General features: G+C 28.5%; 67 protein-coding genes, 1 tRNA gene, 1 rRNA gene and 1 pseudogene. 55 read left to right on the top strand and 15 right to left on the bottom strand.

Going from position 1 to position 55674, the window contains the following annotated elements; translation table 11 throughout:
• Positions 1 to 147 precede the first annotated feature (147 nt).
• Positions 148 to 750 (bottom strand): winged helix-turn-helix domain-containing protein, encoded by a 603-nt coding sequence (locus tag PF569_04380; GenBank protein ID MDA3855470.1) that lies wholly within the window; start codon positions 748 to 750, stop codon positions 148 to 150.
• Positions 751 to 884: 134 nt separating this feature from the next.
• Here PF569_04380 and PF569_04375 point away from each other — a divergent pair, with 134 nt between their 5' ends.
• From PF569_04375 to PF569_04315, 13 genes are all read left to right on the top strand, one after another.
• Complete coding sequence (locus PF569_04375) at positions 885 to 1241, top strand: hypothetical protein (protein MDA3855469.1); 357 nt, start codon at positions 885 to 887, stop codon at positions 1239 to 1241.
• A 103-nt stretch (positions 1242 to 1344) separates the two neighbouring features.
• Positions 1345 to 1560, top strand: a complete 216-nt coding sequence (locus tag PF569_04370; GenBank protein MDA3855468.1) for a 50S ribosomal protein L37ae — start codon at positions 1345 to 1347, stop codon at positions 1558 to 1560.
• Positions 1561 to 1565: 5 nt separating this feature from the next.
• Positions 1566 to 1706, top strand: coding sequence for a DNA-directed RNA polymerase subunit P (locus PF569_04365; GenBank protein MDA3855467.1), 141 nt, complete (start codon positions 1566 to 1568; stop codon positions 1704 to 1706).
• Positions 1703 to 1936, top strand: coding sequence for a hypothetical protein (locus PF569_04360; protein MDA3855466.1), 234 nt, complete (start codon positions 1703 to 1705; stop codon positions 1934 to 1936). Before PF569_04365 ends, PF569_04360 begins: the two co-directional genes overlap by 4 nt.
• A gap of 3 nt (positions 1937 to 1939) precedes the next feature.
• On the top strand, positions 1940 to 2176 hold the full coding sequence (locus tag PF569_04355; protein ID MDA3855465.1) for a hypothetical protein: 237 nt from the start codon (positions 1940 to 1942) through the stop codon (positions 2174 to 2176).
• An 83-nt stretch (positions 2177 to 2259) separates the two neighbouring features.
• Positions 2260 to 2895 carry an Era-like GTP-binding protein gene (locus PF569_04350; GenBank protein ID MDA3855464.1) on the top strand — a complete coding sequence of 212 codons (636 nt, stop codon included), beginning with the start codon at positions 2260 to 2262 and terminating at the stop codon, positions 2893 to 2895.
• An 84-nt stretch (positions 2896 to 2979) separates the two neighbouring features.
• Positions 2980 to 3339: a DUF2073 domain-containing protein gene (locus tag PF569_04345; GenBank protein ID MDA3855463.1), complete on the top strand. Its 360-nt coding sequence runs from the start codon at positions 2980 to 2982 to the stop codon at positions 3337 to 3339.
• Between the two features lie 122 nt (positions 3340 to 3461).
• Positions 3462 to 4142: a hypothetical protein gene (locus PF569_04340; protein MDA3855462.1), complete on the top strand. Its 681-nt coding sequence runs from the start codon at positions 3462 to 3464 to the stop codon at positions 4140 to 4142.
• A complete protein-coding gene (locus tag PF569_04335; GenBank protein ID MDA3855461.1) occupies positions 4129 to 4302 on the top strand; it encodes a Trm112 family protein in 174 nt (57 codons plus the stop codon). The genes PF569_04340 and PF569_04335 overlap by 14 nt, the downstream gene beginning before the upstream one ends.
• 161 nt (positions 4303 to 4463) lie before the next feature.
• A 16S ribosomal RNA gene (locus PF569_04330) occupies positions 4464 to 5913 on the top strand.
• Between the two features lie 167 nt (positions 5914 to 6080).
• The gene (locus tag PF569_04325; protein ID MDA3855460.1) at positions 6081 to 6557 is read left to right on the top strand and encodes a hypothetical protein; all 477 of its coding nucleotides are present in this window, start codon (positions 6081 to 6083) and stop codon (positions 6555 to 6557) included.
• 39 nt (positions 6558 to 6596) lie between these two features.
• A complete protein-coding gene (gene gatD / locus PF569_04320; GenBank protein MDA3855459.1) occupies positions 6597 to 7880 on the top strand; it encodes a Glu-tRNA(Gln) amidotransferase subunit GatD in 1284 nt (427 codons plus the stop codon).
• Entirely contained in the window at positions 7873 to 8103 is a 231-nt protein-coding gene (locus PF569_04315; GenBank protein ID MDA3855458.1) for a hypothetical protein, read from the top strand. The genes gatD and PF569_04315 overlap by 8 nt, the downstream gene beginning before the upstream one ends.
• A 5-nt stretch (positions 8104 to 8108) precedes the next feature.
• Here PF569_04315 and PF569_04310 read toward each other — a convergent pair whose 3' ends face one another.
• Entirely contained in the window at positions 8109 to 8543 is a 435-nt protein-coding gene (locus PF569_04310) for an NUDIX domain-containing protein (GenBank protein MDA3855457.1), read from the bottom strand.
• 93 nt (positions 8544 to 8636) lie between these two features.
• Between PF569_04310 and PF569_04305 the strand changes: the two genes are divergently transcribed.
• Positions 8637 to 9380: a hypothetical protein gene (locus tag PF569_04305; GenBank protein ID MDA3855456.1), complete on the top strand. Its 744-nt coding sequence runs from the start codon at positions 8637 to 8639 to the stop codon at positions 9378 to 9380.
• Between the two features lie 10 nt (positions 9381 to 9390).
• On the opposite strand, the gene PF569_04300 is transcribed toward PF569_04305, so the two are convergent.
• Complete coding sequence (locus tag PF569_04300) at positions 9391 to 10266, bottom strand: DUF814 domain-containing protein (GenBank protein ID MDA3855455.1); 876 nt, start codon at positions 10264 to 10266, stop codon at positions 9391 to 9393.
• 223 nt (positions 10267 to 10489) lie between these two features.
• Here PF569_04300 and PF569_04295 point away from each other — a divergent pair, with 223 nt between their 5' ends.
• From PF569_04295 to PF569_04270, 6 genes are all read left to right on the top strand, one after another.
• The gene (locus PF569_04295; protein MDA3855454.1) at positions 10490 to 10648 is read left to right on the top strand and encodes a hypothetical protein; all 159 of its coding nucleotides are present in this window, start codon (positions 10490 to 10492) and stop codon (positions 10646 to 10648) included.
• A 61-nt stretch (positions 10649 to 10709) separates the two neighbouring features.
• Positions 10710 to 11048 (top strand): nascent polypeptide-associated complex protein, encoded by a 339-nt coding sequence (locus PF569_04290; GenBank protein ID MDA3855453.1) that lies wholly within the window; start codon positions 10710 to 10712, stop codon positions 11046 to 11048.
• Between the two features lie 2 nt (positions 11049 to 11050).
• The gene (locus PF569_04285; protein MDA3855452.1) at positions 11051 to 11506 is read left to right on the top strand and encodes a hypothetical protein; all 456 of its coding nucleotides are present in this window, start codon (positions 11051 to 11053) and stop codon (positions 11504 to 11506) included.
• Positions 11507 to 11566: 60 nt separating this feature from the next.
• Positions 11567 to 12352: a cell division ATPase MinD gene (minD, locus tag PF569_04280; protein ID MDA3855451.1), complete on the top strand. Its 786-nt coding sequence runs from the start codon at positions 11567 to 11569 to the stop codon at positions 12350 to 12352.
• Between the two features lie 124 nt (positions 12353 to 12476).
• The gene (ftsY, locus tag PF569_04275; GenBank protein ID MDA3855450.1) at positions 12477 to 13868 is read left to right on the top strand and encodes a signal recognition particle-docking protein FtsY; all 1392 of its coding nucleotides are present in this window, start codon (positions 12477 to 12479) and stop codon (positions 13866 to 13868) included.
• Positions 13869 to 13923: 55 nt separating this feature from the next.
• Positions 13924 to 14190, top strand: a complete 267-nt coding sequence (locus PF569_04270) for a hypothetical protein (protein MDA3855449.1) — start codon at positions 13924 to 13926, stop codon at positions 14188 to 14190.
• Here the strand turns inward: PF569_04270 and PF569_04265 are convergent.
• From PF569_04265 to PF569_04255, 3 genes are all read right to left on the bottom strand, one after another.
• A complete protein-coding gene (locus PF569_04265) occupies positions 14182 to 14430 on the bottom strand; it encodes a hypothetical protein (GenBank protein MDA3855448.1) in 249 nt (82 codons plus the stop codon). The two genes, PF569_04270 and PF569_04265, sit on opposite strands and share 9 nt — an antisense overlap.
• On the bottom strand, positions 14427 to 15470 hold the full coding sequence (locus PF569_04260; GenBank protein ID MDA3855447.1) for a hypothetical protein: 1044 nt from the start codon (positions 15468 to 15470) through the stop codon (positions 14427 to 14429). The genes PF569_04265 and PF569_04260 overlap by 4 nt, the downstream gene beginning before the upstream one ends.
• 93 nt (positions 15471 to 15563) lie before the next feature.
• The gene (locus tag PF569_04255) at positions 15564 to 16034 is read right to left on the bottom strand and encodes a phosphatase PAP2 family protein (protein ID MDA3855446.1); all 471 of its coding nucleotides are present in this window, start codon (positions 16032 to 16034) and stop codon (positions 15564 to 15566) included.
• Between the two features lie 52 nt (positions 16035 to 16086).
• On the opposite strand from PF569_04255, the gene PF569_04250 reads away from it, so the two are divergent.
• Both PF569_04250 and infB read left to right on the top strand, forming a co-directional pair.
• Positions 16087 to 16734 (top strand): HAD family phosphatase, encoded by a 648-nt coding sequence (locus PF569_04250; protein ID MDA3855445.1) that lies wholly within the window; start codon positions 16087 to 16089, stop codon positions 16732 to 16734.
• 72 nt (positions 16735 to 16806) lie between these two features.
• Positions 16807 to 18591 (top strand): translation initiation factor IF-2, encoded by a 1785-nt coding sequence (gene infB, locus PF569_04245; GenBank protein MDA3855444.1) that lies wholly within the window; start codon positions 16807 to 16809, stop codon positions 18589 to 18591.
• A gap of 14 nt (positions 18592 to 18605) precedes the next feature.
• On the opposite strand, the gene PF569_04240 is transcribed toward infB, so the two are convergent.
• A complete protein-coding gene (locus PF569_04240; GenBank protein ID MDA3855443.1) occupies positions 18606 to 19001 on the bottom strand; it encodes an NUDIX domain-containing protein in 396 nt (131 codons plus the stop codon).
• 52 nt (positions 19002 to 19053) lie between these two features.
• Between PF569_04240 and PF569_04235 the strand changes: the two genes are divergently transcribed.
• From PF569_04235 to PF569_04185, 11 genes and pseudogenes are all read left to right on the top strand, one after another.
• Positions 19054 to 21948 carry an ATP-dependent DNA helicase gene (locus PF569_04235; protein ID MDA3855442.1) on the top strand — a complete coding sequence of 965 codons (2895 nt, stop codon included), beginning with the start codon at positions 19054 to 19056 and terminating at the stop codon, positions 21946 to 21948.
• 90 nt (positions 21949 to 22038) lie between these two features.
• Positions 22039 to 22935 (top strand): hypothetical protein, encoded by an 897-nt coding sequence (locus PF569_04230; GenBank protein ID MDA3855441.1) that lies wholly within the window; start codon positions 22039 to 22041, stop codon positions 22933 to 22935.
• An 8-nt stretch (positions 22936 to 22943) separates the two neighbouring features.
• Positions 22944 to 23351: a hypothetical protein gene (locus PF569_04225; GenBank protein ID MDA3855440.1), complete on the top strand. Its 408-nt coding sequence runs from the start codon at positions 22944 to 22946 to the stop codon at positions 23349 to 23351.
• Positions 23352 to 23383: 32 nt separating this feature from the next.
• Positions 23384 to 23878, top strand: coding sequence for a hypothetical protein (locus PF569_04220; protein ID MDA3855439.1), 495 nt, complete (start codon positions 23384 to 23386; stop codon positions 23876 to 23878).
• Positions 23875 to 26301, top strand: a complete 2427-nt coding sequence (locus tag PF569_04215) for a LamG domain-containing protein (protein ID MDA3855438.1) — start codon at positions 23875 to 23877, stop codon at positions 26299 to 26301. Before PF569_04220 ends, PF569_04215 begins: the two co-directional genes overlap by 4 nt.
• A 60-nt stretch (positions 26302 to 26361) precedes the next feature.
• Entirely contained in the window at positions 26362 to 26829 is a 468-nt protein-coding gene (locus tag PF569_04210) for a hypothetical protein (GenBank protein MDA3855437.1), read from the top strand.
• Between the two features lie 192 nt (positions 26830 to 27021).
• Positions 27022 to 29457 (top strand): TIM barrel protein, encoded by a 2436-nt coding sequence (locus PF569_04205; protein MDA3855436.1) that lies wholly within the window; start codon positions 27022 to 27024, stop codon positions 29455 to 29457.
• A gap of 69 nt (positions 29458 to 29526) precedes the next feature.
• Positions 29527 to 30324, top strand: a complete 798-nt coding sequence (locus PF569_04200) for a hypothetical protein (GenBank protein ID MDA3855435.1) — start codon at positions 29527 to 29529, stop codon at positions 30322 to 30324.
• 357 nt (positions 30325 to 30681) lie between these two features.
• Positions 30682 to 31098: pseudogene (locus PF569_04195) on the top strand (peptidylprolyl isomerase).
• A gap of 171 nt (positions 31099 to 31269) precedes the next feature.
• Positions 31270 to 32925 (top strand): hypothetical protein, encoded by a 1656-nt coding sequence (locus PF569_04190; protein MDA3855434.1) that lies wholly within the window; start codon positions 31270 to 31272, stop codon positions 32923 to 32925.
• On the top strand, positions 32925 to 33386 hold the full coding sequence (locus tag PF569_04185; GenBank protein ID MDA3855433.1) for a hypothetical protein: 462 nt from the start codon (positions 32925 to 32927) through the stop codon (positions 33384 to 33386). The genes PF569_04190 and PF569_04185 overlap by 1 nt, the downstream gene beginning before the upstream one ends.
• Positions 33387 to 33455: 69 nt before the next feature.
• Here the strand turns inward: PF569_04185 and PF569_04180 are convergent, their stop codons facing one another.
• Positions 33456 to 33986 (bottom strand): hypothetical protein, encoded by a 531-nt coding sequence (locus PF569_04180; GenBank protein ID MDA3855432.1) that lies wholly within the window; start codon positions 33984 to 33986, stop codon positions 33456 to 33458.
• 160 nt (positions 33987 to 34146) lie between these two features.
• On the opposite strand from PF569_04180, the gene PF569_04175 reads away from it, so the two are divergent.
• From PF569_04175 to PF569_04155, 5 genes are all read left to right on the top strand, one after another.
• A complete protein-coding gene (locus tag PF569_04175; protein MDA3855431.1) occupies positions 34147 to 34707 on the top strand; it encodes an SMC-Scp complex subunit ScpB in 561 nt (186 codons plus the stop codon).
• 121 nt (positions 34708 to 34828) lie between these two features.
• The gene (gene ftsZ / locus PF569_04170; protein MDA3855430.1) at positions 34829 to 35902 is read left to right on the top strand and encodes a cell division protein FtsZ; all 1074 of its coding nucleotides are present in this window, start codon (positions 34829 to 34831) and stop codon (positions 35900 to 35902) included.
• A gap of 43 nt (positions 35903 to 35945) precedes the next feature.
• Positions 35946 to 36692, top strand: coding sequence for a slipin family protein (locus PF569_04165; protein MDA3855429.1), 747 nt, complete (start codon positions 35946 to 35948; stop codon positions 36690 to 36692).
• Positions 36693 to 36724: 32 nt separating this feature from the next.
• Entirely contained in the window at positions 36725 to 36946 is a 222-nt protein-coding gene (locus PF569_04160; GenBank protein ID MDA3855428.1) for a hypothetical protein, read from the top strand.
• A 55-nt stretch (positions 36947 to 37001) separates the two neighbouring features.
• The gene (locus PF569_04155) at positions 37002 to 37310 is read left to right on the top strand and encodes a hypothetical protein (protein MDA3855427.1); all 309 of its coding nucleotides are present in this window, start codon (positions 37002 to 37004) and stop codon (positions 37308 to 37310) included.
• 1 nt (position 37311) lies between these two features.
• Here the strand turns inward: PF569_04155 and PF569_04150 are convergent, their stop codons facing one another.
• Positions 37312 to 37905: a KEOPS complex kinase/ATPase Bud32 gene (locus PF569_04150; GenBank protein MDA3855426.1), complete on the bottom strand. Its 594-nt coding sequence runs from the start codon at positions 37903 to 37905 to the stop codon at positions 37312 to 37314.
• Between the two features lie 33 nt (positions 37906 to 37938).
• On the opposite strand from PF569_04150, the gene PF569_04145 reads away from it, so the two are divergent.
• From PF569_04145 to PF569_04130, 4 genes are all read left to right on the top strand, one after another.
• The gene (locus PF569_04145; GenBank protein MDA3855425.1) at positions 37939 to 38202 is read left to right on the top strand and encodes a hypothetical protein; all 264 of its coding nucleotides are present in this window, start codon (positions 37939 to 37941) and stop codon (positions 38200 to 38202) included.
• A 10-nt stretch (positions 38203 to 38212) separates the two neighbouring features.
• Complete coding sequence (locus PF569_04140; GenBank protein ID MDA3855424.1) at positions 38213 to 39067, top strand: hypothetical protein; 855 nt, start codon at positions 38213 to 38215, stop codon at positions 39065 to 39067.
• A 2-nt stretch (positions 39068 to 39069) separates the two neighbouring features.
• Positions 39070 to 39255 (top strand): hypothetical protein, encoded by a 186-nt coding sequence (locus PF569_04135; GenBank protein ID MDA3855423.1) that lies wholly within the window; start codon positions 39070 to 39072, stop codon positions 39253 to 39255.
• A gap of 112 nt (positions 39256 to 39367) precedes the next feature.
• Positions 39368 to 39440: transfer RNA gene (locus tag PF569_04130), tRNA-Gln, on the top strand.
• Positions 39441 to 39555: 115 nt separating this feature from the next.
• On the opposite strand, the gene PF569_04125 is transcribed toward PF569_04130, so the two are convergent.
• Positions 39556 to 40557, bottom strand: coding sequence for an RsmB/NOP family class I SAM-dependent RNA methyltransferase (locus PF569_04125; GenBank protein MDA3855422.1), 1002 nt, complete (start codon positions 40555 to 40557; stop codon positions 39556 to 39558).
• Between the two features lie 49 nt (positions 40558 to 40606).
• Here PF569_04125 and PF569_04120 point away from each other — a divergent pair, with 49 nt between their 5' ends.
• The 6 genes from PF569_04120 to PF569_04095 all read left to right on the top strand — a co-directional run bounded on the left by PF569_04120 (position 40607) and on the right by PF569_04095 (position 43853).
• Positions 40607 to 41116: a cysteine hydrolase gene (locus tag PF569_04120; protein MDA3855421.1), complete on the top strand. Its 510-nt coding sequence runs from the start codon at positions 40607 to 40609 to the stop codon at positions 41114 to 41116.
• Positions 41113 to 41691, top strand: coding sequence for a hypothetical protein (locus PF569_04115; protein MDA3855420.1), 579 nt, complete (start codon positions 41113 to 41115; stop codon positions 41689 to 41691). The genes PF569_04120 and PF569_04115 overlap by 4 nt, the downstream gene beginning before the upstream one ends.
• 148 nt (positions 41692 to 41839) lie before the next feature.
• The gene (locus PF569_04110) at positions 41840 to 42238 is read left to right on the top strand and encodes a hypothetical protein (protein MDA3855419.1); all 399 of its coding nucleotides are present in this window, start codon (positions 41840 to 41842) and stop codon (positions 42236 to 42238) included.
• Positions 42121 to 42606, top strand: coding sequence for a hypothetical protein (locus PF569_04105; protein ID MDA3855418.1), 486 nt, complete (start codon positions 42121 to 42123; stop codon positions 42604 to 42606). Before PF569_04110 ends, PF569_04105 begins: the two co-directional genes overlap by 118 nt.
• A 29-nt stretch (positions 42607 to 42635) precedes the next feature.
• Complete coding sequence (locus PF569_04100; GenBank protein MDA3855417.1) at positions 42636 to 43469, top strand: deoxyribonuclease IV; 834 nt, start codon at positions 42636 to 42638, stop codon at positions 43467 to 43469.
• Between the two features lie 117 nt (positions 43470 to 43586).
• Complete coding sequence (locus tag PF569_04095; GenBank protein MDA3855416.1) at positions 43587 to 43853, top strand: hypothetical protein; 267 nt, start codon at positions 43587 to 43589, stop codon at positions 43851 to 43853.
• Here the strand turns inward: PF569_04095 and PF569_04090 are convergent.
• Positions 43850 to 44479, bottom strand: coding sequence for a uracil-DNA glycosylase (locus PF569_04090; GenBank protein ID MDA3855415.1), 630 nt, complete (start codon positions 44477 to 44479; stop codon positions 43850 to 43852). The genes PF569_04095 and PF569_04090 overlap by 4 nt on opposite strands.
• Before the next feature lie 51 nt (positions 44480 to 44530).
• Here PF569_04090 and PF569_04085 point away from each other — a divergent pair, with 51 nt between their 5' ends.
• Positions 44531 to 44956, top strand: a complete 426-nt coding sequence (locus PF569_04085) for a hypothetical protein (GenBank protein MDA3855414.1) — start codon at positions 44531 to 44533, stop codon at positions 44954 to 44956.
• A gap of 59 nt (positions 44957 to 45015) precedes the next feature.
• Positions 45016 to 46986 (top strand): ATP-dependent protease LonB, encoded by a 1971-nt coding sequence (gene lonB, locus PF569_04080; protein MDA3855413.1) that lies wholly within the window; start codon positions 45016 to 45018, stop codon positions 46984 to 46986.
• Between the two features lie 213 nt (positions 46987 to 47199).
• On the opposite strand, the gene PF569_04075 is transcribed toward lonB, so the two are convergent.
• Complete coding sequence (locus PF569_04075) at positions 47200 to 48465, bottom strand: hypothetical protein (GenBank protein MDA3855412.1); 1266 nt, start codon at positions 48463 to 48465, stop codon at positions 47200 to 47202.
• A gap of 91 nt (positions 48466 to 48556) precedes the next feature.
• Here PF569_04075 and PF569_04070 point away from each other — a divergent pair, with 91 nt between their 5' ends.
• From PF569_04070 to PF569_04050, 5 genes are all read left to right on the top strand, one after another.
• Positions 48557 to 49360 carry a segregation/condensation protein A gene (locus PF569_04070; GenBank protein MDA3855411.1) on the top strand — a complete coding sequence of 268 codons (804 nt, stop codon included), beginning with the start codon at positions 48557 to 48559 and terminating at the stop codon, positions 49358 to 49360.
• Positions 49361 to 49388: 28 nt separating this feature from the next.
• Entirely contained in the window at positions 49389 to 49856 is a 468-nt protein-coding gene (locus PF569_04065; protein ID MDA3855410.1) for a hypothetical protein, read from the top strand.
• 62 nt (positions 49857 to 49918) lie between these two features.
• Positions 49919 to 50644 carry a hypothetical protein gene (locus PF569_04060; GenBank protein MDA3855409.1) on the top strand — a complete coding sequence of 242 codons (726 nt, stop codon included), beginning with the start codon at positions 49919 to 49921 and terminating at the stop codon, positions 50642 to 50644.
• Positions 50645 to 50798: 154 nt separating this feature from the next.
• Positions 50799 to 52247 carry a hypothetical protein gene (locus tag PF569_04055; GenBank protein ID MDA3855408.1) on the top strand — a complete coding sequence of 483 codons (1449 nt, stop codon included), beginning with the start codon at positions 50799 to 50801 and terminating at the stop codon, positions 52245 to 52247.
• 104 nt (positions 52248 to 52351) lie between these two features.
• The gene (locus tag PF569_04050) at positions 52352 to 52777 is read left to right on the top strand and encodes a hypothetical protein (GenBank protein ID MDA3855407.1); all 426 of its coding nucleotides are present in this window, start codon (positions 52352 to 52354) and stop codon (positions 52775 to 52777) included.
• Positions 52778 to 52861: 84 nt separating this feature from the next.
• Here the strand turns inward: PF569_04050 and PF569_04045 are convergent, their stop codons facing one another.
• The 3 genes from PF569_04045 to PF569_04035 all read right to left on the bottom strand — a co-directional run bounded on the left by PF569_04045 (position 52862) and on the right by PF569_04035 (position 55513).
• Entirely contained in the window at positions 52862 to 53659 is a 798-nt protein-coding gene (locus PF569_04045) for a hypothetical protein (protein MDA3855406.1), read from the bottom strand.
• A gap of 211 nt (positions 53660 to 53870) precedes the next feature.
• Entirely contained in the window at positions 53871 to 54332 is a 462-nt protein-coding gene (locus PF569_04040) for a hypothetical protein (protein ID MDA3855405.1), read from the bottom strand.
• Positions 54333 to 55177: 845 nt separating this feature from the next.
• Positions 55178 to 55513: a DHH family phosphoesterase gene (locus PF569_04035; protein ID MDA3855404.1), complete on the bottom strand. Its 336-nt coding sequence runs from the start codon at positions 55511 to 55513 to the stop codon at positions 55178 to 55180.
• Positions 55514 to 55674 lie beyond the last annotated feature (161 nt).

Below are 55674 nucleotides of genomic sequence, written 5' to 3'. Positions count from 1 at the left end.
TTAAATAGTATCATTTTTTATTTTTATCTTAATTTCTTATGAATTTTAAGTTTTTGATAGAAACATTAAGCCATAATTATTTATAAATGTTTTGAAATTTTATCAAATCCCTAAATAAAATTCACATTTAAGGATTTGTGAGAAAATTTACTTTTTTCTTATCCTATTAATTACTATATATATTATTAAAGTAAATATAGATCCAAGTAAGAACCAGAAAGCATTAGAGTTATTTATTAGAGTCCAAAAGCTTTCTTGAGCGACTTCTGCAATCATTGGTGCAGCTTTTTCCATTTGAGATTCCATTATAATGTCATTTGCAACTTTGGCTGATAATTGTCCTGCGGAGTCCATGGTTAGTCTAGGGTATATATATATTAAGCCAGCTCCTAATATAGATACTATAAATGTAGGGATTATTGTTTTTAATTTTTCAAGCATAGATTCTCTGTCTTCTTTTGGCGCTATAATAATATACTGATTTGCGAGTTTGTAGTGTTTTACTTTTTTTCCTTTTGCGCTGTAGTGGGCTTCTTCCCATTCTACAAGTTTTGCTAGCATTAGTTGTTTTAGATTGTAGTGTATTGTAGAAATAGGAAGGCTTAGTTTTTTTGCAATCTCGCTCTCTGTTGCTTCTTTTTCTATTAAGAAGTCTAGTATTTGTGTAGATGTTTTGTTTGTGATTGCGTTTGCAATTTTCTTTGCTTTATTATCTTCTAGAGATAATAACAGGAATTTCTTCTTGTTCATATAATAGATATAAGTATTATTATATATAAGTAGTTTGTGATAGTTTCTAGTTTGTTTGAAGTTAGTTTGATATTAATTCATTATATAACTGTATTAAAAAGTATTATAAATTACTTTTTTTGTTTATCATTATAATGTTCTTAGATAATTTCGTTTATGATTTGAATAAGCTTGGAATTCTGATGGTTATTTTTTTTAGTTTTTTTTCAATTATACGAATTCATATTATTTCAAAAATAATTAATCACTTAAAGGAGGAATTTAATGCTTTTTATGTCGAGTTGAATCCTAATGATTCTATTAAAATGTTTTTTATGTCTGGAGGAAGTTTTCTTTTTGGTTTCAAATATATATTTAGTGAGAGATATATGTTAGATGATTATCTTAAAGGTAAGAAAAAATTATTGATTTTTGTTACATTTTCAAGAGTTTTAATTTTCATTATTTTGATATATATATTATTTATAATCAAGATTATAGTTTTAAAATAGATTTTTCGGATTTTAAATTTTCCCAAAACTTTTATAAACCAAATTTCATTTCTTTATTTATAGTTTAATACTCGGCAAGAGTATAATTTGTATATATGATAAAATGGCAACAAAAAAACAAGGTAGTGCTGGAAGATTTGGAGTTAGATACGGTAACATTCTTAGAAAGAAAGTTAGTGAGATTGAAAAAAACTCAAGAGGAAAACATAAATGCCCTTTCTGTGGTAAAGAGGATAAAGTTAAGAGGCAAGCATATGGTATTTGGAGATGTGCTGGTTGTGAAAAAATGTTCGTTGGAAAAGCGTACAAACCTTATTAATTAAAATGGTTGAATATGTATGTAGTGTTTGTAAAAAAACTGTAAACGGTGTTTTAGTTGAGAGAAAAATTAGATGTCCTTATTGTTCATCAAAAGCTCTTGAGAAAAAACAAGATAGAGTTTTAGATATTATCAAAGCAAGATGAGTAAATTCTCTTCAAATTTTAAGTTAGATTTTGGAGATTTAAATATTTTTTATTATAATTTATTGATTGAAGAAGATTTTGATTTTAGATCTAAAGATATTAAAATTGAAATTAATAAAAACGAATCACTTGAAATTGATGTTATTTGTAATAGTGTTACGGATTTAAAAATAGGAGTTAGTGCTTTTATAAAGAGTTTAGAAATTATTGAAAAGACTCGAAATGTTTGAAAAATGATTGAAGAGATTTTAGAGATTGCAGAGGTACTTGAGAGTTTGGTTGAAGATGCTCCAAATAAAGTTAAAGTTGAGTTATCATCTGTGATTGCTTTGATTAAAGTTGCAAATGGTCAAGAGGATTTGATAAAAATCCAAGAACAATTAGAAGTAATTAGTAGTATGGGTAATGTTAATTCTTACCTTAGAAATGAAGTTTACAATGCTATTTCTATTATTGAGAGTTTAATTTAGTGTTAATATTATAATTTGAAAATTCATAAACCTTTAGTTGATTAAAGAAAAAGTTTATATACTATATATATTGTCTTATTATTATGGTCAAATTATTTTCAAAAGGGTTTTTTAATTACCTTTTTTTTTTTAAAAAGCGTAAAAAATTAAGTTTAGGTTTGTATGGTCCTCCTAATGCTGGGAAGTCTACTCTTGCAAATAAAATTATATTTGATATTTTAGGAGAAGATGCAGGTAAGTTTGAAACTTCATCTGTTGAACACGAAACTAGATCTGTTCAAAAGGTTGAAAAACTTGAGATGAAAAAAGGAGGAAAAACTATTAATTTTTCTTTAATTGATACTCCTGGTATTGCTACTAAAATTGATTTTGAAGATTTTGTTAAGAAAGGTATGAAAAAATCGGATGCAAAAGAGAGGGCAAAGGAAGCTACTCAAGGAGTTATTGAGAGTATTAAATGGTTGGATAATGTTGATGCAGTTCTTGTTGTCATTGATTCTACACTTAATCCTTATAATCAAGTAAATATTACACTTATTGCAAATTTGGTTGCAAAGAAAAAGAAACTTATTATTGTTGCAAATAAGTCTGATTTGAAGAGTTCTAGTATTGAAAAGATTCAACTTGTTTTTCCAGATTATACTTTGGTTGGAATTTCGGCAAAGACTGGTGAAGGTGTTGAAGAATTGTATGATGCAATTTTTACGGAGTTTTATTGAGGATGATGCAGTCAAAAATTTTAAGCAAATTAAATCTCTATTTTTTCGGTATCATTTTAAAATTCAATGAGGTGAATTGTTAAAATGACGGGAGTACAAGTTTTATCCTATGAATTAATTAAAAATTGGTCTCGAGCTGAAAAGCTTGAGAAGATTTTAATAATTGTTAAGGGCGGGGATGTTGTAATGCTTGAAGGTAAGCTTGCACCTGAAGATGAGACAGAGCTTATTTCAAGAGCGCTTGCAAATGTTTCAGGAAGATTTACTGGAATTGAGGTTGCATTTTTAAATTCATCAAGGTCTACGACGATTTTAGGTAGAGTTAAAGATACTTTAATTAATGTTCTGGCAAAGGATAGGATAGGGATTACTGTTGTTGGTCCTTCTAAGATTATTAAGGAGATTAAGATGGATCCTAATAAGCTCGAAATTTTATTTAAATAATATTTCGAATCATCTTTTAATAAATGAAAAGATAAATTAGAGATCCTTTTCAAGTAATTATTTTTTATTTTTCTTAATTTTTAAAAGCAATATTTATATATTAATTCTATTTAATTACTTATATGATTAAATTAGATAAGAATAAAGATGAGGAATTGCTTGTTTCTAATAAAGAGATTAATGAAGAAGTTAAGAATATTGAAAAAATTGTACCAGAAGATGATGGTGAACCTTCATGGTATCATTATGCAATTATTCTTGGAGGTATAGTAGGGTTTTTTCTACTTTTAGTTTTTGCGTTTTCTTTTTATTATGATGATTCAAATATTGGGAATACTAGTTCTTATTATATATATGATTATATTGAAGGGAATGTTTCTTATAAAATACAATTTAATAGTCCTCCTTCAGATATTGAAAAGTTTGATTATGTAGTTGAGCCAGATAGATTAGATGTTTTAAATACTGTAACTTTTAAAATTTCTTTAATGAATTATACTGGGGATGATAATGCTCTTGTTGGACAGCCTTCTGCAAAACTTCTTAGTTTTTTGAAAAGAGTTTATCATTTTAACATTGAATTTGAAGATGTTGTATTTTATGAGGATTTTAATTGTGTGAATTCTACTAAGAGGGATAAAGTTATTACTTTTGATGTTAATGCTTCAAAGACTGGAGTTTTTTTTGATGAGACTAATGGTTGCGTAGAATTTTTAACTAATGATTCAAAGGAGATTCCTAATCTAGTTGATAAGTTTATTTATACTTTAATTCAAGAGGAGATTGAGTATGACACTAGATAAAGGCTTGTTGGATATAGTTTGTTGTCCTAATTGTAATTCGGATTTGAAGGTCAAATCTGAGTTAGTTATTTTTTGTTCTAAATGTAATTTAGAGTATCGTGAAAAGGAAGGAATTTTAGTTTTGATTTCTAAAGAATTGGAAGAAGAGCTCAGAAGTTGATTTCTTTTATAAATACTGTGTGCTTGAGATTGCTCCGCATCAAAATCTTTATAAAGGCATTTGCGTTATCTATACTTACGGGTGTAAGCAGGTCGAATGACAGCTTATGAACAACGACGACAGTAGTACAAAACTTTAGTAGCAATTATTTAAAAAATTGAATTCTCGTTGATCCTGCGAGAGATTTCTGCTAGAGGGGTTGGATTAAGCCATGTAAGTATGTTAGACTTGTTCTGACTGCGGAAGGCTGAGTAACACGTCACTAACCTGCCTTATAGTTTCTAATAATCTCGAGAAATTGAGTGTAAAAGTTATAGTTATCAAAAACTGGAATGTTTTGATAATGAATATAAGATGGGGTGGCGGCCGATTAGATTGTTGGTGAGGTAATGGCTCACCAAGTCTAAGATCGGTAGGGGTTGTGAGAGCAATGACCCCCAGAAGGACACTGAGATAAGGGTCCTAGCTCTAAGGAGTGCAGCAGGCGCGAAACCTCTACAATGCACGCAAGTGTGATAGGGCAACCCCTCGTGCTTACCGAAAGGTAGGCTTTTATTATGTGTAATGAGCATAACGAATAAGTGGTGGGCAAGACTGGTGCCAGCAGCCGCGGTAATACCAGCGCCACAAGTGGAGATCACTTTTATTGGGTCTAAAGTGTCCGTAGCTGGTTTGATAAGTCTCTTGTGAAATTTCTTTGGCTTAACCTAGAAACTGCAAGAGAAACTGTTTAACTTGAGACCGGGAGAGGTGTGAAGTATTGTTTGGGTAGCGGTAAAATGTTATAATCCTTACAGGACTAACTAATGCGAAGGCATCACACTAGAACGGATCTGACAGTGAGGGACGAGAGCTAGGGTAGCGAACCGGATTAGATACCCGGGTAGTCCTAGCCGTAAACGCTGCGGGTTACGCTTTGCTAAATCTATGAGATTTAGCAAGGGGGAAGCGAAGGCATTAAACCCGCCACCTGGGAAGTACAGCCGCAAGGCCGAAACTTAAAGGAATTGCCGGGGGAGTACTACAAGCGGTGCGGCGTGCGGTTTAATTAGACTGTACACTGAGAAACTTACCAGGGGCGACAGCACTATGAAGGTCAGATTAAAGGTTTTACCTAAGGCGCTGAGAGGTGCTGCATGGCCGCCGTCAGCTCGTGCTGTAAGGTGTCCTCTTAAGTGAGGAAACGAGCAAGACCTATGTTTATAATTGCTAACCAGGTTAACTGGAGCACATTATAGAGACTGCCTTGGAAACAAGGAGGAAGGTGTAGGCGACGGTAGGTCTGTATAGCCCGAATCTCCTGGGCTACACGCGCGCAACAATGGTTCAGACAATGAGTCGCCACTCCGAAAGGAGGAGCTAATCCCGAAACTGAATCTTAGTTTAGATCGAGGTTTGTAACTCAGCCTCGTGACATTGGAATCGCTAGTAATCGGACGTTATCAGCGTCCGGTGAATATGTCCATTCTCCTTGGACACACTGCCCGTCAAACCAACCAAGTAGGGTTGAGATGAGGTGCATCTTTTTGGGTGTATCAAATCTGAGCTCTGTGAGGGGGGTTAAGTCGTCACAAGGTATCCGTAGGGGAACCTGCGGATGGATCACCTCCTTTTTTTTAAAGAAAAGAATCCCGTTAAAATTCTTAAAATTTATATCAAACTTGAAATTTTTCTATGCATATTATTTAATGATTTACAAGATTTTAGTAGTCCTGTTTTTGATATGTCCTGATTTTAATTTGTAAAGTTTTATATATTTTCTATACCTAGTTATTTATATGGGTGGAAATGAAATAGGATTTAAAGAGATGAATGCAGATGAAATATATTCTATGTTTGAGAACATAGATTCTATGAAAATAGGAGAAAAAGTATATTTTAAATCATCAGGAGAAGTTGTTATAAATTCAAATATTGAATATAAAAGAATTTTTTTAGATGAAGATTTGAGTATTTTTCCTGGTTTTTCTAATTCAATGCAATTATCTAATTCTTATGGTTCTTTAATTAAGCTTGGAAAAAATTTTACAGAATTATTTAATAATTGTATAAATTTAGATAAAGGATTAGTATTGAGATTGTCTGAATCTGAGGTGGGAGTCATCAATGGTACTTCTTCTCAATCATTTAAAAGTCATTTTTATGAAACTGAATTAAGTTTAGAAGATAAGACTTCTTCAGGACATAAAATAAATATAAACTCTATGATTAAACCTAAATTTGAAATTTGTTCGAAAATATTTTTTCAAAAGTAATACATAAACTATATAAATTATATTTATTATGTTTTATTTATGGATTATGAAGTTGAAGTTAAATTTCAAAATAAAATTTTAAAAGGGATTTTGATTAATGAGGATAAGGAGTTTATAGTTTTAAAACTTTCTTCTGGCTATAATGCTAATTTGAAGAAAAAAGAAGTTGAAATTTTGTCTAAAAATAAAATTGAGAAGAAAGAGGTTTCTAAAAAAGAGAAATTAGACTCAAAAAAAGTTTTACCTAAGGTAACTATTTTGCATACTGGCGGGACTATTGCTTCAAAAGTTGATTATGTTACGGGTGCTGTAAGTTCTAAATTTACTGTAGATGAGCTTTTAGGTATTTTTCCAGAATTAAATTCTGTTGCTCAAATTGATGCAAAAATGATTGGTAATTTATTTTCTGAAGATATGAGATTTGCGCATTATAATTTAATTCTTAAAGAGATTAAGTTAGCAATTGAGAATAAATCTGAGGGAGTTATTATTTCTCATGGGACTGATACTCTACATTATTCTTCAGCTGCTTTACAGTATTCTTTGAAAAATTTGTCAATTCCAGTGATTTTAGTTGGAGCTCAGAGAAGTAGTGATAGGCCAAGTAGTGATGCTTATACTAATTTGAATGCAGCAGTGGATTTTATTTTAGAGAATTCCAAATTAGATTTAAAATATCAACGAGTTGGTGTTTGTATGCATGAGAAGATTTCAGATGATTCTTATTTAATTTTAGATGGTATTAATGTTAAGAAAATGCATTCAACTCGAAGAGATGCATTTAAACAGATTAATTATTTGCCTGTAGCAAGAATTAAATCTAAAAAAATAGAAATTATAAGGAAGGATTTGTTTGTTTTAAAGACTAAGGAAAATTTTAGCTATGTAGAATATAATACTAATTTGAAAATTGGTTTTTTTAAAGCGCATCCAAATTTATTTCCTGAGGAAATTGAAGCTTTGTCAATTTATGATGCTGTGATTATTGAAGGGACTGGACTTGGTCATTTGGCTGTTAATGAAGTTGATAAAGAAACTTTAATTCATAAAAAAAATCTAGAATCTTTGAAGAATTTATGTAAGAAAATAAATGTAATTGTTGGAGTTCAGACTGTTTACGGTGAGACTAATTTGAATGTTTATAGTTCTGGAAGATATATTAAAGAATCAGGAGTTTTAGGAAATCATATGAATTTGACTACTGAGAGTTTATTTTTGAGAGCTGCATATTGTTTATCACAAAAAGATAAATCTTTTAAAGATTCTTGGAATGAAAATTTAGAAGGTTTTGATGTTAGAAGTTTGGAGATAGATGATGAGTGAGAATAAAGGAGTTTTTAAGAATCTGATTTTAAGAAAGGAAGAAGAAGGTAATTTAAATATTGGATCTCGAACAAATGATGGTGGGATTCACATTTCAAAATATTCTATGGAGAAAATTAAAGGTTTAATTATTATGTTAGAAATACTTGATGGTAGTAAGAAAGTTGTTTATGAGATTTCTCAAGATGAGTATAAAGAAATTTTTGGAAAGAGATTAGGTTAGATTTATTATTTTTTAATTTCATTATTATAATTATTATTGTGCATTATTATTATTTTTAAAATACTTGAAGGTATGTTTTCAATAGGTAATTTATTGTAAGGAAAAAATTGAATTTTTTGACCTTCTTTTAATTCTATTTTAGAAATTTCTCCATCATAATTTCCATGAAGTAAATATCTGGAAACATTTCTGCTAGTAATTAAATCATGGTGAAATATCTTCAAGATTAATTCTAATCCAATTTCTTCTTTGATTTCTCTTTGTGCAGTTTTTACAAATGTTTCAATTTTGTTTGTTGGTCCATCTTCAGTTTCATAACCTCCAGAAAATATTGACCATTGTCCAGGAGACCAAATTCCAGGAATATTATCTCTTAAGTGAAGTAAATACTCTTTTTTTGAGTTTGTAATAACTATTCCTGTAGTATATCTTCTTTTCATATATTTTTCTTATATTTGTGGATTTAAAAAATTTTCTTCATTTTTGTCACTTTTTAGAGATAAATTTATAAGTTTAGATATAACTTCCTTTTTATGAGATTTTCTGATTTGATTGGTAAACATGAAGGGGCTAGTGTAGGGGTTATTGGTTCAGCTCCTTCTATAACTTCTTATGTTGACAGAATTAATTCGGAGTGTGATGTTGTTATTGCTTGTAATGGAGCAGTAAAATGCTTAGATCCCAAAAAAAATTTCGTAGATTATTTTGTATATTATGATTCTAGGTCTTCTTTAAGAGATTGGTTTTATAAGTCAGATTTATTTGTGAATAAAAATGGGGAAAAAGTTAAAAGAGTAATACCTACTTATATGTTACCTTTTGATTTAAGGGTATTGAAAGATGAAGGAAGTAGAAAAGATTTAGCTTCAAAATTGAATTTATTTAAAGATTCTCATTTTAAAGAAAGTGAGATTATTTATTTTAATCCTGATATTGATAATTTGGATATTAATGGGATTTCATTTAGAGTTTGTGATTTGAATATTGGTGCTATAAATAGACACGATGGTCCTTTATGTGGCAAATCTACTATTACTGGTGTTGGAACTCAACTTGCTTATAAGTTTGGGGCATCAAGAATTAATCTTTTTGGTTGTGAATTTTTTAATCCTTTGGGTAAGGAGAGGTATGGATATGATAATAGGAATGAGAGAGGTCAAATTACTACAGCACAAATTAGAAATATGGATTTGATTCTTGAAGAGATATCTGTTTCAGGAGTTGAGATTTTTTCATTTGGTTCTACTAAGTTAGAAGTTCCAAAAATTATTTATTGAATATATTTTTCTATTTTTTTAATATTTTACAATTGTTTGGAATGTATTTAGGTAGATCTTCTATGTGAGTTTTTAGTTGTTTTTTTATTTCTTTGTTTAGTGATTTGAGAGTTTGATTTCCAGGTTCTAATTTTATAAATCTGTTACATATTTTTTTGCATGTTTTTTCTGATCCTGAAAATAGTTCTTCATATTCTATTGTTTCATCATCTTCAGTTTTAATTGTATTTTTAATTACTCCTAGACAGATTCTTAATTGAATATTTTTTATAATATTTTTTTGACCATAGATCATAAATGCTCCTTTTGTCATATATTCACCACTTACAGCTTTTTTAGATACTTGTTCAGGATAGACCCAAAATGCATCTGCAGTTCCAAATCCTTTTTTCCATTGTGAAGAAAAACAACAAGTTATTTGAGCTGCTTCTTCTATTTCTTCTTTTGGAATTTTTAAAGAATTATAAATTTCGGTTTCATCATTAACTTTGTTATTTTTTGAAGAATCTTTCGCATTTTTGATTATACAAAATGGACTTCCTGAAGCTTGAGTGTGAATTACAATATCATCTTTTTCTAAGTGCTTTTTTATTAGAATTTCGTTTGTTCCTGAGTCTTTTCCTAATACACATAAAAATCCTGAAGTTGTTTTTGTATACCTGAATTTTTCATACCATTCTTTTTTCTTATGTGTTTGAATTTTTTCTTGTGTTTGTTTTTTTAGAATATAAGTTTCTTTTTTTTCTTCAAATTCATCTATTTCTTTTTGCGTTTTTTCAATAGTTTCATCTACTCCTGGAAGTTTAGATTTTAGTTTTTTTGATTTTTCAAAATAAAGGTTTGCATTATCATTCACACTTTTATTTAATGATAGTCTAATTTCCATGCTCAAAAATCACCTTAGTCAATTTTAAGAAATTATAAATTTCTAAGTTGTTTGAGAAAAAGTTTTTCAAAATTTTGTCACAAAAAATTTTTCTTAAAAAAAATATTTTTTCCATATATAATTTTTAAAAGAAGTGTAAATTTATAAATTAATCTATGTTTGCAGGTCTTTCAAGTAGTTTTTTCTCGAAATGTTTATATATAATGAAGTATTACTTAATATAATGGCGAAAAGTAATTCAGTTTCCCTTCCTTCCGGTCAAGGTGGTTTGATTGGAGGAGTTGCAAGTTCTTATAAGACCAAATTTGATTTTGGGCCAAAGTTTGTAGTTTATTTTTCTATTGCAGTTGTGATTTTTGTGTGGGTTTTATTTAATACTTAAAGATGGTTGAATTAATATTAGATAATAAATTTAGGCAATTGTATGTTCGAGGTAACCAAAAATGATTCCTGGAGTTGATCCAAGGCAGTTGAAGAGTATGATGAGACAGATGGGTATGTCTCAAGTAGATTTGGATACTGTTGAAGTAATTATTAAGACTACTGATAAAGTTTTAGTTTTTAAGAATCCAAGTGTTCAAAAAGTTATTATGAAGGGTCAGACTACATTTCAAATTGCTGGAGCTTATTCTGAGGATGAGACTAAAGCTGAAATTGTAATTTCTGAGGAAGATATTAAAATGGTTAGTGAACAAGCAAGTGTTAGCTTGGATGTTGCAAAGGAGACTTTGAAGCAAGTGGAAGGAGATATTGCTGAGGCAATTGTTAAATTAAGCGAATAAGGATGGAACAAATAGTTGGAAATTATAGGGATTTAAAAAGACACTTGAACTCAATTGAGCACATGATTTATGTATCATGTAAATTCACTAGAACTACAGAGATGTTAAGAAAAGTTATGGAAACAGTTGTTTATGGTTATGAACAATTTTTTGGAGTAGCTTATCAAATGTTTTCTGAAGGTGGCGATTTTGAGCATACAGTACATGATAGAATTCAAATTTTAAAGGATGGTTTTTTGAGTAAGGGAAATAGTTTGGATTTATCCGATTATTTTTTACTTAAGAGATTACTTCTTTCTGATTTTGAAGGTATTGGAGAATATAGGAAGAATTTATGTATGGTTTCATATGTTGATGGTGAAGAATATGTAATTAATATGGCAAAACTTTTAGATTTTTATGCAAATTTAAAACAAGTTGTAGCAGGACTTTCAAATGTTGATGAGTTCGCTTTATAATTATTTTAACTATTTTGTAGTTATAATTTTATATAAAATAAATAATATAGTAAATAGAATATGGGTAAACTTATTGTAATTTCTTCGGGTAAAGGAGGAGTAGGAAAAACAACAACTAGTGTTAATTTAGCTTCGGCTTTAGCAAAACACGGAAAAAATGTTATTTTGGTGGATGGTAATTTAACTACCCCAAATATTGGTCTTCATTTAGGTTTAACTAAATTCCCGATCACTTTAAATGATGTTTTAAAAGGAGAGGCAGGACTTACTGATGCAGTTTATTTACATCCTTTAGGATTTAAATTAGTTCCAGGTAGTTTGAATATTAGAAGTTTTTCTGAAGTTAATTCTAGAAAGCTAAAGAAGATTTTTGATGATTTAAAAGAGATGTCTGAATATGTTATCGTTGATAGTGCAGCAGGACTTGGAAATGAGTCACTTTCTGTTTTGAAAAATGCAGATGAGATTATTATTGTGACTAATCCTGAATTGCCTGCAGTAACTGATGCTTTTAAGATTGTAACTCTTGCAAAAGAAATTGGAATTCCTGTTAAGGGGATTGTTTTAAATAAAGTTAGGAAGGATAATTTTGATTTAGGATTTAGAGCAATTGAGGGTTTACTTGAGACTCCAATTACAACAGTTATTGAAGATGATAAAAATATGAGAATGGCCTTATATAAAAAGAAGCCACTGGTTCATGTGAAACCTAATTCAAAGACTGCGCAACAATATCACCATTTGGCAAAAAGAGTTCATTCAGGTCAATATAGAAGAAGAATTGATGAACTTGAGAGAGAGAATACATTTTTAAAATCTGTTCTGAAAAGTTTCGGATTCAGATAATTTTTTATTTTATTTGTTTTTTCACATATTTTTAACAAAATTATATAAATTATATAGTTTTTATTTTTTTAAGATGCGAGTACAATTTTTTTAAAAATTTGTTCGGTACTTTTTTTATATAAAAATGTTTAATAAGATTAAAGGTAAGTTGAAGAGTATTTTTGAAACTCATGAAGAGATTATTGATGAGAGTGAAGGTGAAGAAACGGTTGTTGAAGAAGAAGTAATAATAAAGAAGAAAGAAAAACCTAAGAAAGAGAAGAAAAAGGAAGAACTTGAAGTTGAAGAAAAAATAATTGAAGAAGTTTTAGAAGAAACTCCGTGTGAGAAAGAAGAAGAAACTAAAGCTTCAAAAGGTTTTTTTTCAAAAGTTTTTGGTAAGTCTAAGGAAGAAAAAGATGAAGAGGAGTTAGAAGAACTTCAAGATGAGATGCTTGAAGGAGCTCCAGAAGAAGAAAAGAAAGCGATTAAAGAAAAAACTGAATTAGAAGGTACTTCAAAAAATAAAAAAGAACTTGATAAGGCAATTGAAAAAGAAGAGCAAGTAGAAAAAAAAGAACTTGTGAAAGCTGTCGAGGAAGAAAAAGATGAAGAAATTGTTGAACCTAAAGTTTCAGAAGGTGTATTTTCGAAAACTTTTAAGAAATTAAAAGCTAAGAAAGTTACTGGTGATGATTTTTTAAAAATATGGACTGAATTGGAGATGTTTTTACTTGAGATTAATATTGCATATGAAATTGTTCAAAGTATTGAGACTAGATTAAAGAAGACTTTAATTGATAATTCTTATGATAGATTTAAGCTTTCTAAAGTTATTAGAGAGGTTTTAATTGATGAAGTTGAGAAAGTCTTGATTTCAAGAGAAGGTGATTTTTTGAGTCAAATTAAGAAACTTAATAGGAATGGTGAGATTGCTAAAATTTTAGTTTTGGGAGTTAATGGTACTGGAAAAACTACAAGTATTGCAAAGATTGTTAATTTATTTCAAAAGAATGATTTGAGTGTTGTTGTTGCTGCTGCGGATACTTTTAGGGCTGCTGCAATTGAACAATTAGGAGAACATGCTAAGAGATTAAATTTTAAATTGGTCCAACATAAAGGAGGTAGCGATCCTGCAGCAGTTGCATTTGATGCTATTGAACATGCTAATGCTAAAAAATTAAATGTTGTTTTAATTGATACTGCTGGAAGAATGCCAAATAATTCTAATTTGATGCTTGAACTTGAAAAAATTAAGAGAGTGAGTTCTGCGCAACTTAGCGTTTTTGTTGGAGATAGTGTTTCGGGGAATGATTTGATTGATCAAATTGAACTTTTTGATAAGATTGTTGGAATTGATGGGATGATTTTAACAAAGACTGATACTGATGAGAGACCAGGGTCTATTGTCACAGCTGCTTATTCTATAGATAAACCAATTTATTATTTGGGAATAGGACAGGGTTATGATGATTTGGTAAAGTTTGATGCGAAAATCGTTGCTGAGAAATTATTTGAAATTGATGATGAGGATTGATTTTTTATAATTTCAATTAAATTAGCTTTATAAATTCTAAATTCCATACGAAGTTATGAGGTCTTATACATTTCCGAAATTTTTTTGTTCGTCTAGTTCTAATATAGATGATATTCTTTTTAAGATTTCTATATGTCCTTTAGTTATTGATAAAAATTATTGTCATATTTGTGAGATTACAAAATTAAGAAAAATGCCTAATGAGAAAAGGTTTCAATATATACTTGATATGTCTGAGTCAAAAAAATTAAATTTGGTTACTAAGCATTTTAAGTGTGATAGAAAATCGTGTATAAAAAATATTAAATTATTATTAATTTAATCCTAAATCGAAATCTTCATCTAAGGACAATTCTTCGTCTAGTGCATCAAGTTCTGCTAATTCTGCTTCAAGTTGATCTAAACTCTCATCATTTAATTCTACATTAGCATTTTCAACTTGATTATTTGTATTCTCATCAGTAACAATGTTATTCTCAGTTACATCTTGAGTTTTTGAACATCCTGCAAATAATAATAATGTTAATGTTAGTAATATCATAATTGTATTTTTTAGTTTCATTCTTCTTCTACCTCTTCAGGAGTTTGATTTCCTAATTTTTTCATAATTTCTCTAATTTGTTTATGCGCTTCTCTTAGTTCTTCATTTGTCTTTTTGATTAATTCATTAGCATTTCTTAGAGCTTTATCAAATTCTTTAGCATCAGATACATCTTCAAAATTATTTTTTGCTTCTTCTAGTTTAGTATTAGCGTTTTTATTTTTCTCTTGTAATTGTGCTAATAATTTTTCTAGTTCTGCTGTATCTTCTCCTTGTTCGTTTAAATTTTCGATTTTAGTTTCTAGTTTATTGGTGAAACCATTAATCGTATTTGCAGCTTTATTTGATTTTTCCCAAAGATATTTTCCTGCATTCTTTTTAATAACTAGTTGTGTTTTTGCCCATTCATTTTTAACTTCAATTCCAGCATTTCTTAATTCAATAAGAGTTTGAGCTTCATTAATTTGAGTTTTTAATCCATTTTCTAGTTCATCAATCTTTTTATCGATTTCAGTAATTGCTTCTTCTTTATTTTCTAAATCGGATTCAGCAATTCTTTCTTTTAAATTTTCTAAGTGGGATACTAATCTTTCAAGAGCTTTATTTGTAAATTCTTTTGCTTTTTCAATGTCTTTTGCAAGTTTTTCAGGATTATTTATGTTTGCAATAAGACTTTTTCTAATGTCTACAAAATCATTTTTAGCTTTTTCGTATTCATCTTTAGCATTAGTGTATCTTTCTTGAGCTTCTCTGTAATTTTCTTTTTTCTCTTGATAGTTTTCTCTTAATGCTTCAGCTCTTTCTTTAGCTTCTTCTTTTATTCTTTCCTGTTCTTCAATTTGTTCAGGTCTTAGAAGAGGTAAATCTCTTGTTTCTCTAACTTCAGGACTTGGCATTTCGTCTTCTACTTCGTCTTCTAAATCTTCTTCTAAAATTGGGTTTTCAACAATTTTAGTTATAATGTTTGTATCATTGATAGTTTCATTTTCAGCAAAAACTGACCCTAAAACTCCACCAAATAATAGGAATATCATTAATAATATTTTTAGTATGTTTTTCATTTTTGATTAATAGAAGCAATTATTTTCAACTTCTTATTTATATTTTTGTTAAAAGCGTATATAAAGGTTTGTTAGTACTTCAAGTATGGCATTTTATAAGTAAAATTTCAAGATATAGTAGGGTATTGCTCCAAAAAATATTCCTACAAAAATATCTTTGAGGTAATGTTTCTTAAAGTAGATTCTTGAATAGAGTATTAAAATTGTAATTATTGAAAAAAATAATGAGAAGTATAAATCTTTATTGAAATAGTTTATTAAGAATAATAATAGGAATGATGTTCTTGCAGTGTGCAGAGAAGGAAATGATGCTGCAGAGATTTTTTCAAATATATTTGTATATTTTTTTGCTTTTGGTCTTTCTTTAAACATTAATATTCTAAATGGAATTGCAAAAATTTTAATTAGAAAATATCCAAGAATTAGAAATGTAAATTCTGTGTATTGTTTTGTTAGTAGAAATAAGATTATTACTATTCCATGAAATTGGTATGATCCTAGCGGACCTAGTTCATTTAGAGTATTTTCGAATATATTTTTTATCATTGAATTTAAATTTATCATAATTAGTTTGGACGAGGAATATTTATAAAGTTTTTTTATTACTATTTATTATATGAATAAAAAAAAGTATATCCTTTTTGATATGGACGGAGTTTTAATTGATTCTATGAAGTGTCATGTAGGTGCTTGGAAAAAAGCATTATCAGAATTTGGAATAAATGTTTCAGATGATGACTTATTTCATCTAGGAGGAGTTTCCTTTGTTGATACTGTAAGTATATTGTCAAAAAAATATAATAAAAATTTTAGTGATTTAGAATTACTAAAAATTAAAAAGTCTAAAATTGCTCATTTTAATCGAGATTATCATGTAAGTGTTTTTGATGGAGTTTTTGAAAATTTAAATAAGTTAAAAACTAGAGGTGTTAAGATGTGTATTGTTTCTGGAGCAATTAGACAAGTAGTAGATAGAGTGGTGCTTGAAAATTTTAAGGATATGTTTGATTTTCTTATTTCTGCCGATGATGTAACCCAGGGGAAACCAAATCCTGAACCTTATTTGATGGCGCAAAAAAAATTTAAAGCTCAAGGAGAGGAATGTGTAATTATTGAGGATGCTCCTTCTGGAATCTTGGCTGGGAATAGAGCAGGGATTGATGTTTTTGCTTTAACTACAACTTTAAAGAAGAAAGAATTGACTAATGCAAATAAAATATTTGAGAGTCATAAAGATTTGTTTGATTATATTCTAAAATTCTAACCACACTATTTATAAATATCTGTATATTTATTTTTTCTAGATTTATCTCTTATGTTGAGATTTTATTAAAAAATGGCTTACTTAAGACAACCAATTATTTCAATTCTGGGGCATGTTGATCATGGGAAGACTTCTCTTTTAGATTATATTAGAAATTCTAAAATGATTGCAAAAGAAGCAGGTGGTATTACTCAGCATATTGGTGCAACTGAAGTTCCAAAAGAAGATGTTTTAAAAATTGTTAAAGGAGTTTTACCAAAAGAAGCTGTAAAAATTCCTGGTCTTTTATTTATTGATACTCCTGGCCATAAAGCATTTACTTCACTTAGAAAAAGAGGAGGTTCTATTTCAGATATTGGAATTTTAATTGTAGATATTAATGAAGGTTTTATGCCTCAAACTATTGAAGCAATTGAGATTTTAAAATCAATGAAAACTCCATTTATTGTTGCTGCAAATAAGTTGGATAATATTCCTGGATTTCAGAGTGATTCTAAGAAAAAACTTATTGAAAATATTGAGTCTCAAAGACAAGAAGTTATTTATAGGGTTGAAGAAAAAGTTTATGAAATTGTAGGAAAGATTTCAGAGTATGGATATGAGTGTGATAGATTTGATAGGGTGGATGATTTTACAAAAAAAATTGCAATTGTTCCAATTTCTGCAAAATCAGGTGAAGGAGTTACTGAACTTTTGACAACTTTAGTTGGTCTTACTCAAAAGTATATGGAGAAAAAACTTACTATTGAGAATGAGGAGATGTCTAAAGGAGTTATTTTAGAAGTTAAGGATTATGTTGGTTTGGGTAAAACTATTGATGTTATTTTATATGATGGTGTTGCAAAAGTCGACGATATTGTTTTAGTCCTTGATATTGATTGTGTTCAAAGATCTAGACTTAAATCTATTTTAAAACCTGGAGAATTAAAGGAGATTAGAGATAGTTCTACAAAATTTAAAGCTGTAAAAGAGGTTCATGCAGCTGCAGGAATTAAATTTGCCTGTCCAGAATTTAATGATATTAAAGCTGGAATGCCTATTATTACATTGAGAAAGAATGCAAAAGCAGAAATTGTTGAAAAATATATCTTAGAACTTGAGGCTGAGCAGGCTGAGATTACAATTAGTAGTGAGGATGAAGGAGTTTTGGTTAAAGCTGATACACTTGGAAGTTTGGAGGCTTTATCTAATATTTTGGCTGAACATGAAATTCCAATTAGAAAAGCGCAAATAGGCAAAATTAGTAAAAAAGATATTATTGATGTTGGTTCTGATGTTGAAAGATCTCCTAAGAATGCTCTTTTACTTAATTTTTCTCAAAAAATTGATGATGAGTTACATATTATGGCTAAAGAGTATAAGGTAGATATTATTTCAAATGATATTATATATAAATTAGTTGAAGATTCTGTTGAGTGGATGAAGAAGAAAGAGAAAGAAATTAATAGATTAAAACTTGAAAATTTAATAATGCCTTTTAAAATTAAAATCTTGAATAATTGTATATTTAGAACATCTTCTCCTGCAATTGTGGGTATTGAGGTAATGGGTGGAACTTTAAAATCGGGAGTTACTTTGGTTACAGATTATGGAAAGAAAGTAGGTAAGATTAAAGGAATTAAAGATAAAGAAGAAAATTTAAAATCTTTAGCTTTTGGTAAGAGTGCTGCTGTATCTATGGACGATTTAGTTATTGGAAGACATGCTCAGGAAGATTCAGTATTGTATTCTTTTATGGGAGAAGGAAACTTTAGGAATCTAAAAAAAAGTGCTGATTTATTATCTTCTGATGAGAAGAGTGCAATGAGAGAACTTGCAGAAGTTATGAGAAAAGAGAATAGTCTTTGGGGAATGTGAAGTTTTAATTTTTTTTAATTAAATTCTTTGATTATTTTTTCTTTAATTTCTTCTGGCAGGAGTGGGATATTTTTCAAGTTATTTAATTCTATCCATTCTAAATAATATTTATTGTTTGTATCATTGTGTCTTTCTAGTTCTTCTCCTGATAGTTTTGGAATTCCTTCAAACGATTTAGCAAAGAAATAATGATGAGCTCCAATTTCATCATTAGAATTCCATAAAAATTTATCTATTGTTAAATCTAGAGTTGTTTCTTCTTTTATTTCCCTAATTACAGTTTCTTCTGGTGTTTCTCCTTTTTCAATTGTGCCTCCAGGAATTGCATAAAATTCTTTTCCAAATTTAAATCTATGAAATAAAAGGATTTTATTATCTTTTATAATTATCATTCTAGAAGTTTTTTTCATATAAAATTTATTCTTCCAAATCTTTATAAAGTTTCTTTTTTAATTTTTTATTATGTTAAATTCTGAGCAAAAAAATGCAGTTAAAATTATAGATAAACCTCTTGTAGTTATTGCTGGACCTGGTACTGGCAAAACTCACATGATTACTGAGAAAATTAATTTTTTGCTTGAAGAAAAAAAATACTCCGAAGATGAAATCCTTCCGATTACTTTTACTAAAAAAGCTGCTGCTGAAATGTCTGAGAGGGTTGAGATTAAAACTAGTAGACCTTTTTTTGCAAAAACATTTCATGAGTTTGCACTTGAAATTATTGATACTTATCAGAATCAAATTTCTATGATTGATAAAGACTTTAGTTTGATTGATGAGACTAATCAACTTTTATTTTTTTTAGATAATTTGAAAGATATGAAATTTACTTCATTTGAGATGAAGAATAATTATGTTCAAATTGCACATGAAATTGTTGGAACAATTTCTAAACTTAAAGATTTTGGTTACTCTTTAGAAGATTTAGTTAAATTAAAAGTTGAAGATATTAATTTGAAATCGGATTTGATTCAAGCTTATTCAAAATATGAATTGTATAAACGAGAGAATAATTATCTGGATTTTGGAGATTTACTTTTGTATGTTTTTGATTTACTAAAAAATAATTTAGAAGTTCGAGATGAGATTAAGAACAAATATAAATATATTTTAGTTGATGAGTTTCAAGATACTAATAAGATTCAATTAGATATCATTAAACTTATTTCTGGAGAAAATATTACTATTGTTGGTGATCAAAAACAGAGCATATATTCTTTTCGTGGAGCAAATTTTTCAAATTTAGGAGATTTTAAAGCGCATTATAAAAATTATGAAGAGGTTTTTTTACATAAGAATTATAGGTCTTCTAAGAGTGTTTTAAATAATATTAATAAATTAGTTTTAGATATTGCTTCAAATGATGAAGTTCTAGAAAATGTTTTTGAAGAGAAAGGGGAGGTCTCTTTAATTGAAGCATCAAATTCTAATTCTCAAGATTCATTTATTGCTCAGAGAATTTCAAATATTTTAGAAAAAGAACCTGAAGCAAAAATTGGAGTTTTGTTTAGGAGGAAATTTGAACTTACAAATACTGCAAAATTCTTGAAAAATTTAGGGATTAGTTTTAATGCGAATGAGGCGATTAATTTTTTTGAACAAGATATTATTAAAGATGTTTTGAATAAATTAAAAATTATTGAAAATCCTCGAGGTTGTACTTCAGAGTATTTTAAATTTTTATCTGATTGCTTTGTTTCATATGAGAATGTTAGAAAAATTATGAGAAAAAGTTCTTTTAATGAAAAATCAATTTTTAAGACTTTAATGAATTTGAAAGAATCAGATGATTATGGTATAGATTTTGAAGTGTTGAAAAAGATTTATTCTGATTTAGATTTTTTAATAAAGTTTAAAGATTCTAAAAGGGAACTTGATGATTTATTAAGGGAGACAATTTTTAAATTTGGAAATTTTCAAAGAGCATTTTTAGGAAATAATTTTGAGGGAGTTTCTGCACTTAATAATTTTGTTAAGTTTGCAAGAGATTATATTAAAGTTTATAGAAATTCGAATTTGTCTAGTTTTTTGAAAGTGTGTGAGAACTCGAAGAGGCTTGATATTAAATTTGAACAGAAATCTGGCAGTAAAGTTGAACTTTTGACATTGCATTCGTCTAAAGGAAAAGAGTTTGATTATGTGATTATGCCTAATTTGAATGAGAGAAAATTCCCTTCTAATTTCATGAAATCTAAGTTTGATATTTTGGGTGTTGAAGATAAAAAATCATTTGTTGAAGAAGAGAATAGATTGTTTTTTGTTGGGATTACAAGGTCTAGAAAAGAACTTGATTTGGTTTATGTGAGAAGGTTTGTAGATAATAAACTTGATTCTAAACCTTCAAATTTTTTAGAAGTTTTAGGGTTAAATGTTGAAAAGTATGATGTTGAATTTGATGAATTAAAACTTGATTTTAAAGAAGATATTAAAGTTAAAATGATTGATAAAATAACTTCACATTTGATTTCAGAGAATTTTGATTTGGCAAAATCTGATATGGAAAAATTAAAACTTATGTATGCGAAAAAAGATTTGAATTATTTTTTTAATAAAGATGAATTAGATTTTACAAGAATTGAAAAAAAAGATCCTTTTTATGATGTTGATGTAGATTTTTCTTCTCATGTTTATTCTGTTTCTCAAATTAAAACCTATCAGTCTTGTCCTAAAAAGTATTTATACCAGTATGTTTATAGAGTTCCTGGAGAGTCTAAACATTATTTTGATTTTGGAACTTCAGTTCATAGTGTTTTAGAGGAATTTGTTTTTGATATAAGAAAATTTTCTTCTGAGATTTGTTATGGGAGGGCTGCTGCTATGCTTAAAGAGAAATGGATTTCAAAAGGTTATGCTTCTGCAGACCAGGAGAAAGAGTATTTTCAAAAAGGATTAGAAGTAATTAAGAAATTTATTTTTAAGGAGAAACTTTTTTCTGAAGATGAGACTAGAGAAGTTATAGGAATTGAAGATAAATTTGTGATTAATCTTGAAGGTAAAAAGATTTTAGGATTTATTGATAGAGTTGATAAAGTTGGAGATAATTTTGTGATTATAGATTATAAAACTTCTAATAGTATGGAGACAAAAATGCAGTTAAAAAAGAACATTCAACTTTTTGTTTATGCACTTGCAATTGAACATTTGAGAGGCAAACTTCCAAGTAAAGTTGGACTCTGGTATTTGATTCATGATGAACTTGTTGAGGTTGAAGTTTCAGAGATTGATTTTGATAAAATGAAGGCAGAAGTTTTGGATGCGATTAGTAATATTGAGAAAAAAGTATTTTTACCTACTCCTTCTTTTTTTAATTGTACTTATTGTGATTTTAATGAAATCTGTTTAGATTCTAAAAAGTGATTCTTTTAAGTAGTTACAAATGTATATATATAATTTATTAGGGATTTGACTATGATTAGAAAGCTTTTTATTTTGTTTATCATGCTAAGTATGGTGTCGTTTTCTTCTTTTTCTGCTGGAGAGAGCGTTACCTGTGAATATAAGCCGAGTTGTTTGACAGGAGAAGTTAAAATTTTTCATGTGAATGATTTTTTTAAAGACTTAAGTGGTGTTGAAGCCTTGAGTTCAAATGTTGCAACTTATAATTATGGAGGGTATTATAATGAAGTACTTTGTTGTGGTTCTGATTTTGGAAATTTGAGTTATAGTGTTGAAGATGTTACTTCATCTTGTCCTGATGGTGGAGTTGATGTATTGTATTATGCTTCAGAGTTTAATTCTCGTGTTGGTATTGCTCCTTCAAGGTTTTTGATTTCTGCTGTTTCTTCTAATCCGTCTTTGCAGTATTATACTAAAAAATTATGTGTAGATGTTCCAGACCAATTTTCTACATTTGATATAGTAGCTAGTAATTATGATTACTCAAGGGCACTTTATACTTGTATGTTCAAAATTAGTGATATTGAAAATGGAGTAGTTAGTTCTTGTGATGCTACTTTTGATGGTACAAATCAATATGAATATACTGTATGGGGAAGAATGTTTGAGAGTCTTGCATCTCTTGAATGTAATTTGGATTGTACTAGTAAACTTGATGGGAGAGTTTATTCTTTATGCTCTCAAAAGGTAAATACTTGTAGAAATGTTCCTCTTAGTTGTGATGGTGCTATTTTGGAAAGTTGGGTTGTAGATATTCTGGATCCTAGTAGAGAAGTTCAATGTAGTCCTACTTGGGATAATTATCGAAGTAAAATGTTTACAGATGATAAAATTGTTGTTGAGAGTGCAGAAGGTGAGTGTGAGAATTTGATTGCGCAAAAGTATACAGTTTTTTTAAATAATGAGCCAGTAACTATGAAAATCTACGTATGTAGTGATAATGATTGATATGAAAGATGGAAAAGAGAAATAATTTAAATAAAAAATGTCAAGCAATTTCGACAGATATTTTAGTTGTGATTGTTGTAGTGCTTTTTGGGGCTTTGTTTTTAGTTGCAACAAAGGTTAATAATACTTCTGATGTTGATGTTGATGCTTTATATGCTGAAGCTTCAGTATATTCTAATGCAATTGTTGATGAATTTAAAAATACTGAAATTATTGATGAGGAGAATAATATTCAAGTTGAAAATTTATTACAAATAGATATTGAACAATTACGAGAAGAATTAAATATTAGAGATGATTTTTGTATTGTTTTTGAAAAGGATGGTAATTTGGTAAAGATAGACTCAGATTCTAATGTTACTGGGGTTGGTTCAAGTAGTATTATTGTTAATGATGTTCCATGTGTTTCAAGTTGATTTTAATTAGGAAAAAGAGTGGTCAAATATTTATGTTTGATTTGATTTTATCTTTTATTGTTTTAATTTTAAGTGTTAGTTTGATTTATAATTATTATTTAAATGTTGATATTGGAGATGATGTTTATGAACTTAATAAAAATATTTTAGATGGATTTACAAATACTAAGATTAATTCTTTGAATAATAAAGAAATAAGAGATATGTTTATTGCAGGAGAGATAAAAAACATTGAGAATACTGTGGCGCAACAAGTAGCAGAATTTTATTATATTAATGATATGGTTTTGGCTAGTGATTTGACACAAGTTTTTGTTGAGGATTATTTGGATAAACAAATGAATTTTAATTTAACTATTGAAGAGGAAGATAGTGGAGTTGTGGATGTTTTGTTTGTAAAGTTGAATCGTCCTCAAATAGAATATGATGATAGTTCAGTTGTGTCTTCTAGACAGAGGATTATTTTTGGTTTTAATAATTCGCAAGTTTATGGGCCATATATATTTAAAACAATTATTTGGAAATGATAAGAAAAAATATTTTGAGGAATAGTAAAAAAGCATTTGCTTTTACATTTTTAGCATTTTTTTTGTCTGTTGTTGTCTTTTCTTTTGTTGCAATTAATATGAATAAAAGTGATTTTACAAAAGATAATGAATTTAAAGATGCAAGAATTTCTTACATTGATGATGAAATAAAATATTTTAAGAATAGTTATGTTAATTCAATTTTATCATATTCATTATTTAGTTCTTTTGATATTTTCACAAATTATTCTAGAATTGATACTAATTATTTGAAATATTCGAATAATTATTCTAAATTTCAGGAGTTTGTTGTTGAAGGTATGATTAATGGTTCTTTTGATTCTGAGGCTCAAGGTAGTCTTGAAAATAAGACTATTAATTATTTTATGGATGAATTTTCTGCAAATTTTTATGATGCGTATAAAGGAAATTTTAGTTTTAGAGTGTTGGATCTTTATTTGTTTGAAGATAAACCTTATTATGTTTCTGCGCAGATGTTGGTTGAATATAATATTACTACTATAGATAATATTTCTAATTGGAATTTTGAAGATAAGTTTGTTGTATCGATTCCTATTGATTCTTTATATGATCCTGAGTTTGTATTACTTGATGACCTTAATGTTACAATTAGGCCTTCTGAGAGGTATTTATCGGAAAGTAATTGGACTCATGATATGCTTAAGGAAGTTTTAACTGAGAATTATTCTCTCGTTTTTTATGAGCCAACTTATAAGTATACTTTGGGTGGTAGTTATTTGTCTAGGTTTATGAATGTTTCAGTTAATTCTTATGAGGATGTTTTAGGTTTTTGGAGTTTTGATTATGATGAAGAGAATTTTGGAGTTGTTGATTCTTCGATTTATTCTCCTTTGGCAAATCATTATGGGAATTCTAGAATGCTTATGAGTTTTGATTCTGTAAGTTTGATTGGTAATGAAGTTTTAGATTTGAGTGCGTATAAGAATAATGGGACTATTTTTAATGGAGTGAATTGTTCTGTTGTTGGGATTAGAGGTAATGGTTGTTTGTTTGATGGTATTGATGATTATATTGAAATTCTCGACAATGAATCTTTAAATTTCACTAATTCTAGTTTTTCTATTTCTGTATGGGTTGATTTTAATGAGAGTTTTTCGATAGGAGATCATGAAAATATTATTTCTAAATCTGAAGCTTTTATTTTGAGGAGAAGTGAGGATATAGACTCTAATAGTACTGATTTTTTTATATGGGATGGAGTAGATTATGAACCTAGACTTAGTATTGAAAATTTAGATAGTGGTTTGAATCATATTGTAGCAGTTTATAATTTGGAGATTATGAGTTTGTATGTTAATGGAATTAAAAAAAATACTAGTGTTAGGGGAAATTATAATGTTAGTTCAAGTTTTCCTTTGTATATTGGTTCTTTGGGCGCAGGTGGAAATTTTTTGAATGGAACAATTGATGAGGTTGGGATTTACTCCAAAGAGCTTACAGATAATGAAATTGCAGATTTATATAGGGAGAAGAAAGCATTATATGTAGATTATAAAGATTCATTGCATGGTAGAGGAATTGAATTTGATGGAGTTGATGATTATGTTGAGATTATTAATTCTTCGGATAAATTTCAGTTTGGTATTGATGATTTTTCATTATGTGCATGGTTTAAACCAAATTTTGAAGGACAATTAAATTTGTATCAACAAATTATTGTAAAAAGAAATAGTTCTATTATTAATGGTAATTTTGAATTTGAGCTCGAGAATTCTTCTAAAAAATTAAAATATTTGATAACTGATTCATTTAATTATTCAACTACAATTTTGGAATCTTATGAGTGGTATTATTCTTGTGTGGTGAGGGAAGCGAAAATTAGTAAATTATTTGTCAATGGTTATTTGGAATCTACAAATATTTCTTTTGGAAGTGTTTCTTCAAGTTCGAACCTTTTTTTTGGTATGGATCCACATATGAATTTAGGGGCTGGAGGACAATTTTTTAAAGGTATAATTGATGAAGTTAAGATTTATAATCGAACTTTAACTGATGAAGAGATTCAAAGGAATTATTTTAATTATGCTGAATTTGGTAAGGGCTGTTGCAATTATATTACTTTAATTAATCCTAATACTATGAATTATAATAATGCTGCATATGATGGGAATCATTCATATTCTTCTAAATTTTTTTATGATATCTTTAAAAGGTCTAAATCTTTGCCTGAAGTTGCACTGTATAATATTACAAATATTACTTCTAGTGTAACTACTGACAATTATTATAATTTGGTCTTAGATAAGTGTTTAGCGGATGCTTATTCGATTTTTGGTTATCAAGAAGATGACGAAAATATTACTACTAATCTTATTAATATTAATACTTTACAAGTAGGAACTAATGATTGTTCAAGTCTTATTAGGCTTGGTTATTATTAATTGAGTTACTTTTTAGTGGTTAGTAAAGTATATATTCTATTTTGATGATTTTTTTATAAAATGGATAATAGTTTTGACGAGTATTTCGTTCAGGAAAAAACTGGGATAGATAGACTTTTGGATTTTTTAGTCTTTTTAGCAGTTTTTGCAGTAACAATCTTTTTGTTACTTGAGATTTTTAGTGAGACTGGAAAGACATCAATTGATTTTGATAGTTTATCAGGAATTTATTTTTATGTTAACATTGTCGTTTTCATAATTTTCTTTGCAGATTTAATTAGATTGTGGATTGAATCTAATGGTCCTAAAGATTTTTTCATGCATAATTGGCTTGATGTTTTAGCAACTATTCCTTTTGGTTTAATTGCAAATGGTTTGGTTACTTTTGAAGTTTTGAAACTTGCAAGACTTACAAAACTTTTAAGAGTTCAAAAGATTTCAAGAATATCTAAGATCTCAAAAGAGTTTAAAGCTGCATCCCATCTTAAGAAAGAAGGGGATGAATATAGAAGAAAACATAGATTATAATTATTTTTTATTTTTTTGATATTTTTTGAGCTATTGTTAGACAGTTCTCACAAAGTCAATGAATTTTCAATTCCTAAGCTGTTCAATAATTTATAAAATAAATTTTTGGTATCGTATGAATGTTTCATTCATAGATGTTGTAAACCTTTGGGGTTTACAAAGTTTTATATATTAGTTTTATTAATTTTTATTATGACAAAGCAATCTTATTCTTCTGATTTTGATCAACATGATCCTAAAAGGTTTCGAGAAACTTTAGGAACTTTTGGAACAACTACAGTTCCTGGTCAGAATCAACTCTCAGAACTTCAAACAAAGATTAGGCAAGGTGTTAAACATGTCGAGCTTCATTTGAATAGGAGTGGTAAGGGTGAGTTTAATGCTAATGATGTTCCTGATAAGTATGGTTTTGAACATAGAAGAACAATTATGCAGCTTGCGAAATTAAATAATCAATCTCTTAGTGTACATAGTTCTGTTGATGTTACTTCTTTTGCTGGAATGGGTAGAGAAGGTTATGATGCAGCTTCGAGATGGGATTCAATTAAAGAGATGGATGAGACTATGAAGTTTGCAGCAGAGACTACTAAGGGTGGTGCTGTTGTTATGCATTTACAAGGAGAATCTCATAATCAGACTTCAAGAACGCAATTAACTTTAACGGATAGGTACAAACAATGGCTTATTGATAATAAAAAAACAGATGAACTAGATAAATTAAAAAAAGATTATCTTTCTGATGATCCTTTGAAGAGAATGTTTGTTGATGACCCTTCTAAGATTAATCAGATTGAACATGAGTATTCTAGTTTAGATAATGATACTAAGTCTAAGTTTGAAAGAGAGAATAAAGGTGATTTTGATGGAAAGAGTGCTGCTGAGTATTATTTTATTAAGACTCAAAAGGATAAGATTAAGCTTTCTAATGTTTCTAGTCATATAGCTATTGGAGATCAATTGACTCAAGTTGATAGGAAATCGGAATTGGTAGATGTTAATTTATTGAATGGAGAAGATTTTAATGATAATGAAAAGAAGTTTTTTGATTTTTTTAATGTTAATGTAGGGAAAAATTTGTCTATTGATGATTTTCAAAAAGTTCAAGGAATTTTGTCTAGTGAAAAACCACCTACAGAGTTTACTAAAAAAGGATTCTCTGAAAAGAATTTCAAAGAAATAAGGGACAAGTATTTGATAACCTATGATAAAATTTTAGATATTAAAGATAATGTGTATTCAAATGCAGATACTGAATTTTATAAAAAGATAAAGAGTGTTGAGAAAGAGTCAATTAAGTTACAGAAAAAGAAATTTGAGATGAAGCATGATATGTTTAAAGATGAGCTTGTTAAAGTTAGGAAACTTGAGAAAGATAATAGGGATGCACTTATAAAAATTAATGATTTTAAGGAAGATAATGAGGAGAATGAAGCTGCTAAAGATGGAATTAAAATAGATATTTCTGAGAGAAATCAACAGATTATTGAGTTAAAACATCATTCAATTGGTCAAGAAGATTATCATATGCTTTCTAATTATGATGAACAAATAGCAGATTTTAATAAAAAAATTAAAGATATTGAGCAAGCATCAGTTAATGCAAAGTCTCTTGCAGAAGATAGCTTTGATAAGAATATTTCGGGCCTTTCTCATGTTGCATTTAAAGGTTTGAAGTATCAATTAGATATGAAAAAAAAGTCTAAAGAATCAGTTACTAAATTGCCAGCACTTAAAACTGAGCTATCTAATTTGGAGAAGAAGTATAATAGTGCTAAAACTTTTGATGAGAAAGATGAGATTAATCATGAGATGTCTAAGAAGAAGAGGGAGATTCGAAAATGGATAGGTATGAAAGATTATTCAGATATTGATATTTTGAAGAATCCTCTTTACATTTCTCCTGAGAATATGCTTCCTGGAATGGGAAATTTGACATCACTTGAAGAGTTTAAGGCAGTAATTAGAGTAGGTCAGAGTGATTTTGCAGATAAATTACTTAATGGGAAAGAGGATTTTTATAAGTCTATTAAGGATGATTATGAAAAAGAGACAGGTAAGAAGATTAATAGTAAAGAAGATGCTCTAAAAGTTGCTCAAAATCATTTAATAGGTACTCTTGATACAGCACACGCAGGTTCATGGTTTAAACATTTTAATCCAATTGATCCTAATACTGGAAAACCTCTTGCTGAAGAGTTGAGAGCTGATGCATTTAATAGTTGGCTTAAAGGACAAGCTAAGGAACTTGTTGAAGATAAATTAGTAAAGCATGTTCATTTTAATGATACTCAAGGTAAGGATGATGACCATAATACTATTGGTACAGGTATGCTTGATATGCATGATTTAAGGCATACTTTAAGGAAGGCAGGAGTCAATGAGGCAATGATTATTGAAGCTGGAGGTAGAAGTTCACATATTAGTGCTGCGTTTGATTTGTTTAATCCGAGTTTGAATTCTTATGGCAGTTCTACATCGAGCGGAATTTCTGATTGGGTTAGTGTTGATAGAAATTATAATTCTAGGCAAGAATTTTCTTCTTATGGTATGAATGAGAGTACTTTTAAACATCAAGCGCCACAACAAGGTCAACAAAAAGGGGATTGGTCTGGTACTAATTTTTTTTAGTTTTGTAGTTTTTGTGATTGTTAGTTAAAATAAATGTTTATATACTTTGTATTTTATTTTTTATTTACGATGGCATTAAGTTTTTGGATATACACGATATTATTTATTGTAGTAGTTGTACTTATATTTAAGTTTATTAAGAAGATTATTGCTGCAGTTTTTACGGTTATTTTTTTAGTAATTTTAATTTTTGCAGGAGTTGGAGGACTTGTTTATATGGATTATAAATCTATTGTTGAACAAGAGAATTATAATATTAATTTGATTTATGGTACTCCTGAAGACCCTCAGTTGGGTTTAGGTTTTGTTGTAGATGAAAATGGGTTTGATTCATCTAATGTGGAGAGTGTTATTGTCGAGGATGTAGATGTTGTTTTTTTGGATAATCTTGGAGATGAGGATGGTTTTTATATTTATGTTCCTGAGGAGCAATTTGAATCTATTTTAGATCATAATACTACATATTACTTACCTGGAACAGAGGATATTGAGGTTATGGGTTTTGAGGTAGAATTCGGGCTTTCTAAAGATGAAGTTTTAGAAGTTGTTAATTCAGAAGATTCTAATCAAGTATATGTGGATATTGTAATTGAGAATAATGATTTTCCAAATATTCCTGGAGTTGACCCAGAATCTTTAATTGAAGATTATATCGAAGAAGCTCTTCCTAATGCTAGTTTAGGTGAAGTGTTATTTACAACTACTTTTACTGATGTAGATTCGGAAGATGTTGCCACAATTTTTGAAGGATTTAAGGATGAAGAAGTTGAAGTTTATCCTGATAGGTTTTCGTTTAATATTGTGAAACTTTTACCTGTAAGTACAATAGTTAATTTGTTTTCTTCTGATAATGATTCGGAGAATTAATTAATTTTAATTTTATTTTTTTTGGTTTTAATTTTTTAATTTTATACTAAGTATAAAATTATTCTTATTATATTTAAATTTTTGTTTTTGTTTTTGAAAATAAAATGCATACACAATATTTATAAAAAGATTTTTCTTTGTATTTATTGGGTTGGTCTTGAAAGATAAGGTAGAAGTTCTGTCTTTTATGGTTTGCAACTAAGTGAAATGTGTCAGATGGGGAACTAAGCAGCACTAAGCTTTTTTGTGGATGCTTAAGAGGTGCGGGATGGACGATGCTTTCGGGGTAGCCAACCCATTTTTTTTAGTTTAATTCTTAACAATTAACTTTATAAAAGAATATTTATTGTTTTTTCTATGGAAATTTCTAAAGAAAAATTAGTTAAAATTCATTATAAAGGTACGCTTTCAGATGGAAGTGTTTTCGATACTAGTGAGGGTAAAGAGCCTCTAGAGTTTATTTCTGGTATTGGTATGGTTATTCCTGGTTTAGATTCAGGTCTTGAAGGAATGAAAACAGGGGATAAGAAAACTGTTGAGATTAAGTCAATGGATGCTTATGGACCTGTTATGGATACAGCAATGCAAGAAGTCCCTAAGGACCAATTTCCTGCTGAAATTAAATTAGAAGTGGGTATGCAATTAGCTGCTCAAGGACCTCAAGGAGTTATTCCTGTAAAGGTTGCAGAAATTTTAGAAGAGACTGTTAAAGTTGATTTCAATCATCCTTTAGCTGGTAAAGATTTAACTTTTGAAGTTGAAGTTGTTAATGTTGCTGAAGCAACTGAAGAAGATAAAGCTAGAATTCTTGGCCCTATGGGTGGAGAAGAAGGTTGTTCAACAGGTAGTTGTGGTAGTTGTGCAGATGATTCTTGTGAATCAAAAAAATAATTTTTTATTTTTATTTTAGATAGTTTTATATATTTTTGAGATTTAGTTAATTCTATGGTAAAAGATTTTTCTAGTTATTCTGAAGAACAAATTAATAGTTTGGTTAGTTCTATTCAAAGCAAAAAGGGAAATGATCTAACAACTGAAGAGAGAGAATATGCAGAATTTCATAATTTTCAAGCTAATATGCAAGGGATTGAAGAGAAATTAAAATCAGGTAAAGTATTAGATAAAGATGAAATTAACTTTGTCGAGAATTCTCAGTTACCCAAAGAAGTAAAATCTCAGGTTGCTCAAGCTAATAAACAAAATAAAAAAACTTTACCTCTTTCACCTGAAAGTCATGAGAATGAGGGGAGATTTAATAGAGTTAGAAGTGATGCAAAATTCGAGATTAATCATATTACGGATTTACATGCAACACCTAAAGAGTTTAAAGGTAGATTACTTAATGAGTTGCAAACTAAAGGACATTTAGAATTTGATAAAAAAGGGAAACCTACTGGGATTAAGAAAAATGTTGCTGTTGCTTTAACGGGCGATATTGGCAGCGATTTTTTTGATCAATCTAAAGAGGGTCTTGAAGCTTTTCTGACAAAGAGTATTTTTAAAAAAGCAGGTTTTTCAAAGAGTGAGAAGAAAGAGTTTCAAACTAATTATAATTTTTTAATGAAACTTGCTGGTTTAAGTGAAGAGATGATTACTGAGAGAAGTTCTTCTCTTAGTTCACAACAAAATAATCCTTTAGAGAAATTCATGGGTTTTATCTTTGGTATGCAAGACCCTAGATTTTTATCTAATGAACAAAAATTAGAATTTAGAAATACTCAAAAAAAAGTACAAGATATGCTTAAACAAGGAATGTATCATCATGCTAGAAATGAGTATGGTGAAATTAAAAATATTTTAAAGGAGTTTGGACTAGGACCTGAAAATGTTGTTATGGTTGGAGGTAATCATGATGTACATTCGGTTTTAGAAGATGTATTGGGAGAATATATTGTAAAACCAGGTGAAACTAGGGATGTTTCAGGAATAAGATTTGGAAATATTGTTAAAAGTGCTAATGGTAATTTTACGCAAGGGCCTGATTTTGATGAAGTTTTCGGGTATGCTGGTCTAAGGGAACAACTTGAGAAAGAAAAAGTTGAATCAAAACCTTTTCAAGATATATTATATAAGCTTAATGAGGGTAGTAATATGAATATTTCTGAAAAAGAGTTAAAAAAATATGTAGAGATTTCACTTCAAAGAGCTGCAATGGGTATAGGTTCGGGTGCTTTGGGAAATTATATAGAAAATAATACTAAAAAATTACTGGAGACAAAATTAAAAACTGGGTTGGATTCAATTAAATTGCCGAAAGGAGCAGATGTTATTTTGAATCATAGTGTTATTGATGATCCTCAAAGAGCTGGTCTTGAGGAGTTTTATGCACATGATCTTATGAGTAAGAAAGATAGTGGATATGAGGGAGCACTAGTTTTAGGAGGTCATGAACATTCGCCTACTCCGCATCAAAAGGATGGTATTTATCATATAAATCCAGGTTCGATTACAGCAGGAAATTCGGCAATTCATCTTTTAGATGATAAGAAAAAGTATAGTTCTTCTTTATTTGAGAGTCTTGGTCCTAATAGTGAGATTGTCTATAAACATATGCTTAAGAGTGAAATTCCTGGTCAGGCACCAGGTAGGAGTAAGGGGTAATGGTAGAAAAATTTGAAAAATTTACTATTAAGAATTCGACTTTTGATTTAGATAGAGTTGATTTTGAAGATGTTTTGAAAAATAAGAATTCAATTATTTTTGATACTAATTTTTTGTTTGTAACTTTTCAATTTAATATTGATGTTGTTGCTGAACTTAGAAGAGTTGTTGGTTCTAATTATAAATTATACATTTATGAGGGTACTATTGGTGAACTTGAGAGTGTAGAGAGGAAAGGAGATAAAAATAAGGTATATCTTTCCCTTATTGTAAAAATGCTTCATATTTACGGTTTTAAGGTGATTAAATCATCTGAAAGATATATTGATGATCAAATATTATCTAATTTGAGTAAGGATGTGTTAATTGCAACAAATGATAAAGAATTAAAATTAGAGATTCAAAATAAAGCTTGTCGTGTTTTGTATTTGAGACAAAGGAAATATTTGGAAATAAAATAAAAATTCTAAATTGAATTTTTAATCGTTGCTTATCACAATAAAATAAAGTAATATTTTTTATTTTGGAATTTAATTAAATATTGAACTTTCGTATTGGACTACTTTTTCTTTGCTTACTTCTTCAAGTTTTTCTTTTAGATTTGTGATTAATTTTGTTTGGAGCTTTATTGAATACTTGTTGAATTCACTTACTTTTTCAAAGATTTCTTCAAGAAAATTTACTACTTCATTTGTGTCTAATTTTGATTTTAGATATAATAAATGATATTTTTTGTAATATATGTGTAAGTTTAGGTAAAATTTTTGTAATTTATCTTTTTCTTTGAATATTATTTCTGAGTCTGAACTCATTTGAGGTGTTGAGGGTTTTATATTTACATAATATTCTAGTTCTTGTATGTAGCTTTTTAGAGTATTTGAGACTACTTCAATTAGAGTTTCATAGAATTTTTCTTCTGTGAATGGCAAGTCTTTATTTGAGAAGAAACTTTCGACATAGAATAGATTATCAAATTTCAGATATTCGATTTTGATGTTTTCTTTTTTGTATTGTTTTTTGAATTTTTCAATACTTAGATTTTTTTCTTCTATAATTTTCATATTTTAGTTAATCTTTTTTTGTTTATAACACTGTTGTTTGGTTTATGAACTTATTATTTAATACTTCTTAAAAGTGAAAAACCTTTATAAAGCGTATTTTTTACTTTATATCTATAAATGTTGACCAAATTTTATGGTTTCAACAGTTTTTATGATTAAAATGTCTAAAGCAAATTTTGATGAGGTAAAAAGGAAAGTTGAAGCGATTTTATTTTCTTATGGTGATTGGATTAGTGTCTCTGAAATAATGTCTTCTTTAGGACTTGATTCTGAGATGCTTATTAATAATAGTTTGAAAGAACTTGAATCGATATACAAGGAAGGATATTCCTTTAGAGTTGAACAAAATGAAGATTCTAAATGGAGAATGGCTCTTTATGGAGAGTATGAGGAATTAGTTTCAGAGTTAATTTCTAATGTAGAGATACCTAAAAGTGTTTTAAAGGTACTTTCAGTAATTGCATATGAGCAGCCAGTAACTAAAACTAGACTTTTTGAGATTTTAGGGAAGTCAGTAAAACAAGAAGTAGATTATTTGTATAAGGCTAAGTTTGTTTATTATGAGAAGAAAGGAATTGGCAAATATTATAAAGTTACAAAGAAGTTTTTTGATTATTTTAAAATTGAAAATGAAGATGAGTTTAGAGAGGCTGCAAACAAAAATATTACAACTTTTTTAGAGGAAAAAGTAACTGAAATTACTGAAACTTCTGAAAATTAAGTTCTTTTCTTTTAGTAGGTACACTACTAGGTAGAGAATACATTATATTTAATACTGGAAAATTTCCAATTTATGTAATAAGACTAGATCTCGATATTCTAGTTTTAGTTCGATGAGAAAAATGGACTTTTTAGTTAAAAACGCTTTACAAAATATGTCTGATGATGATGTAGACAAATATGAAGTTGGACAGGCAAGAATGACTGTCGTAGGTTGTGGAGGTGGTGGCCAAAATATGGTTAACTGGTTATACAACAAGGGAATTGAAGGAGCTCAAATTGTAGCTGTGAATACAGACTTACAAGACCTTAAGTTAAAGAATGCTGACAAAAAAATTTTAGTTGGTAAAGAAGTAACTAGAGGTTTAGGTGCTGGTGGAGATCCTAAAAAAGGAGCTGAAGCTGCAAAAGAGAGTTCTTCTGAGATTAAGGAAGCAGTGCAAGGATCAGATATGGTTTTTATCTGTGCTGGTCTTGGTGGTGGTACTGGAACTGGAGTTGCGCCAGTTGTTGGTAAGATTGCAAAAGATATGGGTGCTATTGTTATTGGTGTTGTAACTATGCCTTTTAGTATTGAGAGAGCAAGAATTGATAAAGCAGAATTTGGTTTACAACAATTAAGAGCAACAACAGATACTGTTATTGTTATTGATAATAATAGATTAGTTCAAATTGCTGGTCAATTACCTGTAGAGCAAGCACTTGCTGTTGCTAATGAATTGGTTTCTGTTATGATTAAAGGTATTGTAGAAATTATTGCTACTCCAAGTCTAGTTAATTTAGATTTTGCAGATGTAAAAGCTATTATGACTTCAGGTGGAGTTGCAACAGTAGGTATTGGAACTTCTGATACTAATAGAAGAGTTGAAGAAGCTGTTGAAGAAGCTTTATCTAATCCTTTACTTGATATTGATTACTCTGGTGCTAATGGTGCTTTAATCCATATTACTGGTGGTAAAGATATGACTTTGGAAGAAATTGAGAGAGCAGGTAATTTAATTACTGAATCTATTCATCCTGATGCAAATGTAATTTGGGGTGCTAGAGTAGATGATCAACATTCTAAGAGAGTTACTGTTATGACTATTATGACTGGAGTTGCATCACCTCATATTTTAGGTAATGAAACTAAAGAAGAAAAAATTGAGGCTGGTAGAAAAGTTTCGAGTGATTTAGGAATTAGAACTGTTTTCTAATTCTTTTTATTTCTATATAAAAAATATTATTGTATTATAAAAAATGGCTGTAGAAGGATTTATCGGTGTTATTATTTTTGCGATTGTAGTTGTGTTTATTTTAATCATTTCTGGAATTAGGCAAGTTATGGAATATGAAAGAGGTCTTAAATTTACTTTAGGACGGTATTCAGGATTACTTACTCCTGGTATTAATATTGTAGTGCCTGTTTTTCAAAGTGCTCAAAAGATTGATATTAGAGTAAAAACTGTTGATGTACCAAAACAAGATTGTATTACAAGGGACAATGTTTCAGTTAATGTTGATGCTGTAACTTATTATTATGTGTTTGATGTAAAGAAAGCAATTCTTGATGTAGAAGATTTTTATTATGCGATTTCACAATTATCTCAAACTACAATGAGAGATGTTGTTGGTGAAGTTTCATTGGATGAGCTTTTAGCTAATAGAGATCAAATTTCAGATAAAATTAGAAAAATTATTGACCATGCATCTGATGCTTGGGGATTAAAAGTTGAAAGAGTTGAACTAAAACATATCGAATTACCTCAAGACATGCAAAGAATTATGGCTAGAGAGGCTGAAGCTGAGAGGGAGAAGAGAGGAATTATTATTAAATCAGAAGGAGAGGTTACTGCTTCACACAATTTAGCAAAAGCTGCAATGGTTTTAGCTAAGTATCCTGGCGCAATGCAATTGAGGACACTTCAAACGATTAATGATATTTCATCTGATCCATCTGCTAAGTTTATATTTTACCCAACTGATTTAGGTAAAATTTTTAAATAAATTTATAAACTTTTAATCTAATTTTTAATTATATGACATATCATTGCATAGTGCCTTATTTTGATAATAATAATATGTTATTAGGATTTATTGCAGGGTGTGATACTTTGGCACAAGAATCTACTGGAGAAAATACTCTAATTGATAAAAGTTTTAATTATAATAATATTGTAGGTTTTTGTCAAGGTGAATTTGGTTTGAATAGACATCAGGATTTTCATAAAAAAAATTGTTGTTTCTGGAAAAGAATTTGAAGATATAATTGATGATAAATATTTTGGTGATCTTCCATTTTTAGCAAGAACTAGCTTGTTTAATTTACTTTTAATTAAATTTTTGGGAGATAGAATCGAATTTTATGAGATTAACGATGCTAGGAAAGCAAAGGCTAAATTGTTTTACATGGTAGAAAAAAACAAACCAAATAATAATTTTATTTTATTTTTTTCTTCTCCAGAAGAACGGAGAGTTATCGATATTGAGAAATTTCAGGGGTATGATGATGCTTTGATTGAACTTATGAAATATTTAGTTTTAGTGCCGAGAGAAAAAGGAGAAGATGTAACTGGTGTTGCAGTATATGATGTAAGTTTTGATAGAATAAAAAGAATTAAATAGTTTATTTGTTTCTGCCCCTTAGTTCTACTTTTCTAAGTCTTTCTATTGTTAGTTCTCCATTTGTAGCTTTTTTTAGGTAAGTTTGTTCTAATTTTTCTTTTTGTTTGTATAGTTCATGGTGTTCATTTTTTATGCATGTGAAAAATAGATTTAAATCTACTGCTTTGTCTTCCATTCTATGAGAGAATTCTGATAGTCCAAAGTCTATCAAATATACTTTAGAGTCTTCTTCAATCATATTTAGGGTTGTTAAGTCTCCATGAGTTACATCTAGGTTGTGCATTTTGATTATTTGGTTAAATGCTTTTGTTAATGATTTTTCATTTATTGAATTTTTTAGAACATCTCCTTGTAGATATTGGAATGTAAATGAGAGCTCTTCTCCTTTTTTTTCAATTAATTCCATTGGTTTTGGTACATTTAGCTTATTTTCGTGTAATTTTGTTAGTACTTTGAATTCTCTTTTGTTTCTTTTTTTTCTTAGTTTTGTGTCTAGAAGTTCGATTCTATATGATTTAGGGAGTCTTATTTTCTTTAATGTATAATTGTCTATTTTGAATATTTTAGCTTCTGCCCCTTCATTTATGAATTCCATAAGTTTATAAATATTATTTTAAATATAAATATTATGATAAAAAAGGCAGAAAAAGGAGTTTTTGAAACTCTTGAGGCTCAAGTTGTAGAAGAAGCAGGGAATTTTGTTAAAGATAAAATTAAGAGTAAAGCTTTAAGGGTTGGAGAGATTTCTCTTTTGATTATTTTGGGATTTATTTTGATTAGTTTTGGTCTTGCAAATTTACTTGGAAGTTATTATCCTATTTTAGATACAGGTTTTAATTACTTGATTATTGGAGTAGTTTTTTTGATTGTAAGTTTTAGTTTGAAGGTATGATTTATTTAAAATGGTAAAGATTAAAGTTGATTTAGATAATAGGGAGAAGTTGAAAAGACTTCATACTGCAACTCATATTATAAATTTTTCTGCAAGAGAAGTTTTAGGTTCTCATATTTGGCAAAATGGTTCTAATTTAAAGGCCGATATTGGTAGTTTAGATATTACTCATTATGATAATTTGAGTTTGGATGAGATTTTTAAGATTGAAAAGTTAGCAAATAAAGTTGTCTTTGAAAACAAACTAGTTAAGGTTGAAGAACTTGAGAGAGGAGAAGCTGAAGCTAAATACGGATTCACACTATATCAAGGAGGAGCAATTCCTATGAAAGTTTTAAGGGTTGTTTCTGTTGAAGAGAATGATATTGAGGCTTGTGGTGGAATTCATATGGAATCTACTGGTGGGATAGGTCTTATTAAAATTGTTGATTCACAAAAGATTCAAGATGGAGTTGTAAGACTAAGATTTGTTGTTAATGATTTTGCGCTTGAACTTGTGGAAAAGAAACAAGAAATTGTTGATTCAGTTAAGGAAGTGTTTAGTGTTGATGAGGGTTCTTTGGTTAGGACTTCTGAGAAGTTTTTTAATGAGTGGAAAGAACAAAAGAAAGAGATTGATAAATTAAAGGATGTCGTTAAGAGTTCTTATGTGAAAGAAATTGAAAATTCTAAAGATAATGTATTAAGTATTGAAGGTAGTTTTGATATGGGTTTTTTAATGGAGGTTTTTACTTTAGGACTTGCTAAGAAAAAAAGTTTTAAGTTGATTTCAGAGAAATTTGTTATTGCAACTGAGGATTTTAGTGATGTTTCAGGTTTTAAGAAAGAAATTAACAAAGGTAAATTTAAAATTTATGTGATGTGAAAATGTTTGAGATAATTAAATATATGATTAAGGATAAGTCTGGAGCAATTGAGATGGAAGAGCTTGGGAAGATGTTAATTTATGCAGTATTATTGGTAGTTCTTTTAGGAATTATTATTTTTTATATTGTCCCAAATTTTACTGGGCAAGCTTCAAATGTAGAAGATACTTTAGGAATTTTAAAATAATTTTTTAAATCAATTTAGATTCTTAATATTAATAACAGTTTTACAGTCCCTAAGTCGATTCACAAATCGAGTGTTGTGGTCTCGCTTTGTTCGAGCCACTGTTTAAAATTGCAGTCCTATAGTGTAGTGGACTATCATTGCGGATTCTGGGTCCGCAGACCCCGGTTCGAATCCGGGTGGGACTACTTCGTATTCTAACCGAGTTCTTGTGCAGTCAGATACTAAGTATCTTCGGCAGTTATCTAAAATTTTTAATAAAAATTGTTATCTAACAATCCAGGTGGGACTAGTTTTTAAGCATCAAAGTTTTGGCTTTGATATTTTTGCAACATAGAAGCCATTAGTATCGTTGTCTTGAGGCCAGATTCTAATTGTTTTTTGTGTAATTTCTTTAGGAATTTTTTTACCATCAAATTCTTCTAATTTGTTGTTTAGAATTAATCCTTTAAGTTTTGCATTTTCAAGGATTGCTTCAGGATTTTGTTCTAAGAATTTCTGAATTGCAAATTCATTTTCTTCAGGGTCTATTGAGCAGGTTGAATAAGTCATGATTCCTCCTTTTTTTAATAAATGATATGCTCTTTGCATTAGTTGTAGTTGAAGGTGTTGCATTCCTCTTAGTTTTTTAGGGTTATATGTTTTAATTGTTTTTGGAGATTTTCTAATAACTCCTGAACCTGAACATGGTGCATCAAGTAGTATTCTATCGAATATTTCTTCGCCTTCTACATTTCTTCCATCAAGATTTGAAATTATTACATTTGTAAGTCCTGATCTTTCAAGATTAATTTTTAGAGGACCTAATCTTTTAAAGTCAATTTCATTTGCAACAAGAGTTCCTTTATTTTGCATCATATCTCCTAATTGGGTTGTTTTTGAACCTGGAGATGCTGCCATGTCTAAGACTTTGAAATCATCATCAATTTCTTTTGGAATCTCTAATAATTCTGGAGGACACATAGAAGTTGCTTCTTGTACATAGATTTTCCCTAAGAAGTGTTCATAGAGATTTCCTAAATCGGTTCTAACTTCTTCACTAAATTCTGCAAAGTAAGCATTTTTTGACCAATTAACTGGATTTAGAATTAAACCTTTTTCTTTTAAGATTTTAATTGCTTTTTCAGGATTCTTTTCTTTTAGTTTATTTATTCTGAAAGATTTTCTTTGTGGAGTTAGAATTGTTTCAATAAATTTTTTATAATTTTCGTCTGTTTTCAACATTTCACGAAATCTTTTTTCAAAAACAGGTTTGATTTGGTCTTTTAGTGGAACATTTTCAAATCTGTCTTTCTTTTTAGCCATAAAAATATTTAATGGTTATCTATTTAAATAAGTATTTCTTTGTATTGTTATGAATCGTTTATTAATTATTGTTGATATGCAAGAAGGATTTAGAGATGATAATATTTTAAAGCTTGTTTCAAGTATTAGAAATTTAGTTATGAGTTTTAATGGGGATGTAGTTTTTTCTTGTTTTGAGAATGAGAAAGACTCTAATTTTGAGAGAGTTTTGAATTGGAAAGTATTTCAGAACGAATATGATAGGGAACTTTTAAAGGAACTTTCAGATTTAAGTTTTAAGAAGTTTAAACATAATACTTATTCAGTTTTTTCTGAAGAGTTATTTGAGTTTATGGAAGAGAATGAGTATGATGAGATTTTACTTTGTGGTGTTTATACGGATGTATCTATATTTTATGGTGCTATTGATTTGTTTGATTTAGGAATTCCAGTAAGAGTTGTTTCGGATTGCGTTACGGCTCAGGATGGGGCAACTAATGGAGTGTTTCTTAATAGTTTAAAAAGAGTTATAGGAAAAGATAATGTTTTAAATTATGAGGAGGTTTTATTATTAGAATGAGAAGATTTATAGTGTATTCTGGGACTGCCCATACTTATCCAGTTATTAAAAATTTGAAAGCTGCGGGGAGAATTGATGTGTTATTACATAGTATTATTTCATCACTTTTTGCATCGAATACTTTTAGAGAGGATGTTGAATTGCATTTGATTTTAATGGGTCCTCCAACTTCGCCTAGACATATTATTATTAAGTATGATGAAAAGAGTACTATCTCTAAGAAAGATATGAAAACTTTAATTGAAATTGCTTTAAGAAGGTACAAGGAAGGAGAGACTAAACAAGTTCATCCTGGTGTATTTGTTGATAATAAATCTATTGTTAAAGTAGTTGAAGAGTTGAAAAAAGATTCAGAGAATATTTATGTTTTGGATTTTGTTGGTGATAGAATTAAGAGTTTGACTCCAGATAAATTAGTTGATGCAACTTTTGTTCTAGGAGACCATGATGGATTTTCAAGACCTGTTAAAAAATTTTTAAAGAAGAATACTACTAGATTGTCATTAGGTCCTCAAATCTATTTTACTTCTCAATCAATTACTATTATTAATTATGAGTTAGATAATTTGGAATAAAATGAAAACTAAATTTAAAAAGTTATTAAAAAATAAAAGATTAAGAGTGATTTTTGGATTAATAATTCTTGTTCTAATTATTTTTAGTTTATATTCTTTTTCTTCTGAACCAATTAAAAAAATATCAATACCAGCAAAACCTGCAGCTTTGAATAGTTTTAGTGGAGATGTTGAAGTTTATAGAAATGATACTTGGATTATGGTTGATAAGAATCAAGAATTATTCTTAAATGAGAAGATTAGAACTTTAGATGGTGATGCTAAGATTATTTTGTATGGAAGAGCAAGTATTGATTTAGAATCTAACACTTCAATTGAGATTGTATCTTTGATTAAAGATAATTTAAGTATTAATCAGTTAAATGGAACAACGCATAATAGTTTTTCTAAGAATAATGAATATTCTATTCCGTTATTACAACTAATGCTATGGCTATGGTTTATGGTACTTCCTTTGATATTCATGTTGGCGAGGAGAATGAGATTTTATTTGTTAGGAGTGGTGAGGTTTTATTTAAAGGAGAAAATAATGAAGAATCTTTCTTAAAGTATGATAAAGGAATAGCTACTAAAGAAGAAGTTATTAGAGCTCAAGTTAGTAGAGAAGAAATAGAACTAATATTAAAAGCAAATATTGAAAGAGTTCAATCTTTGAAAGATAGGCGTATAGTTGAGATTGAAAAAAATAGTTTTTTACTTGGAGTTGCTAAGAAAACTTATGGTTTGACTAAAGAAGATATTCTTCAAAAATTAGATGATGTTGATAAAGGATATATTGATGATGCAGCTCTAATTGAGAAAGCACCTTTTAAAAAAGATGAATTGAGGAAAATTAAAGCAATTAATGATCAAATAAAGACTACTAATTCTGAGATTCAATATATATTAGACAAGTTTAATCTTAGTTTAGAATAATTTTATAAATTATAAAATCTATTATTGATATGGTAAAATTATCTCATTTAGGTTTTCATATTTCTAGGCCGAATAATTTATTTAATGAAATTATTGAATTTTCAAATTTAATTGGTTGCAATGCGATACAGGTTTTTTTGAAAAGTTCTTTGCATAATTTTGATGTTATTGATGAATATGAATTTTTAAGAGTTAAGAATTATGTTTTGAAAAATGAAATTTTTTTGATTGGTCATGGTGCTTTAAATTTAGCTAAAAATTACTCGAATAATTTGGATGAGATTTATTTATTTGTACTTGATATGTATAAAATTTCAGCTCTAGGTGGAAAAGGAATTATTTTACATATTGGGAAAGAAGTTGATTCTTTGGCATTTGAAAATATTAAAATGAATGTAGATTATATTTTAGAAAATATCCCTAAGGATTTATATTTAGTTTTGGAGAATACTCCTGGTTCAAAAGGAGATTTAGGATATGATCTTGAAGGGATCAAAAAGGTTTATAATTTGTTTTCTGATGAGCAAAAAAAGAGAATTAGATTTTGTTTAGATACTTGTCATTTTTTTGTTTCTGGTTATGATTTGTCTAAGTTTGAATTTATTGAAAAATGGTTTTTTGATATTGAAAGAAATATTGGGTATGAAAATCTTTTTTGTATACATCTTAATGATGCAAGAAATGAATTCAATTCAAAAATTGATGGTCATAGAGAAATTGGATATGGGAATATTGGAGTTGAGAGTTTGAAAAAAATAGGATTATTTTTTAAGAAAAGGAACATACCTTTAATTCTTGAAACTTCTGAGAAAAATTTAATTTATAAGGATCAGTTTGAGATGATTAATGATTGGGATAAATAATATTTTAGATAGTTCTATCATTTGCTTTGCTGTATTAAGAACAATTTAATTTTTCAAAAATTAGATAGTTTTATAAATTTAAAAATTCATAATTTTACTTCATTATTTAAGAAAAAAATGATTAAAAAATTTATATTTATAATTTTGATATTTTTTATGGTATCTTTGGGAGGAGTTTTTGGAGCAGTCTTGATTGAATATAAAACCACTGATTGTGGCTGTAGTGCTACTTATTATGTTTATGATAGTAGTTTGTTTGATACAAATGAGGTAGAGATGGTTCATGCTAAGAATGATGTATTTGGTAAAGGTCATGTTAATATAATAAATTCTCAATCAGAAGGTGTAACTTTTGGAAATGTTTGTAATATGAGATGGAATTAAATTAATGATTTTTGTATTTCTTCTTTTTTGAATTTTGTACCAATTATTTTTGCCATAATTTTGAAGTCATTTTCGAAATCTTCTTTTAGGGATGGTTTGTACATCATGGCGGAGGGGTGATATATTGGGATTACTAAAAATTTTTCATTTTCGAATTCAATTTCGTGTTTTTGTCCATGAATTTCAGCAATTCCTTTTACTTTTTTCATTTCGTCAGGGTTGAAGTTTGCAAGAACAAATTTTGTTGCATAATTTCCAAGCGTTGCAATTATTTGAGGTTTTATTATTTTTATTTGCTCAATTAAGTATGGTGTATGATTTCGGATTTCTTCTTTATTTGGGTCCCTATTTTTTGGAGGTCTATATTTTAGGATATTTGCAATATATACTTCATCAATTGTTAGTTCAATTTGATTTAGTAGTTTGTCTAGTTTTTTCCCTGCTCTTCCAACAAACGGCAGACCAATTTCATCTTCTTTTGCGCCTGGAGCTTCACCAATGAATAGTATTTTAGCATTTTCATTTCCTTTACCAAATACTAGATTTAGGGCTGCATCTTTTAGAGGACATTTTAATTTTGTTAAAATTTCTTGTTTTACTTTTTCTAATTCCTCTTTTTTATTCATAGGTATATTTGTTTGTAATAGTTTATAAAGTTTTTTTGAATTTTATATTTAATGGGTAATTTAGGTTTTTTATTTGAGATTGATGATGAGTTTTATGAGAAGAATAGTTCTTTTGTTGATAAAATTAAGCTTAGTTCTCGAAAATTTGTTGTTTTTGTTTCTAGAGATGATGTAAAAGGAAATTATGTTGTAAGTAGGTCTAATTTTAAGAGTTTTGAGTGTGATTTTTTATTTTTAGATAAAGATGATAAGTTTAGTTCATTTTTAACTTTTGAGAATTCTTTGTTTAAGGCAGCAAAAATTCAAGTTTCAAATAAAAGGGCTGTAGATTATGTGAATTTGACATTCTGGCTTGAACCTAAAGAGTATAAGGATGCATATAATTTACTTTTAATAAGAGTTATTAATAATGATTTAAGTTCTGAGATTTTATCCAGGGTATTTGAACTTTATCATTTATTACATAAAAAGATGTAACTAGATTATATTTATTATATATTGGAAATCTTTTTAAATCTAGTGTTATATTATTCTATATGGAAAAATCTTCTAAAAAAAATTCTAAGAGTTCTGATGTGAAATATAAAGAAATTAGTAAGAAAGATTATCTTAATTTTAAACATACTGGAGAGATTAAGATTTCTGAAAAGATTGTAGAGAATGTGATTGGACAAGAACAAGCTCTTGAAATAATTAATAAAGCTGCAGCTCAGAGGAGACATGTTTTATTATTAGGTGAGCCTGGTACTGGGAAGAGTATGCTTGGAAAGGCCATTGCAGAGATTTTATCTACTAAAAATGCTCTTGATGTTTTATCTTATCCTAATCCTAAGGATGATAATAATCCTATTGTTAAGGTAACTGAGGCTGGAGATGGTCAAAAAATTATTGATAAAATTAAATTTTCCCAAATTAAATCTATTGGTAAGGGTCAAGGAATGGTTTTCATTTTCATTTTTATTTTATCAGTTGTTATGTCGATTTATTTACATTATTTGTGGAAGAGTGGAGGAATTTCAGATGTTATTTATGCAGCAGCAATTATAGGCCAACTTGCATTTTTCGGAATTTTGATTTTGGCGTTTGCTTTGTTTTCTAGTATTGGTAAAAGGGCTGGACTTCCTGGTGGGAATGATAATTCTACTCCTAAACTTATAGTTGATAATACTGGTAGAAAAATGATTTTTGAAGATGCATCTGGAGCTCATGAAGGTGCACTTTTAGGTGATGTTTTACATGATCCTTTTCAGAGTGGTGGAATGGGAACTCCTGCACATCAAAGAGTTGTTTCTGGAATGATACATAAAGCTAATGGTGGAGTTTTATTTATTGATGAAATTGCAACTCTTAAACCTGAAATGCAACAAGAACTTCTTACTGCAATTCAAGAAAAACAGATGCCTATTACTGGAAGGTCTGAGAGGAGTGCTGGAGCGATGGTTCGTTCGACTCCAGTTCCTACTGATTTCATTTTAGTTGCGGCAGGTAATTTAGAGACTCTAAATCATATGCATCCTGCTTTAAGATCAAGAATTAGGGGTTATGGGTATGAAATTTATATGAATGATGTAATGGATGATAATTTGGAGAATAGGAAAAAAATTATGCAATTCATTGCTCAAGAAGTTAAAAATGATGGTAAGATTCCACATTTTACTTCTGCAGCTTGTGATTATATTGTCATGGAAGCTAAAAAAAGAGGTGATAAAGCAAATAAATTAACTACTAGATTTAGGGAGCTTGGTGGTATTGTGCGTGCTGCAGGAGATATTGCAATTGAGAGAGGAGCTTTACTTACAGAGGTAGAAGATATTAAAATGGCTTTTGAGAAAGTGAAGTCTATTGAAGAGCAAATGATTTCAAGATACACTGAGGTTAAGAAAGAGTATTCTATTATTATAACAAAAGGAGTTTCTATTGGAAGAGTTAATGGTTTGGCAGTTATTGGTTCTAGTCCGCCTTATTCAGGTATGGTTTTAACTATTGAGGCAGAAGTAGTAAAGGGTGGAAAAGGAGTCCAATTTATTGCTACAGGTAAGCTTGGAGAGATTGCAAAGGAGAGTGTAACTAATATTTCAGCTCTTATTCAAAAAATTTTTGGGGAGGATTTGACAAAGGATTATAGTATTTATATTCAATTTATTCAAACTCATAGTGGTGTTGAAGGTGATAGTGCATCTATTGCAGTTGCAACTGCAATTGTTTCTGCGCTTAAATCTATACCAATTAGACAAGAAGTTGCAATGACTGGGTCTTTGTCAATTAGAGGAGAAGTACTTCCTATTGGAGGAATTTCTGCAAAGATTGAAGGTGCGATTATGAGTGGGATTAAAACTGTTATTGTTCCTGCGAGTAATTTGAAAGATATTGTTATATCTGATGAAACTAAAGCTAAGATTAAAATTGTGCCAGTTAAAACTTTTGATCAAGTTTTAGAAGTTGCTCTTGATTGGAAAAAAGTTGATAAAAAAACTAAAGATAATATTAAAAATTATTTTAAGGTTTAACTTCGATTTTTCAATGGAGTGCAGTGAATTTAAATTTAGTAGTTTATGTATTTTCAATAAAAAGGATGAGTATTTTATTTTCTGTAGTTGGAGCATATATTTTATTTAAAGAAAAAAATACTTCTCAAAGAATACTGGCAACTATAATAATATTAGTTGGAATATTTTTTATTGCTTTTTTTAATTGAAGAATTTAGATATAATAATTGAAGATTAATATTCTTCACTAATTACTTTATCAATTATATCTGTAGGCACATTGGAGGTTTTTAGAGCAGTGATTAGTTGTTCTTTGGTGTAACTTGCTTTGTATTGCAAAATGTATTGTTTTGTACTATTGTAGGTGTCATTATATGTTGTAAGTACATCTTGAATTGGATTACTAGTTTCTTTTTCTCCTATCTTTTGATTATAAGTTTGAATTTCTTTTTTATGGCTTATTTTTAAGATTGTAATAATTAATATTATTACTCCAATTAATCCTAAAAAGACAAATCCAAATAACTTCGCTTTACTTTCTTCTTGTTCAATTTCAGTTTCATCAACAAGATTTGTTGTTTCAGCTTCAGTTTCTAATTCATCATTATTTGTTTCTTCATTGTTTATTGCTGTGTTAGTTGAATTTTCAATTATAATTGTACTTTCTTTTGTTATTGAATAAATTCCAAAATCTATGCTTTCAAGAATTAATTTATTAGATGTATTAGTATATGTTATTTCATTCCACGATTGTTTTGCTGAATCGAATTTGTATACTTTAATAATTGAGTTAGTAAAATCTAAATCAAATTCAAAGTCTAATTTACTATAATTTTTATCTATGAATGAGTCTTTAACAGCTGAAATTTTGAGAGTTTTTATTGCATCTGAAGGTTTATTTTCGATGCTTGATAAGTCTTCAATTTTTATTTCTGCGCTTTCTTTTATTGGTGTATTTTCGATATTTACTGTAAGTTCTGAGTTTGGAAAATTAAATGAATGATTAAAATATTCTAAATTGTATTGAGTTTGTTCTACTTTTGTTGGGTCAGCTTCTTTGCATTCCATTATATCATATAGTTCGTGATGGTCATTGTAGCTATTATCTTCATTATCTTCGGAGTATACTTCAATTAAATATTTTTGTTCTTGTGTAAAAAATACTTTAAAGATACCATCATCTCCAATTGTTCCTTCTTCAAATATAGGTAAGCTATCTAGAGGTCCATTGTAGATTGTGTATGTTCCAGTTATATCTAAAAATTCATCACAATGGTCATCTTCAGGAGTTTCATCTTCTTCACAAAGGTTTTCTTGTATATTTTCAATATCCTCGTATTGATTTTCATTCCATGCAGTAAATATTACTTCAAGGTCTGTACACCACCCAACTCTTTCTAGTGTGAGGTTTTGATTTGATTCGTTAAACTCATAACCAGCATTTGTGATGTTAATTCCTATAAAAAATAAGAATAAAATTAATAGAATTTTCTTTATCATACCTTTTTCTTTTTTTTATATTTTTATAATATATCATTCTCTTACTTAAGTAAGTACAAATATTTATAAAGGGTTTTTAGAGGTATTTAGTATGCCTTCTCAGTCAAATCAAGAGGAATTAGTTTATATTAAACCTGAAGAGAGAATTTATGATGTTGCAACTAATAAAGATGTGATTGATTGGAAGAGCTTTTTGTATGAGTTAATTCATAAAGAGGGTTTAAATCCTTGGGATATTGATTTGAGTCTTTTAACTAACAAATATATTCAATCTTTAAAAGAGTTAAAAGATGTTGATTTTGATGTTTCTGGCAAGTTTTTAACTGTTGCAGTGTTTCTTTTGAAGACAAAAACAGAGACTTTACTTGAGAGAGATATTAGAGGAATTGAGGATAAAATTGCACAAGTTCAATCTGATAGTAATGGTTTTGATGAGCTTGATGCTTTAGAAGGACTTGATTTAGAACTTGATGAAATTGATTTGAAAAAGAAGAAGTATGTGCTTAAGTATAGGAATCCTATTGCAAGAAAGAGAAAAGTTACTATTTTTGATTTAATTAAAACTTTGGAGAAAACTTTTGAGCAAAGTAATAGGAGACGAACTAATTTTTTTCAACGATCTGGAGATACGAAATATGATGGTCCTATGTATGAAAAAAGACCTAAGGATTTGAAACAATTAATAGAGGAATTATATGATTTAGTAAAATCTGAATTTTCTTCAAAGAAAGGACATTTATGTTTTAATCATTTAGTTGATGGTCTTGAAGAGAAAATGGAAATTTTGGACAGGTTTATTCCTCTATTACATTTACATAATAATTCTAAGTTGAAACTTAAGCAAGAAGAACATTTTGGAGATATAAATATTAGTCCTTGCGAGGATGAAGAATAAATAAAACTATTACAGATAAAAATAAAAAATGGCAGTAGAAGAAATAACATTTAGTTTGGCGTTACCTTTAGTTGTAGGTATTTTAGTTGGAATACTCGAAGCATTTTTCGTTTATGAAGATGAGAATATGACTAGTGGAAAAGATTTTTTAGGGGATATGTGGCACGGCCTTTTGTTTTCGGTTGTGGGTGTACTTATTGCATCAAATGTTAGTTGGTTTACACTTCAAGAATGGTTTCCTGTGTGGCTTAATGGAATCCTTTTTGTAGATGCAAGTGGAAATAGTATTGTTGCATCAGCGATTATTATGGCATTTATGCTTTTGAAAATAGTTTCATCACATGCTATTAAAGGTATTAGTGGTGGTGGTTTTAGTGAGAAGTTTTGGCATAAATTGGTTGTTGCAGCATTAATTGGATTTGCACCATTTTATATTGTATTATTAAATGGCCCTTTAGAAGGAATTACTTCAAAGCTTCCTGAGTGGCTTCAATAAAATAAAACATTTTTTATTCTTTTTTTGATAAATTATATAAGTGAGTTATTTTATAATTTAATATGGATATAGAAAAAACTTTAATTGAAACTTCTGGTATGACTAATTCTCAAGCAAAAATTTATTTAGCGATATTAAAACTTGGTGAATGTAAATCTGGAGAAATTATTCTAAAAACTGGAATTCAAAGCTCAGTTATTCACAATTCTATTTTGTCTTTGATTGAGAAAGGTTTTGTTTCATTTGTTTTGAAGAATAATGTTAAACACTATTTTGCAACAGGTCCTGAAAATATTGAAGAATATATTGAAGTAAAAAAAGAGAAATTTGTAAAAATTATTCCTGAATTGGAATTGTTGAAGTCTAAAATTCAAATATCTTGTCCTAAAGTTGAGGTATTTATAGGTAAAAAGGGAATGATGGGCGCTTCCTTGAAACTATTTGAGGATGCTGAGAGTGGTGAACTACATAAATATTTTGGTGTGGCTCATGATGTTTTAAATGAAGACATTATTACTTTTTTTGAAATACTTGACACTAGGAGAAAAGCTGCTGAGTTGGTTGTAAAAGGTATTTCTAAAATTGAAAATAAAAAGGAATTAGAAGATTATAATTCTTCTGAGTTAAGGTTTACTTCTTTGGAAATCCCTCCTGCTATGTCTATTTTTAAGAATAAAGTACTTTTAATGACTTTTGCTGAAGAGTTTTCTGCAATTTTAATTGAGTCCGAGGAGTTGGCTGGCCAGTATCACAAGTTGTGGGATACTATTTGGACTAATTCTAATTAGTTTTTTTCTTTTAATTTTTCTTAGTTTATTAATATTATTATGTTAATGATTAAATACTCTCCTCTTTAGGAGAACTACTGTTTAAGTACTTTAAAGACCACTATATAGTAGTAGCAACAAGGAGTTGCGAACCTTATAAAAAATGGAAAAAAAAATGAATATAATCGAAAAATTGAGTAAGAAATTAAACTTTGTATTTAATAATAAAGCAAAGAAAACTTTAGATGATATAGTATCACAAAATAATACTTTAACAAGTCAAACTGAATCTGTGACTGTTCCAACTTCAGAACCTGATCTAGTAAGAGATGAATTTGAAAAGTATGCAGAAAAATTTGATTATGAAAAGTTAGAATTAAAATCAATTGAAGTAGGTAAGGCTCCATATTACTCTCAAGAATTTGTAGATGAAATGTATGAATATTATTCAAATTGTCTTGGTGGTTTAGTTGAATTTAAAACTATTTGTACACAGCAACCGTCTGATGCTATAATTTCAAAAATATATGATGATAAGTTAGCTAATGAAAAAATACATGGTGGTCTATTATCTAAAATATTTGATATTAAAAGATTTACAGATATTTCTGAAATGCCTTTAAGTATAACACAAAATGAAAAATTAACTCAAGTTGTAGAAGATTACTATGAAAAAAGATTAAATGAAAGTGTAAGGACTGATTCTGTTAGAGGTATTCAAAATGTAACTGGTGTTCCAGTTTCAACAGAGTCTTTATATAAAGCAATTGATAAATCTATGAATGAAGGTTTTACTCAAATATTAAATAGTATGCAAAGTAATTTTTCCTTTATTTTAATGCTAAATGAAATTAAAAAAGCAACTAAATTGGCATTATTAAAAGGAATTAGTCTTGATGATATTCAAAGCGATCTTGGTAAACATCCTTTGTATGATGATAATTTTGAAACTAGTGATGTACATGCAGCATATAGTAAATATCTTAAAGCTATGCGTCCAAATAGAATTGAAGATTTACTGAAACATACAAAAATTAAACCAAAATTCACTGAAGAAGAAGTTCAAAAAGCACATAACTCTTGTTTAAGATGTGGTCTTTTTGACACTAATTATGAAATTGAAAAATTAACTGGAGTTAAACCTGTATATTTGGAAGAATCCATTCAGGCAGGATATGAATATGCGCTTAAGGGTAGATTTGATGTTAATAATGTATCAAGATTAAAATATATAACTGGAGTAAATCCTAGTGAAAAAATTGTTCAAGATGCATATAAACATTATCAGGAAAATAAACATTATCAAGAAATGGTAAAAATTCAACAAATAACTAAAGTAGATCCAAATTTAGGATTAAATAGATATGAAATTCAAAAAGAATATGTAAATTTAATTCAAAGAAATGATTTTAATCAAATAAGTAGTTTAATCAAATTAACACAAGTAGAACCTTCAAATGTGTTAATGAAAAGAGCTCATGCAGATATTGAATTAAGTAAAAATAGTGAAAGGTATTTTCCTGATGCAAGACAAAGGTTAGAGCAAGCAACAGGAGTTGCAATTGACTATGAAGTTGTTAGGGAATGTAGTAATAAAACTCGAGATGAAATATATAGTCCATAAAACTGTATTGTTTGTAAATTCCAATTTTAGGGAGAAAGTTTGGAGATAAATTATTTTAATAATTATTCCTAATATTTATAAAGTAGTTTTACTTTTAGATTATTATGGCAGAAAAGATTACAGCTGCATTTATTATTCAAATTGCAGGCAAACCTGTTGAGAATGTTGAAAAGGCTTTAAATGTTGTTTTAGATAAATTGAAGGCAGAAAAAGATAACTTTAAGGTTGTTAGTTCTGATGTTGGGAAACCTGAACTTGATGAAGAGACTACATTGTATGGTGGTTTTTTAGAAGTTAGTGCAAAGTTTGAGAATGCTTCTAAATTATTAGCTTTTATTGTTGATTACACTCCTTCTTCAATTGAAGTTGAGGATCCTGAGAAAATTGTTATGAATAATAATGATTTTAGTGGGATTTTAAATGATGTTTCAGCTTTAATGTTGAAGACTCAAAATGAGAATAGAAATTTGAGAGCTTATGCTCATTCTTTGAATAAAAAAATGGCTGAGTTAGAAGGTTCTAAAAAGTAATATATTTTTCTTTCTTGTGTATATTTAGTTCTAAGAATATTATTTCTAAAAATTTGTTTTTATTAAAAATTAAAAAAGAAGAATTTATTTAATAGTTCTCCAAGCAATCTCGAATAATTGTTGAAGAGCTTTTGCAAAGAATGGTGTGTTTACCCAAACTCCGATATCATATGCAGGATATATGTCTTTATCATGAAGTGTCATGAATAATACTTCTTCTCCATCAATAATACAGAATCTTGCTTCAATTTCATCAGTAAATCTTACTTCTGCAATATCTTTCATATCTTTAGATAATGATTCAGTTTTATCAGTTTTAGGACAGGCAATTTTAATTGATACTCCTCTTTCTTGTAATTCTTCGAAAACACCTTTAAGTGCTTCAATTTTTCTTAAGAATCCTGTAGAGGTAGTCATAATAATCACTTCATTTTCTGCACCTTTAACCATAGCTTCTAAATGGTTGTATAAGTTGTATCTTCCTTTTAGTGCACCTGATAAATCACTAGGTTCAACTAATTGGATTCCTTGTTCATGTAATTGTTCTAAATCTTTTAAAATATGACTCTCTCTTAGAGATTCTAATTTATCCAATTTTTCTTCAGATTTTTCGTGAACTCTTTTTTTAACTCTGTCAATTACGTCTGCTGGTGAAATTGCAATGTATTTGATTGGTTTTCCTAATTTTACCATAACGAATCCTTTTTTTTCTAAGGATTCTAATACATCGTAAGTTCTTGATCTAGGTACGATTGCTAGATCACTTAATTCACCTGCAGTAGCTACTTTTCTTGAAAGTAAGGCTGTCCAAATTTTTACTTCGTATAAGTTCAGACTGAAATATTGCCTTAGTGTGTTTAGAAACTCTTCTTTTACTACCATTTTGTGCTAAATATTATATACAATATTTCACTATTTATAAATATTGTTATTGTTTATTGACTTTTTGATTACATCAGCAATTTGTTATCCATGTTTTACAACAGGTATTAACTACTTTTGTTCGATGATACTATTTTCTGAAGATGAGACTTATAAATATTTGTTTTGTAATCGAATAGTGTCAAAAAATAGTAAGTACTTATCAGGAGTCTTAATTTGTAGTAATTATCTCGAAAATTAGTGTTTCTGTACTGTACTCCTCATCCTCAATATATGTCACAGGATAGGCCATTTTAGTACATAATTGGTTACTTTTTGTAATTCCACATAATCCCATTTTTTGTATAAATTCTTCTTTGGTTGTAGAATAAATAAAATCTTTTTTATTTTCAATTTGTATCCTAAATAATATGTCATTGTCTATATTTTTGAAACATTTTTGAAGTAGATCTTGATTATAATTGTTATCTTCAATGGTTGCAAATTCATTTCCAAGACATTTTGATGTAAAAAACTTATTTGTTATTAGTTGAGTTTTTAGTTTTTTTTCTTCAATATTTACTTTTGATGCTTGAAGTAGGATTATCATGTATGTAACAAAGATTATAACTATGATTAGCGCCATAACAATTGTTTTTATTCCTAAACTAATATTTCCTTTTTTATTTAACATTGTTTATTTCTAGTAGTTTTTCATTATAAATTTTTATTATTATTGATTAGTTGTTTTATGTTTTCTTTGAATTTTTTGTAGTCTCCTTTATCTATTCTAACTCCTGCTGCAAATGGATGTCCCCCTCCCCTACCATTTAGACCTTCTAAAGATTTAGTTACAAGGTCATTTACATTATAATTATTTCCTCTAAAACTACAACTATAACTTTGAGAATTGTTTTTAGTGAATGATATTGCAATTACTTTAGTTTTTTGAAATCTGTAACATATTTCTTCTGATATTGTTTTTGTGTAACTCTTTTTGCCTGAATATTCAAATAAAAATAAATTTTCATCGTGTTCTTGTTCTATTGCTTTTTTTAAAATGCTTTTGTATTTTTTTTTAAGAATTGAATATTCTTCATATGGGAATCCTTTTTCAGCATTTATGTTTATTTTTATTTCTTGTAGAGTTATGTTTTCAAGTTTTTTTATTGCAATTAGAGTGTCTTCATCGTTTTCTAATTTGAATAGGAAGTCTATTAAGTTTTTTATATCTATTACTTTAGCATCATAAGTTAGATATCTAATCCAATTATTTCTTTCATCTGATGATTTTAGGTCATTAAATGAATATGTTTTAATAAATTTGAAAAGTTCTTCTCTTTTGGTTTTATCTAATTTTAAAAGTGCATTAAATTCTTTTTTATTGTATTTGTATAATTCAGGTAAAATCTCTAGAAGAAAAAAATCTGCTATACTTCCTAGGGCAACTAGTGGTAAATTTTTTTTAAGGTTTGCAATTAGATACGAGAGATATGTGCAAGGTCTATTATCATTTTTGTCGTAATCTAATGGATTTAATTAATTTATTTTGTATTTTTTAGCGTGTTTTTTATTTTCAGTTATATGATGGTCAGCCCAGAGTATTTTTTTACCATTTGTCATTTTGATAAATGTTTCTGATAGTAGAGGAACATCAAAAATAATTATTAAATCATTTGTTGAAGTTATATTTTTAGCAATTTTTTCTTGAACGATATACTCTTTTGGCATTGGAAATCCAGTGATTTTTTTGAATTTATTTTTTAATTGCAAATAAGAAGTAACTCCATCTGTGTCGGTATCATAGAACATGATAGGGTTTTTGGATTTTTTGATTTCATTTCGAAATTCTTCAATCTTTTCTTTAAGACTCATATTATTTATTTATTTTAAGTAGTTTATAAATATAGTCACTTTTGGGCTTCATCCGATTGAGTATAAACAACAACTAATTATCTATTTTTATCTAAAAATTTATTTTTTGAATAAAAAATCTAAATTGAAAATTTAGAATAAAAGAAATATTCTTATGCATA

The organism is Candidatus Woesearchaeota archaeon (genome assembly GCA_027858315.1).
Lineage (GTDB): Archaea > Nanobdellota > Nanobdellia > Woesearchaeales > UBA583 > UBA583.
Note: the sequence above shows the minus strand (reverse complement) of the source record. Positions and strands in the feature narration are given on the sequence as shown.

Bases quoted from the DNA above. Each gene is read 5' to 3' on its own strand.
- PF569_04380 (MDA3855470.1), bottom strand. From the start codon at position 750: ATGAACAAGAAGAAATTCCTGTTATTATCTCTAGAAGATAATAAAGCA.
- PF569_04375 (MDA3855469.1), top strand. From the start codon at position 885: ATGTTCTTAGATAATTTCGTTTATGATTTGAATAAGCTTGGAATTCTG.
- PF569_04370 (MDA3855468.1), top strand. From the start codon at position 1,345: ATGGCAACAAAAAAACAAGGTAGTGCTGGAAGATTTGGAGTTAGATAC.
- PF569_04365 (MDA3855467.1), top strand. From the start codon at position 1,566: ATGGTTGAATATGTATGTAGTGTTTGTAAAAAAACTGTAAACGGTGTT.
- PF569_04360 (MDA3855466.1), top strand. From the start codon at position 1,703: ATGAGTAAATTCTCTTCAAATTTTAAGTTAGATTTTGGAGATTTAAAT.
- PF569_04355 (MDA3855465.1), top strand. From the start codon at position 1,940: ATGATTGAAGAGATTTTAGAGATTGCAGAGGTACTTGAGAGTTTGGTT.
- PF569_04350 (MDA3855464.1), top strand. From the start codon at position 2,260: ATGGTCAAATTATTTTCAAAAGGGTTTTTTAATTACCTTTTTTTTTTT.
- PF569_04345 (MDA3855463.1), top strand. From the start codon at position 2,980: ATGACGGGAGTACAAGTTTTATCCTATGAATTAATTAAAAATTGGTCT.
- PF569_04340 (MDA3855462.1), top strand. From the start codon at position 3,462: ATGATTAAATTAGATAAGAATAAAGATGAGGAATTGCTTGTTTCTAAT.
- PF569_04335 (MDA3855461.1), top strand. From the start codon at position 4,129: ATGACACTAGATAAAGGCTTGTTGGATATAGTTTGTTGTCCTAATTGT.
- PF569_04325 (MDA3855460.1), top strand. From the start codon at position 6,081: ATGGGTGGAAATGAAATAGGATTTAAAGAGATGAATGCAGATGAAATA.
- gatD (MDA3855459.1), top strand. From the start codon at position 6,597: ATGGATTATGAAGTTGAAGTTAAATTTCAAAATAAAATTTTAAAAGGG.
- PF569_04315 (MDA3855458.1), top strand. From the start codon at position 7,873: ATGAGTGAGAATAAAGGAGTTTTTAAGAATCTGATTTTAAGAAAGGAA.
- PF569_04310 (MDA3855457.1), bottom strand. From the start codon at position 8,543: ATGAAAAGAAGATATACTACAGGAATAGTTATTACAAACTCAAAAAAA.
- PF569_04305 (MDA3855456.1), top strand. From the start codon at position 8,637: ATGAGATTTTCTGATTTGATTGGTAAACATGAAGGGGCTAGTGTAGGG.
- PF569_04300 (MDA3855455.1), bottom strand. From the start codon at position 10,266: ATGGAAATTAGACTATCATTAAATAAAAGTGTGAATGATAATGCAAAC.
- PF569_04295 (MDA3855454.1), top strand. From the start codon at position 10,490: ATGGCGAAAAGTAATTCAGTTTCCCTTCCTTCCGGTCAAGGTGGTTTG.
- PF569_04290 (MDA3855453.1), top strand. From the start codon at position 10,710: ATGATTCCTGGAGTTGATCCAAGGCAGTTGAAGAGTATGATGAGACAG.
- PF569_04285 (MDA3855452.1), top strand. From the start codon at position 11,051: ATGGAACAAATAGTTGGAAATTATAGGGATTTAAAAAGACACTTGAAC.
- minD (MDA3855451.1), top strand. From the start codon at position 11,567: ATGGGTAAACTTATTGTAATTTCTTCGGGTAAAGGAGGAGTAGGAAAA.
- ftsY (MDA3855450.1), top strand. From the start codon at position 12,477: ATGTTTAATAAGATTAAAGGTAAGTTGAAGAGTATTTTTGAAACTCAT.
- PF569_04270 (MDA3855449.1), top strand. From the start codon at position 13,924: ATGAGGTCTTATACATTTCCGAAATTTTTTTGTTCGTCTAGTTCTAAT.
- PF569_04265 (MDA3855448.1), bottom strand. From the start codon at position 14,430: ATGAAACTAAAAAATACAATTATGATATTACTAACATTAACATTATTA.
- PF569_04260 (MDA3855447.1), bottom strand. From the start codon at position 15,470: ATGAAAAACATACTAAAAATATTATTAATGATATTCCTATTATTTGGT.
- PF569_04255 (MDA3855446.1), bottom strand. From the start codon at position 16,034: ATGATAAATTTAAATTCAATGATAAAAAATATATTCGAAAATACTCTA.
- PF569_04250 (MDA3855445.1), top strand. From the start codon at position 16,087: ATGAATAAAAAAAAGTATATCCTTTTTGATATGGACGGAGTTTTAATT.
- infB (MDA3855444.1), top strand. From the start codon at position 16,807: ATGGCTTACTTAAGACAACCAATTATTTCAATTCTGGGGCATGTTGAT.
- PF569_04240 (MDA3855443.1), bottom strand. From the start codon at position 19,001: ATGAAAAAAACTTCTAGAATGATAATTATAAAAGATAATAAAATCCTT.
- PF569_04235 (MDA3855442.1), top strand. From the start codon at position 19,054: ATGTTAAATTCTGAGCAAAAAAATGCAGTTAAAATTATAGATAAACCT.
- PF569_04230 (MDA3855441.1), top strand. From the start codon at position 22,039: ATGGTGTCGTTTTCTTCTTTTTCTGCTGGAGAGAGCGTTACCTGTGAA.
- PF569_04225 (MDA3855440.1), top strand. From the start codon at position 22,944: ATGGAAAAGAGAAATAATTTAAATAAAAAATGTCAAGCAATTTCGACA.
- PF569_04220 (MDA3855439.1), top strand. From the start codon at position 23,384: ATGTTTGATTTGATTTTATCTTTTATTGTTTTAATTTTAAGTGTTAGT.
- PF569_04215 (MDA3855438.1), top strand. From the start codon at position 23,875: ATGATAAGAAAAAATATTTTGAGGAATAGTAAAAAAGCATTTGCTTTT.
- PF569_04210 (MDA3855437.1), top strand. From the start codon at position 26,362: ATGGATAATAGTTTTGACGAGTATTTCGTTCAGGAAAAAACTGGGATA.
- PF569_04205 (MDA3855436.1), top strand. From the start codon at position 27,022: ATGACAAAGCAATCTTATTCTTCTGATTTTGATCAACATGATCCTAAA.
- PF569_04200 (MDA3855435.1), top strand. From the start codon at position 29,527: ATGGCATTAAGTTTTTGGATATACACGATATTATTTATTGTAGTAGTT.
- PF569_04190 (MDA3855434.1), top strand. From the start codon at position 31,270: ATGGTAAAAGATTTTTCTAGTTATTCTGAAGAACAAATTAATAGTTTG.
- PF569_04185 (MDA3855433.1), top strand. From the start codon at position 32,925: ATGGTAGAAAAATTTGAAAAATTTACTATTAAGAATTCGACTTTTGAT.
- PF569_04180 (MDA3855432.1), bottom strand. From the start codon at position 33,986: ATGAAAATTATAGAAGAAAAAAATCTAAGTATTGAAAAATTCAAAAAA.
- PF569_04175 (MDA3855431.1), top strand. From the start codon at position 34,147: ATGTCTAAAGCAAATTTTGATGAGGTAAAAAGGAAAGTTGAAGCGATT.
- ftsZ (MDA3855430.1), top strand. From the start codon at position 34,829: ATGGACTTTTTAGTTAAAAACGCTTTACAAAATATGTCTGATGATGAT.
- PF569_04165 (MDA3855429.1), top strand. From the start codon at position 35,946: ATGGCTGTAGAAGGATTTATCGGTGTTATTATTTTTGCGATTGTAGTT.
- PF569_04160 (MDA3855428.1), top strand. From the start codon at position 36,725: ATGACATATCATTGCATAGTGCCTTATTTTGATAATAATAATATGTTA.
- PF569_04150 (MDA3855426.1), bottom strand. From the start codon at position 37,905: ATGGAATTCATAAATGAAGGGGCAGAAGCTAAAATATTCAAAATAGAC.
- PF569_04145 (MDA3855425.1), top strand. From the start codon at position 37,939: ATGATAAAAAAGGCAGAAAAAGGAGTTTTTGAAACTCTTGAGGCTCAA.
- PF569_04140 (MDA3855424.1), top strand. From the start codon at position 38,213: ATGGTAAAGATTAAAGTTGATTTAGATAATAGGGAGAAGTTGAAAAGA.
- PF569_04135 (MDA3855423.1), top strand. From the start codon at position 39,070: ATGTTTGAGATAATTAAATATATGATTAAGGATAAGTCTGGAGCAATT.
- PF569_04125 (MDA3855422.1), bottom strand. From the start codon at position 40,557: ATGGCTAAAAAGAAAGACAGATTTGAAAATGTTCCACTAAAAGACCAA.
- PF569_04120 (MDA3855421.1), top strand. From the start codon at position 40,607: ATGAATCGTTTATTAATTATTGTTGATATGCAAGAAGGATTTAGAGAT.
- PF569_04115 (MDA3855420.1), top strand. From the start codon at position 41,113: ATGAGAAGATTTATAGTGTATTCTGGGACTGCCCATACTTATCCAGTT.
- PF569_04105 (MDA3855418.1), top strand. From the start codon at position 42,121: ATGGCTATGGTTTATGGTACTTCCTTTGATATTCATGTTGGCGAGGAG.
- PF569_04100 (MDA3855417.1), top strand. From the start codon at position 42,636: ATGGTAAAATTATCTCATTTAGGTTTTCATATTTCTAGGCCGAATAAT.
- PF569_04095 (MDA3855416.1), top strand. From the start codon at position 43,587: ATGATTAAAAAATTTATATTTATAATTTTGATATTTTTTATGGTATCT.
- PF569_04090 (MDA3855415.1), bottom strand. From the start codon at position 44,479: ATGAATAAAAAAGAGGAATTAGAAAAAGTAAAACAAGAAATTTTAACA.
- PF569_04085 (MDA3855414.1), top strand. From the start codon at position 44,531: ATGGGTAATTTAGGTTTTTTATTTGAGATTGATGATGAGTTTTATGAG.
- lonB (MDA3855413.1), top strand. From the start codon at position 45,016: ATGGAAAAATCTTCTAAAAAAAATTCTAAGAGTTCTGATGTGAAATAT.
- PF569_04075 (MDA3855412.1), bottom strand. From the start codon at position 48,465: ATGATAAAGAAAATTCTATTAATTTTATTCTTATTTTTTATAGGAATT.
- PF569_04070 (MDA3855411.1), top strand. From the start codon at position 48,557: ATGCCTTCTCAGTCAAATCAAGAGGAATTAGTTTATATTAAACCTGAA.
- PF569_04065 (MDA3855410.1), top strand. From the start codon at position 49,389: ATGGCAGTAGAAGAAATAACATTTAGTTTGGCGTTACCTTTAGTTGTA.
- PF569_04060 (MDA3855409.1), top strand. From the start codon at position 49,919: ATGGATATAGAAAAAACTTTAATTGAAACTTCTGGTATGACTAATTCT.
- PF569_04055 (MDA3855408.1), top strand. From the start codon at position 50,799: ATGAATATAATCGAAAAATTGAGTAAGAAATTAAACTTTGTATTTAAT.
- PF569_04050 (MDA3855407.1), top strand. From the start codon at position 52,352: ATGGCAGAAAAGATTACAGCTGCATTTATTATTCAAATTGCAGGCAAA.
- PF569_04045 (MDA3855406.1), bottom strand. From the start codon at position 53,659: ATGGTAGTAAAAGAAGAGTTTCTAAACACACTAAGGCAATATTTCAGT.
- PF569_04040 (MDA3855405.1), bottom strand. From the start codon at position 54,332: ATGTTAAATAAAAAAGGAAATATTAGTTTAGGAATAAAAACAATTGTT.
- PF569_04035 (MDA3855404.1), bottom strand. From the start codon at position 55,513: ATGAGTCTTAAAGAAAAGATTGAAGAATTTCGAAATGAAATCAAAAAA.